This is a genomic window from Vibrio sp. 03_296, assembly GCF_002265885.1.
Genome location: NZ_NPKW01000064.1, coordinates 115,344 through 172,339 on the forward strand (window position 1 = coordinate 115,344; position 56,996 = coordinate 172,339).

Below are 56,996 nucleotides of genomic sequence, written 5' to 3' on the forward strand. Positions count from 1 at the left end.
GGTATCCGACTCTTTTTCGGCCATAAAGTCCTGTATGGTTTTACCAACAGCACCGAAGAAAGTGAGTTGAAACGCGTGACTAGCCTCCTCGCGGCAAAAGACAAGCGCGATCAAATCGCTCAAGCTGGCTCATTGAATCTTATTCGATACCCGATGCAACACATCTCACATCAGCCACTCAACAAAGACCCGTATTTGGATTCAAAAATTGCCTTCTTGCATCAAGCAGATCTCGCCGCTCGAGCGCAAAGTGACAAGATTACGCAGTTCATGGGCTCAGTGTTACAACGTGAGCAGCAAATTGAGATCTTTAACTCAGAAGGTTTGCATATCGGTGATACACGACACTACGTTCGTGTGGCAACAAACGCTGTAGCTCAAGATGGCAGCGAGCAAAGCGTTGGTATGGAAGGCCCTGGTGCATTAATGGGCTGGGAGTTTAGCCAGCAATTGGACGCTAAAGCACTAGGGCAAGAAGTCGCAGAGCAAGCACTGGTGAAATTGAATGCCGATGTCTGCCCTTCTGGCGAAATGCCCGTCGTGATTGGCAACGGTTTTGGTGGCGTTATTTTCCATGAAGCCTGTGGTCACTTGCTAGAAACCACCTCAGTTGCCAAAAAAGCGTCTGTTTTCCATGACAAAATGGGCGAAATGATCGCACATTCTGCCGTGAGTGCCGTCGACGATGGCACCATGACCAACGAATGGGGCTCGATTCATATTGACGATGAAGGCATGGAGACTCAACGCACTCAGCTTATTAAAGATGGCAAGCTTACCAGTTTCATGGTCGACAAAATGGGTGGCCTAAAAACCGGTTACGCGCCAACGGGCTCAGGCCGACGCCAAAACTATAAATTCGCGCCAACCTCTCGCATGAGAAATACCTTTATTGAAGAAGGTGAAAGTTCTTTTGATGAGATGATCTCAAGCATTGAGAAAGGCATTTACGCCAAGAAATTGGGCGGAGGTTCGGTTCAACCGGGCACGGGCGAATTTAACTTCGCCGTACGTGAAGCGTACCTCATCGAAAATGGCAAAATCACCAAACCATTAAAAACCGCGACCCTCATTAGCACCGGGCCCAAAGTTCTCAAAGAGATCAGCATGGTGGGCAAAGACATGGCTCTTGCACCCGGTATGTGTGGTTCGGTCAGTGGCTCAGTTCCGACCACCGTCGGTCAGCCCTCGTTGAAAGTGGATAAGATTCTCGTTGGAGGTGGTAACTAATGAGCCAGAAACAATCACTGCTTAACGCCATCGATCATCTTTTGGCGGAAACTCAAAAGCGTGGCGCACAAGCGGACATCATCGCACAAGCCAATGACAACTTTTCGCTCAAAGCCAATAAAGGCCAGCTAGACGAATACAAAGTCAGCACCTCGCAGGTTATCGGCATTCGGGTGGTCAAAGATGACCGCGTAGCAACCAGTTACTCTGAATCTCTCGCAACAGAAAGCCTCGACATGATGCTTAATAATGCGTTAGAAAGTGCCAAATACGCCAAGATTGACCCTCACCAAAAAATCAGTGTGGTCGGCAGTCAAATCATCAGCGACTACGCGGAGCTTAATCAAGAATGTGATGCCACTGTGGATGACAAAATCGCTTTGAGCTTGCGCTTGGAGCAAGGTGTCGTAAGCCGCCCACACGCAACAAGCTCGCCGTACAACGGCTACAGCGATAACCGATCGCAGATTTTGATTGCAAACAGCCAAGGGACACTTTGCGAGCAGGCGGAGCGTTATCACTCGGCTTACGCTTACACGCTGTTTGAAAAAGAGGGCAAGCAATCTATGGCGGGGGCGATGAGCATTGGCCGACGTTATATCGATCTCGATCCTGAGTATTGTATTGAAGCAGGTTACCAACTCGCCAAAGATCTGCTCGATGGCGAAGCGGTTACGACGGGTAACTATGCGGTCATTTTCGACATTGATGCCCTAAGCGAATTGTTTGGCGCGTTTTCAGCTTGTTTTTCTGCCTCTGTTGCGATGAAAGGCTTGAGCCCTCTGCGCGATAAGGTTGGCAGCGTGATCGCCAGTCCACTTATTTCTTTCTCCAGTAAAGCCTATGTAGAAGGTGGGTTCCGTATCCATAGCTTTGACAGCGAAGGTTTTGCCGCGCGTGATTTGGTCTTGATCGGCGAGGGTGAACTCAATTCACTGCTGCACAACAGTCAAACGGCCTCTTTTTTTGGTGTTGAAAACACTGGGCATGCATCACGTGGACCAAAAGAAGGCTTGGAAATTTCAGCACACCATAAAGTGATTAACGCTGGCACAAGTAGCTTCTCAGACGTCACTGCTGGCGAGTATCTCGAGCTTGTTGAGCTGCAAGGTGTACACTCTGGCGCAGATTTTATTAGCGGTGATTTCTCATTCGGCGCAAGCGGATTCCTTTGTCGAGATGGCCAAAGAATCCAGCCCGTTCGTGGCATTACGGTCGCAGGTAATTTCTATCAAATGTTGAAAGAGGTTGATGCGTTAGGGTCGGTACTGGAATCCAACGACGGCGGCTCATTCTTCGCACCAAAGGTACGTTTCTCTCGCTTGAGCATAGGTGGGAAATAGCGCGAAACACGCCATTATTGTCGACCTCGCACTTTCCTAGTGTGGTCATTTGAATTCACGGAGGGGCTTCCCTCCGTTTTCGTTTCTGCTCATCTCCACTTGTCATCCAAACAATACACTTACAAACATTCAACTTAGAGTTGTAACTCTATGTTTATTTCTATCAGAGGAATATAATCGCTGCGCCGTTCGCTTTGAGCTTGTTTAAGGCGACATTTTATCTGAGTAGTGGAGTACGGATGAAAAAGCACGCGGGTTTCACTCTGATCGAACTAGTGGTCGTCATCGTCATATTAGGCATACTTGCCGTGACTGTGGCACCAAGATTCTTAAACCTTCAAGACGATGCCAAAGTGGCACGGCTAGAAGGCATGCGAGGCGCCATCGCTGCCGGTTTGGCGATGGGATATGGCAAAATGGCCATGGCGGGTTTAGAGCATTATCGTTTCATCTCGAACAGTGCAACTGACCCAGATATCACACCGCCAACCCCAAAAACCAGCTTACCTTTTACGGGTTGCCAAATTGGTGGTTCTGAGCATTGTACATTTCTATATGGCTATCCTGATGCCGATGACACTGGCTTAACCATTGTGGTCGCGAATCTCAAAGGGGAAGGCTCGGACTGGCAAGTACTTCGCCACCCTTATGATCAGAACAACCCTAAACCACGAGAAGTGGTGGTGGCTGTACGCGGTGATGCCAATGCCAGCATGACACAATGTGGCGTCCGCTATGCACCGCCTATCACAGAAAATACCCAGTATGAGTTAGAAGTGCTGCCCTGCCCTTAGAACATTGACTCACCAACAAAATGGAAGTGACCACTCCACCATACCTTCACTGGGGTTACTTCCATCTGATTAAAAATCAGCCCTATTCTTATCTTTAAGCCCCTTACAGCTCGCTTAAATAATCAACAGCAAATTTCACTCACATTTCTCTAACGAGACGATTCCCCTTCATGTTACCTAGGTTTCAATTATGTCTAATACAATATAATTACCAGGATATAACACCACTAAAACGCTAGTTGCACATTATATCCAACTAGTAATTTTTATTGATACAAAACTTGCTTTAGATCATTCAATGCGCAACTAGCCCTCGTGCTACAGAACGCTTTTCTGTACATTCATTGACACATATTGAAACAGTTCTTCCTCATTTTTTAATATTTCATGGAGATTTCTATGCTAGAGCTCTTAATTGGACTGGTAGTGACCGTTGCGGTTGGTTACTTCATCGTCAAGGGTTACAAAGCGGCAGGTGTGCTACTGACTGCAGGTATTCTGCTACTTATTCTTACCGGTGTACTGGGCCACACGGTTCTACCTGCAAAAATTACCTCAACGGGTAACATGGTGACTGACTCATTAGAATACGTAAAATTTATGCTACAAAACCGTGGCGGCGGCTTGGGTATGCAAATCATGTTACTTTGTGGTTTCGCCGCTTACATGACACATATCGGCGCCAATAATGTGGTTGTAAAACAGTTTTCTAAACCTCTTTCCGTTATTAAATCGCCTTACGTTTTGTTGGTAGCGGCCTATATTGTTGCGTGCTTAATGTCTCTTGCCGTAAGCTCTGCAACTGGTTTGGGCGTGCTTTTGATGGCAACCCTTTTCCCAATGATGACCGCAATGGGCATTTCTCGCCCTGCTGCCGCGGCAGTCTGTGCATCTCCAGCAGCGATCATTTTGTCCCCGACCTCAGGTGACGTTGTAATTGCTGCGGAAAAATCGGGCCTAGCGCTGGATGTGTTTGCAGTGCAAACCGTTCTGCCTGTTTCTATTTGCGCCATTATTGTTATGTCGGTCGCCGCTTTCTTCTGGAACAAATACCTTGATAAGAAAGACAACACCCCAATGGAAAAGATCGACGTTTCGGAAATCAAAGCCGATGCACCTGCATTCTATGCGCTGCTGCCATTCCTACCGATCATTGGTGTTTTCTTATTTAATGGCCGCACCATTCCTGGATTAAGCCTCGATATCTATACCATTGTTGTACTGTCGATCTTTATCGGTGCATTGGTCCATTACGTGGTGAACAAATTTGATGGTAAGAAATCACTCGACGATCTCGATGCGTGTTACGACGGCATGGCAGATGCCTTCAAAGGCGTTGTGATGTTATTGGTTGCCGCTGGCGTATTTGCCCAAGGCCTTATGTCTATTGGCGCGATTGACAACCTTCTTCATCTTGCAGAAACCGCAGGTGCAGGTGGTATCGCACTCATGCTGATTTTGACTGGTCTTACGGTTGCAGCCGCTATCGCAACAGGATCGGGGAATGCGCCTTTCTACGCGTTTGTAGAACTCGCCCCATCTCTGGCGGCGAAAATGGGACTGAATCCAGCATTCTTGATTATTCCAATGTTACAAGCCTCTAACCTTGGCCGCACCATTTCTCCCGTTTCTGGCGTGGTGGTTGCTACCTCTGGTATGGCACACATCAGTCCATTTGAAGTCGTCAAACGTACTTCGGTTCCTGTGCTAGCGGGCTTGATTACCGTCATCCTTGGCACAATGATATTGGTACCAATGAGCGCCTAATCGCCTCATGTTCTTCATCCTACTTCTGTATATTCAAGGCCAAGCTCTACTGCTTGGCCTTTTTCATGTTGGGAAAATATCGACTTAATCATAGAAATAAATGTGCAATCAGTCGCGGTTGCAATACGGTATAAAATTCGAAATTTGCCTTTCATGTCAATTGGTTATATAAAAAACCAAAGTATAGGAAAATAGGATTTATCATGACTACATTCATCGTTTTTATTGTTCTCGTATTGCTGATCGTTGTATACGCGATCAGTATCTACAACAAGTTAGTGACTTTGCGAAACCGCTTTAAAAACAGCTTCGCCCAAATCGAAGTGCAGCTCAAACGACGTTACGACCTTATCCCGAATCTCGTGAACACCGCTAAAGGGTATATGGAGCACGAGAAAGAGACGTTTGAACGTGTGATTCAAGCTCGTAACCAAGCGCTGTCAGGTTTAAAAGCGGCGAGCGCTGCGCCAGACAGCGACTCTGCGATCAGCTTACTCAGCCAAGCGGAAGGGGTATTAAAAAATGCACTAAGCAAACTCAATGTCGTCGTGGAAGCCTATCCAGAACTGAAAGCGAATGAAACCATGGCTCAACTCCAAGAAGAGCTCACCAGCACCGAAAATAAAGTCGCCTTTGCTCGCCAAGCTTTTAATGACTCCGTCACCAGTTACAACACATACAAGCAAACCTTCCCCCCTGTGCTATTTGCAAATATGTTTGGTTTCCTTGATGGAAAACTCCTTGAGTTTGCCGACAGTGAAGCGATTCAAGAAGCACCTAAGGTGACCTTCTAATGGATTTTTTTCAGCATCAAGATGCCGCTCGGCAGCGAACTGGACTCTTGGTTTTTCTGTTTACCTTTGCCGTGCTCACCATCACCGCTTTGGTGAGTACTTTGTCGATCGCGATCTATTTTGGGGTAACAGAAACCCCTTTCGATACGCACACGGCGGTAAGCTATAGTCTCATTTGCTTTGCCGGTGTCGCTTTTGTCATCGGCATGAGCTCCTTAATTCGCCTCTCCGATCTCAAATCCAATGGAGGCCGTGGTGTCGCCGAGAGTATGGGCGGGAAACTTGTTTCCACCGACACCACAAGTCGTAAACATCGCCAACTTTTGAACGTCGTTGAAGAGATGGCGATTGCCGCAGGTGTGCCTGTGCCGCCAGTTTATTTGATGGAACACGAACGGGGAATCAATGCCTTTGCTGCTGGAATGAGTATTGATGACGCCGTAATTGGTATCACTCAGGGGGCATTAGACAGCTTTAGCCGAGATGAACTACAAGGCGTTATCGCTCATGAGTTTAGTCATATATTAAACGGTGACATGCGCCTGAACACACGTCTAATCGGGATATTATTTGGCATCACTTGTATCGCGCACTTTGGTCATCTGGTTCTCGACAACATGCCTCGCTCAAGCCGAGTATCACGTCGTTCATCCGATTCAGACAAAGGCTTTGCCATCATTTTTATGATCGCACTGGTCTGTTTGGTTTTAGGTTGGCTTGGCACTCTGTTTGGCTCAATGATCAAAGCCGCAATTTCTAGGCAGCGTGAATTTCTTGCCGATGCCAGTGCCGTGCAATTTACTCGCAACGATCAAGGGATCGCTGGTGCGCTCAAAAAAATTGGCAGCGATTCGTACGGCTCAACACTCGATGCTCGCGCCACGAGTGAATTTAGCCATATGATGTTTGGGCAAGCCCAACTTTCTGGACTGTCGGGATTTTTTGCAACTCACCCACCTCTAGAAGAAAGAATTCGACGTATCGAACCTCAGTGGGACGGCCGTTTTAAAAGGGCATCATCGCAACAGGCCCCCGCCTTTGACAACCAAATGTCGAGTGGATTTTCGTCTCAACAACATTCGCAATACGTAGAAGAAGCACCAACTTCCGATCAACTCAGCGAAGTTGGTCAACAACTCATTGGTCAATTGCCCCAACCGTTGATCGACATCGCTCGTGAACCCTACAGCGCACGTTTTATTGCCTTTGCTTTAATTCATGATGGAAGTGACCGTCAAAGAGAGATGATAAAATGCCATGTACCACCGGCCTCTCAGCCTCAATTGCTCCCTTGGTTGGATCATGACATTCCCGCTCATTTGCGCTTACCTCTTCTTGAGCTTTCAATTCCTGCCCTGAAAGCGCTCAGTGAGGGACAAAGAGCGCGATTCTGCCAAGTGTTGCGTGACCTTGCCCTTGCGGATGATCACTACTCGCTCTCAGAATGGTGCGTCGTCAATTTGTTGGAGAAACAGCTCCTCACCACCTTTGGTAAAGCGCCTCAACGTAAATCAATCAAGCAACTCCAAGAGAGTGTGGTGTGGCTGCTTAGAGAATTAGCGTGGGTGTGCCACACCGATTCAGTGAGTGCACAAAGCGCCTATAATCAATCACTTGCACTATTAGGGCTAGCATCTCACCCTCTTGAGCCCGCCCATCATAACTGGAAGCTAAGCCGTGCGGCGTTAGAGTTACTCTTGCAACTCAAGATTACAGATAGAAGAACGTTTGTTAAGGCATGCCGATTAGCCATTGAGTCCGACGGCCAAGTTAGCGTCGCTGAAGGCGAGTTATATCGAGTCATTGCGTGCTTTCTTGAAGTTCCGGTCCCACCGTTAAGCATGTCATCTTAGCCTCTTCATAAAAATAGGATGCTCATGAGCATCCTATTTTTATACCTGAGATAACCCCTGCTCCTCCTAATGCATCCTGTATTCCTCTAGCGCGTTGCTCATAATTCAGATTCTAGATGCCGTTTGTCATCCAGACACACCCAACGCTCAAACCACGATAAAAGCGCTTCCACTATTTGGATATAACCTTTTGCTGTTGAAAGTGATGCATTTATTTGCAGCAATCACACAAAATATGTATTTGACTGCAACATTGAAAATACTTATGTGACGCAAATCGCTTACAGAACTTATTGATAACCTTAGTATTTGCCCGAAATCACAATAAGGTATAACAGAAGAATGAAACACTCTAAAACGACCCTCGCTTTCCTCATTAGCACCGCATTACTTGGAGGCTGTAGCAACGATACCGATTACATTGATGTGCATCCTAAAGAGGTAAAAATTGCCACTTTCAATCTCTCGTTTGATAGAAACACCTTTAAAGATCTCGTGGATGAAATGCAAGTAACGCCAGAACAGCAACATCTGTTAGTCACATCATACTTAGATGGCAGCATCGCGGAACAAGATAAAGTGAGAGCAGAAAAAGTCATCCAAATACGAAATGTTGCTGCAATCATCCAAAAAAATCGACCTGATGTATTGCTAATGGCTGAATACAACAACGATGGCATTGGTGAAAATAAAGCTGCACTGGTGGGCTTCCAAAACAACTATCTTTCTGTGGCCCAAAGCATTGATGGCGCTGGTGGTAACGCAAATTTAGAGCCGATTGAATACCCTTATGCTGAATCCTACTCAACGAATACTGGCTTAGCCAGCTCCTTCGACCTAGACAATAATGGTACTGCTGGCCAACTTCCCGGCGACGCATGGGGCTTTGGCTTCTATCATGGCCAATACGCCTTTGCCTTAATGTCGAAGTACAAAATTGATACAGAAAACACAAGAACATTCCAAACGTTTAAGTGGAAAGATATGGAAGGCGCTCAAATACCAACTATAACCATTTGCGACGGTTCTCAGAAAATTCCAGATGGCATGCAATGTGGCGATGCTTGGTACACGACAGAAGAGTGGCAAGAAGTCCGTCTGTCATCGAAAAACCACGTTGATGCCCCTATCATCATTCCAACTGAAAAAGGGGATGAAGTGGTTCACCTACTAATGTCTCACCCGACGCCACCTGTGTTTGATCCAGGCAAGAACAAAGCGCAAAATGGTGCCGAAGTGCAGTTCTGGCATCACTATATTCAAGGCAAAGCGTACTTCTACGACGATTCTGGGAAAACAGGTGGTCTCCCAACAGGCGCTAAATTCGTCATGATGGGAGATCAAAACCTTGATCCCTTAGCCGGTGATGGATTTAGCGACATTATGCAGGCATTACATAGTGATCCATTAGTCAACCAGAATGTCATGAACGGTAACCTATACCCAACTAGCTATGGTGCTGCAGAACATGCGGTTGATAGTAAATCCACCCACCCTATTCCAAACCGCATGACATCAACATTTGGTCTTGCCGTTGACTATGTTCTGCCATCTGCCAACCTGAATGTGGTCAATTCGGGTGTCTACTGGGCGGCATCATACGAAGAGGGTCGCAAGCTCTTTAATGACCCGAGAATTGGTAAATTCGGCAATGGTAAAGACGTCTCTTCAGACCACCGAATGATTTGGATTCAAGCTCAGTTCTAATCCGATTTAAATCTCGATAGTGGCACACTGCACCATCAATGTGCGGCAGTAATATGCCAGCGAATACAGCTGGCATATTTTTAATTGTACTTTCACCAAGGTCTCAACAATCTTCTTACCCCTTTTTACTAACAGGAGTTATACGTTGATTTAATTTTCTGCAGCAAGCCTAGAATGCACCTCATGACTGCCCTTGCTTTAACGCCTCTCGTACTTCTTGGGGAGTGGGTGGCGGAAACACAACGCCTCTCTCTTCGAGCATGGCTTTCGCCTTATGCATATCTTCACTCAACCTAAAACTAGGATTCTTGCGATTATTTCCGAAAACCGTCTCTATAGCGTGAGCGAGTGTCACCCCTGCATTATTTGGTTTCGTATAATCGATACCAAGTTCAAGTAATTTAACGACAAAATCGTATTTTAATAATCCTGTGGCATACAACGCTGCATTCCTATTCGAATTATCTGTAGCATTGATATCGACGCCATTTTCCAGCAACCAAGTAAATTGCTGCCAATTGTCATGCCCGATACAACGAAATAAAGCAGAATGCCCGGTAGCATCATTTCGAGAATTGGGGCTAGCGCCATAGTTCAACAACAAGCGAAACAATTTATTGTCACCATCACCTGCAATGATTGCCAAAGGCTGCGCGGGTTTTGGCCCAGTGCGGTTAATCTCAATCATGGCAGGGAAATTAGGCTCCGCCCCCAGTTGCAATGCCAATTCAACGGCACTGAGGTCTTTTTGCATAATCAGCCACAGTAATGGTGTAATGCCCTCTTCACCACGCAAGTTCAGCTCAACCCCTTGCGCTAACATTGCCTTTGCCGCTGCGGAATCCTTACGCTGTATAGCGTGTAACAGGCTAACCATCTTCGCGTCAAAAAATAAATCTGCTTTCATGTCTTTTCCTTCAAACTTGCAGCCGCTTAACAGGCTAAGAAGCGCAATCATTAACACTGACAATACTTTGCTTGTTGCTGAAAATAGTTGTTTCCAATTAACCATGGTATGCCTTTGAAATATAGATGATCGCGCATCCGCAGTATTGTAGCGTCCTTACCAAACAACGATGCCATTGACAGTAACGCAGAGTACTCATCCCAAAAGCTAAATAATTTGGGGGACTTTTGAGGTTGGATGACAAACGTTAAAGCTAAGCCCGCCAACCGACTTAGCAAAATTAACAGCATCCCGTTGTTAAAGAGCGGTTTAGTTTGTGCTTCTAGGCCGCTAAGCTAACCATTATTCTTTATTGCTCTAGAAACGAGGCTAGCCATATCGATTATTTCCATCTCACCCATATCAGCAATCAAGTTTAAATGAGAAAAAATGTCACATTTAACAATATTACTCACTTTTTTCTCGCCACCTGCAAACAGGAATGGCGCGAAGCCGTAGATTTCTTCAGAGTTGAGTGCGCCGTATTTTTTAAAGGCCGCTGGAAACATAGGTTTACCTTGGTTGTTTTTAATATCTAAGTATTTTAGATTTTGAATAGCAAGAAAGTTGCTAATTACTTTATTTTCTCTACCAGCTCGAATATCTTGCTCGTCACCTTCTTTTGTGCGCATCCAGTTTAGATGAGGACTAATTTCAATAGAGTGACCTGTTTTTTCGCCATATAGCATTAGTTCACCCCATGCGTTTCTTGCAATGACATAATAGATATCTTGTTGCTCAAAAGGGGTGTCTTCTAAAAAACGGTCGAGGATATCTTGGTATTCATCTGGGTTAGTGAGCCAAAATAAGCCATCTACAAAGCCACTAAAACCGACAATGCGCCAATACTCCAATAGTTGGTCTGGCAATTTTCCACGATACTTTTCAATTTCGGTACTACTTGCACTAACAAGCGTGGTGGGTTGGCCAAATTTGCTTAAGAAAAAAGCTAAAGCTTCATCATTAGTTTCTATCATCGTTCTCTACTTTTTGTTTAGTGGGCAACGCTCAAGTTGAATATTCAACTTAGCATCTGCACCTAGGTTTTTGTAAGCTTTTTCTACTTGCTCGTCGATTAATTGCACGCGGGTTTTTGCGTCTTTGGCACTACCCGCAGGCGCTTTGTCCCACTGAGGTCCTATTGAACTATTGACATTTTTTCTTCCCATACGAGAAACTTTATCTGCACCACCTGCAATCATATCTGGGTCATGTAATGCTGCGAGGTTAGCCATAATTTCTTCTGTTCTTTGAAGCGCAAGTTTTTCCGCTTCAATAATGGACTTTGTTTTCAGATACGACTTATGCAAGGATTGATATAAGTCGCTCTCAAAACTTTCTCTAAAGTCCGTTTGAGCAGAACCAGTTCCTTTACGCTTTATGTTTCGGTAACGCTCACGGTTTTCTAAGTACTCGCCAATGGTTAAATCGTTTAAGCCATTTTCTTGATGCTTCAGTTGCCTTGCATAATTCTGTTCAAAGCTTTTTATATTGTCTTTGTTTTTCTTGCGTAATGTATCACTGGGTTTGAAGCATGGCACCTTGAAAGGCTTCATACGAGCTTTTATCGGGTGAACCCCTTTCGGCCCATCCAGTTGTTTGGCAGCTGATGTTAGGCTATCACTTCCCTTTGCTGCTCTCTCCGTGGCTACATTTAGTGCTTTGTTGCCATATTTTGCTGCCGTCACTCCCTGCCCAAGGATTGGCAAGCCAGACAATAAAGACAAGCCACTATTCAAAAAGTCGCCACGTAACGCATACAGCCCCGCATTAATTAAATCCGCAACAATGCCAATTCCAGGAGCCATACCGGCACCATCAAGCGCCAAGTGTATTGCCTCAAGTGCAGCACCTTTGTATTCATCTGGCGCTATGGCATGTAATTGATAAGTCGGGCTGGCTGTTTTCACCGCGCTGGCGTAATTGCCTGAGCCCATCGCGTAAAACATCGGCTGTTGCGGTTGGGTATCGTTCACGCCAGCTTTTATTGCAGGAGTGTCCTCTTTGGGCACATAAACCATGCGGGTCTACCCACATCACCGGATTGGGAGCATATTGATAATGGTTTACGCCGCCTAAAAGCCCAATCGGGTCTGGCTGAATAAAGCGCCCAGTTCTGGGGTCGTAGTAACGGGCAAGGTTGTAGTGAAGCCCTGTTTCCACATCGTGATATTGGCCTTGAAAACGGAGCGGGTTGCCAACGCTCTCCACCTCAATGTGCGCACGTCCATATGTGTCGTAACGGGCTTGCCAAACAATGGAGCCTTGTTCATCCACCAGAGCCAAAGGTGTGCCAATTTGGTCACATTGGTAGAAGTAGCATCGCTCATCTTCCACCAGCATGATTGGCGTGTGACTGTTGGGTAGATAAAAATACCAACGGTACTTTCCGTTGTGATACTCGCCAAGTCACTTTGCGACTACGACGCGCTAATGCATCTTTATTGCCCTTGCTTTAACGCCTCTCGAACCTCTCTAGGCGTGGGCGGCGGAAACACAACGCCTCTCTCTTCGAGCATGGCCTTCGCCTTATGCATATCTTCACTCAACCTAAAACCTGGATTCTTACGATTCGTTGCAAAATCAACTTCTATGGCATGGGCGAGTGTTACCCCTGCTATTTTTGGGACTAAGCTTCCGCAACAACACCTTCAACAACAACATTCAGTCTGGTTGGTTGGATTTCTCCTATTCCTGCAATTACTGCACTTTTTGTTCCACAAGACTTACATTTGCACTGCATCGCATAAGAAACTAATCCTCTCTCGTTTTCAAAAACATTTCCGCCAGCTCTTCTCTTCAGGTTTAATTGTTTTGTAAATCCTTTGGGAAAAAGGCCTATGTTCAAATCTTCTATTGGAATCATATCATCAGCTAGAAATGAAAGGTTGCTAAAACATTTCGGACATTTAACCTCTACTCTAAACGAGTAGAAGTCCTGCTCAGTACCATCAAATACAAGTTGATTTATTGATAATAATATTCATTTCATTGACCTTGAGCTGTTCTATTAATCAGTCGGATATAACCATTTTTTAAAATGGTTATCAATGTTGTTATTCAACTCCCATTGAACTCCCATTCCTTCCTGTTTAAACCATGGAATTGTTGGGCCATGATGCCCTTTAATTGGCTTAAGCACTTGATAGACACTCTTCGGAGCATGTAGCGTACTATCCGGTAACCCTCTTGAAGTAAATGGCGTTCCGGCAGGTGATACAAAACTACCACCATCAAAGAAAACGCCATTTTAAAATCTCCCACCGAATCGATCAAATAGCATTCCTGGCTCAAAAACACCTTCAGACCTCTTTACAAAACCTCTGTAAGGTGGCCAATCCCCGATAGGTAGTAAGCTTTCCAGCTTCTGCCATTCTTGCTTTTTCCATGCTGAATACGCTTTTATCAAAGGGATGTTATTGTTCGCGATCTGAGGGCTTAGTGCCGCAAACTCAGACCTGATAGCTATATCGGTATGAACACCACTTCTGTTTACACCAAAGTTTCGGAGTGCACTTATCTCTGATTCCAGCGTTGTACATATGGAGTAAGTTTGTCTGGAACAACAGATCAATAACTATTCAGCAGGAAATACAACGTCCCATAAAAACTCTTTGGCAACTGATTTTGCTTCTTCTTCAGTTTCAAAAAAGGAAACTTCGCAATCATCCATCAGTTTTGCCCAAGACAGAGATTCATCACTAAAGGCCTTTTTGAGTTCAGCCTCAATACCTTCTCGAAAAGGTTCATGCTGCAAATCTTTTTGAAATGCAGCAATGGCTTCTTCATCATCCAAGCCTACCTGGGCTCCATAAATCCCACCCAAAATGCTTTTAATTAACTTATATGATTCCATAATTAGTCACCTAGAATTGGGCACATTGCACTGAGGAATCCCCTGATGATTTAGATAAAAATCATCAGGGGATTCCTCAGAACTCAGCTTGCTCAAAATCTATTCGAACATGGTTGCGCTTTGGGGAAATTATGAGGGGATCCCTCAGCGCTTAACAGGCTAAGAAGCGCAATCATTAACACTGACAATACTTTGCTTGTTGCTGAAAATAGTTGTTTCCAATTAACCATGGTATGCCTTTTAAAATGTAGGTAGCTACAAACACTCTTCGTCGTAATGTGCGCTGTCCCGTGTGTTATTGTTGAACTACCATAGGCAAAGGTAAGCATTAAGCTATTATTTGAATGGATAGAAAAATAAAGTTGAATCTTTTAACCTAGCTTGACAGACTTAGCACGAAGGTATTTCCAACACCAATTAGCTCATTAGCTCGTTAATTACTTCAAGCAACGAAATCAAACTATTTTACAGCTCGCCTCACTTATATTGCTCACCCAGTTTTTTCAACAAGTCCAAAAAACCGAGATCATAAAGAAAATGGTAGCTAAACGAAATTCGTGTGGGCATATAAGAGTCAACGTCACCCAACGGACTTTGACGTGAGAGATTGACAAGATGATAGCCTTGTGTCGCCAATTGCACACAAAGCATTTCTCCGTCGACATTCTCATCGGCACTGGTCATCGCTCCCGCATGTAAGCCACCGGCCGCCGGCGGCTTGCGGAACTCCTCTAGCGCTTTGGGGAACCAGCTAAGAACCCTGAGAGGAAAGTCAAACTGATCGCAATAATATTGATGCGTTTTTAAATTCTTGTACGCTGTCAAAATTGATAAATAATTATTCCGTTTAACAAGCACATACAAGTCTTCCGCCTCCGTCGTATCCAATAGACGACCTATTTCAATAGCGCCCGTTGGCAACTGCTCATGCTGAGTAATCGTTGGCAAAGCGGGTTGTACCGGGTGTTTTTGTATGTCGTAGCTCATAACGGTTGAAGATCCTTAATGATGACGATAGCATCAGTATCGTGTAATTCTTTTAAATTAATAGTCTTACGCTCGAAATTCAGCGTTTCTACCGCACCGAACTGATTCGCACTATTAGGGTTGAGATCTTTCGTCAAACCGTTACCCACGTAATCCTGATTGTTGCCGATTATGTCGTGCATATCCATTCGTTTGGTAAATAGTTTCTGCTCTTCCTTCGATATGCCGGTAGCTTGGAGATATTTTCCAAACTTTTTAGTGTCCCTAGACCAGTGATTAGGCAAGTCACCACTATCCACCGCGGCACGGTCATGCATAGCATACGCCGCCTGAAATTCGGGTGTCATCGCCTTATCTGCACAATCTTTAAGGAAGTGAGCTGGCAATTCCGTATTGGCGAACTCACTAACTTTCTCAAACGTAGCTGGCACACTTTTAACACCGGTTAGAGGGGTGGATTTTTCGGTATCGACCACAACCAAAACATACTTCTTTGCCGGATCGTATTCCAACCCCAACTTTTCACTGATCAGTTTTAAATCTGTATCAGCGTCTTCAAGCTGGTCAAAACTCGTGGTTCAGTACTTGCCACCTTGACCACTTTCTGTCTTCATAACCATGCCCATTTCCCCGCTCAAAGCGATATCAGGGGCATTGCGGTCATTGAAATAACCTTCTTCCATGAAGCGTACCTGAAATCGCTCGCTACCGACATCACCATATTGCGCAAGATCTGCTAGCTCAGCATCGCTATACGTGGGCTGGTACCCCTTTTCCGCGATTTGCTCTCGGCGATTTTTTAAGACGATTTTAGCGTCTTCCAGACTGCCAAGAAGAACTGCTTTGTTAGGAATAACTTAAGGATGAAATATCTCATTGTTGCTAACCTGATAATAAATTTTTTCTAACACATCATCCAAAACATCGCTTTCTAACTGCCTATCCTCAATCATCCTAAAGTCCATCATTAAATGCTGCTTTACATTCTTCATGCCTTTTGGATTTTTCGAACTAAGGATATTTTTTACCTTATGAACCGACTGATAACATTGACTCGTGTCTTCTCCGAGTTGATCGAGAGCTGTAAGCAGCTCATCGATCATACTAGATAACTGAACAATTAAGTTCTCTTCATTTGTTGAAAATGCCATTCTCAATTACCTCTCGTTACTTGCTCTGGGAAAGCAGCCTTGAATTCATCAAATGTATACACAATTCCGGTCTTCCCATCTCTCACAGATCTCACCCAATCAGTTGACCAGTTTCTAGGCAAAAGAACCTGATCAGCACCACCACGATACTTTGGAGTCAAACTGCTTGGAGGCTGCTGACCTACAGCTCCAATATTCAACTTTTTACCTTCGGGAATAATCAACTCAGCTTCGAATCGACTATTACTCCATGCAGGATAAACAGCTGTTTCCTGTCTTCCAGCATTTTGGTGCGTTGACGCAAAGCCACCATCAAGTTTTGCCTGATTAGGGCCTCCACCAAACTTTCTGAATAAGCTAACTGATTCAGTTGTTTCAACAGTTACATACTGCCCGTTCCTAAATGTTTCTATCGTACCCGGTCGTAACTTGTCTGTTTCTACAAGTCTTACCTGATCATCAATCAGTGTACCTATTGTTGGTCGATCAAGCTTGTCTGGAACTACACCTCAAGTCCCTCAGCCAAATTCGCAAATCGACTATAACAATCAGCTAACTCAATATTATTGGCTAAGTCACCCTCAATAAACAAACGATCAAGCCTTATACGCCCCAATACATAATATTGATTCATACTCTTAACTTGGTTAAATACACCTTCAAGCTCCTTCAAAGCTACAACCGCATTTTCACTAGAACTAGACTCTTGCTTAAGAATCTGTTCTAGCAATTGTACCTCTGTTTTTAGCCGTTTAAGTTTATCTTCTGACATATCATTGACCCGTTATGTAACGATTTAAAGGCTGAGCTTCTGTAAATAAATCACGTCTTGTCACTAATGTTTGAATCTCTCCGCCGCTTCTCAAATACTCTCCACTGTTAACAGAGAATTTTGCAATCTGGCTTTGGAAAACATCAACATTACTTTTTGCCGTAATTGAATATAACTCAAAACTGCTTGGAACTTGTGGCAATCCAAGCATTTCTCCAATAGCTTGAGGGTTATTAGGCAAACGCTCCAGTACATCCCTGGTCACAAAGTATGGAGTTGACCCACTCGGTGGAGCCCCAGTTGGAACTAGCTTAAATAGTTGATCACCTTGCTGTAGTGATACCGTAGAAGGTAAATCTACGCCAGACTCCAACATATCCCTAGACATAAGCAATGCCCTATCTGGGGACACTCCCGCTTGTTGCAAAGATTCAAACATTTGCTGGCCAACTGCATAATCTCTTGGGTCACTGATTTCCATACCCAAGGCTCTGGAACTATTCCAGTTAACTTCTGCAGGAGATACTAAAGCCTTGTTTGGAACTACACCTTTCCCAACAGACCTCATTGCAACTCTACCGCCCCAAGCAGTCATCACTATTTCTGGGGCTAACTGCACGAGTGTTGCCGCCAGGGGGGAACCTGTATGTTCTAGTGTTGCACTCCCAAGCCCTTCCATTGTATCTGCATAGGCTTCAACATATCCAGATACGTTGTTAATAATTTGATGTGCGCCCCGAGACTGCGGAACATAGCTATATTTCTCTTGAATCGATTGAATGAGCGCAGAAGATTGCTCTAAATCACCAAATGCGAGTTGCGCTAACCCAGCTAAGCCAGCCACCGCGTCAACGGCTGTGTTGTAAGCACCTGCCGCCAGCATTTCTGTCGCACCCAACGCATAATCAATGCCGACTTGCTGAACAGCGTCTGGCGCTATGGCATGCAACTGATAAGTCGGGCTGGCTGTTTTCACCACACTGGCGTAATTGCCTGAACCCATCGCGTAAAACATTGTCTGTTGCGGCTGGGTATCGTTCACGCCGGCTTTTATTGCAGGAGAGTCCTCTTTGGCACATAAGCCATGCGGGTCTACCCACATCACCGGATTTGGGGCGTATTGATAGTGGTTTATGCCGCCTAAAAGCCCAATCGGATCTGGCTGAATAAAGCGCCCGGCTCTGGGGTCGTAGTAACGGGCAAGGTTGTAGTGTAGCCCTGTTTCCACGTCGTGATATTGCCCTTGAAAACGGAGCGGGTTGACAACGCTCTCCACCTCAATGTGCGCACGTCCATATGTGTCGTAACGCGCTTGCCAAACAACGGAGCCTTGTTCATCCACCAGAGCCAAAGGTGTGCCAATTTGGTCACATTGGTAGAAGTAGCATCGCTCATCCTCCACCAGCATGATTGGCGTGTGGCTGTTGGGTAGATACAAATACCAACGGTACTTTCCGTTGTGATACTCGCCAATTAACTGGCTCCCCTGCCAGATAAACTCGGTGGTGCCAGTTTCTGTCACTTTGCGACTACGACGCCCCAACGCATCGTATTCAAAATGAGAAAGTACCCCATCACTGTCGACTTGTACGAGCTGATTGAGTGCGTTGAAGCATCGATACTGCGCGTTCCCCTCGCCCTCTGCACAAATCTGATTGCCATGAGCGTCATACTGGAAGCGCCAACCATTGTGTTCCACCAATCTGTCACCCATTAACAGACAATCCGCTTCACTTGGATTGCCATAACTGTCGAATCGGTAGGTTTCTTCCTGATGCGCGGTTTTGGCGCGAGTGAGCTGACCTAGGCTGTCGTATTGGTAATGTGATGCACCCTGTACACTGTCGATAATAATGGCGAGCTGGTGAGCGGTATCATAGTGGTATTTTCTGCTTCGGTTGTTCCACTGTTGTTGAGACAGCCGGCCAATACCATCAAACCGTTTCTGTTCTTGATCTTGTCCATAGTAAACCGAGCAGATTCGCCCCATGGAATCATAGTCAAAATGCACACAAGGCGGCTTCTCACCCATTGAAATAGCCGCTAATTGACCGTACGCGGTATACGCATAGTTCACTTGGCTACCATCTGCCAGAAGCAACTGGCTAAGTTGCCCTGATGCGTTATGGTGATAACCAATCCTGTGCTGCCCCTGAATTTGTTGAGATAGCTGACCACCAGACGAGTATCGGTACTGAATAGTGCACGCTTGGTTGGTTGCCAAACGCAGTTGCGACCCGTGGCTAAACTGGTATCGGTTTTCCGACACACCATGTGTCGCGCCCGCCTTGACCAGACAAAGATTACCTTCTGCGTCATAGGAATAGACGACTTGACGTTCGCCACTTTCTAAACGGGAGAGTCTTCCGGCTAAATCATAGTGATACTGAGTAGTGACACCATCAAAATTCTGCGTTTCAGTGACATAGTCGTCTGGTGACAGCGTAAACAGAAAATCACATGCGTCACTGCGAGAAATTCCAACGAGGTTCCTTTCTCCATCATACCGAAAAGCAAGCTCTCCCCCATCAGGGCGAATGATTGCATTAGGCTGTGCCAGCAAACCCCACTCAATCGTGCTCGTTCCTGCAGGGGTAATAAGGTGTGTTACTCGCCCGCATTCATCATATCGGTAACGGACTTCATGCTGTAGGTCATCCTCTTCACTGTAGGTAACGGTTTTGGTCAGATGGCCATTGGTATCATGCTCAAATGCGGTCACCATTCCGTTGGGATATGCAATGCCATCGAGCCGATGTTCTTGGTTGTAACTGTAGCGTAGCAATGTTTGATTGGCTTGATGAGCGATCATCTGATGGGCATCATTCCACCACCATTGATGGCTTTCACCATCCGATGCTTTACGTTCGATAACACGGCCAAACTTGTCATAACGACAATCCGTCCGTTTACCGTTTGAATCGCACAAAGCCGTCAGTAAACCTAATATATTGTACTGGCGTTGCTCTAATGAGCCGTTTGGATAACGAATGGCTGTTTGCTGGCCGAGTGCGTTGTATTGATAACCTGTCGTGGCCCCACTGGAATGACGCGCTTTTGTTTTCTGACCATACGCATTGTATTGGTAGCACACTGTCTCACCGCTGGGTTGTATCGCGCGCACGAGTCGTCCGCTGTCGTCGTATTCCCAGCGCCACTCTCGGCCTTCTGGGCTGCGTTTTGAGCTTAGTTTGCCATGGGCATTGTGTTCAAATGACCATTGATGCCCCAAGGTATCGCGATAACTTGACGTTTCATCTTGGTAGTGAAATTGATAATCGTAAGTACCGTCATCGCCATAATTACGAAGACATTTGGCTTCCGGCCCTTCTGTTGACCACTCGAAATAGTGACTAAATCCCGATTGACGCTGCCTTCGTTTGAGCAAATGACTCTCTGAGTAGAAGTAGCTTTCTGTTTGACCATGCTGATTGGTTGCCGCCGTTAAATTGTCTTGCGCGTCATATTGATAGCTCGCCAACACCTTCCCGGAATCGGGGAGCCGGACTTCAACCAGATGGCCTCTTCGATCATATTGAAGCTCTGCACAGTGCTGTTTGTTATAGCGAATGCCTACCAAACGCTGTTTTGAGGAATAATCCAGATCAATTAAATCAATCGCTGTCGTTCTGATTTGTTTAATTAACCAAGTATCATTCTTCCGTTCAAACTTGTACTGGGTACCATTCGCCAACGTGACCAACAAATAACCATTTTCGTGATGAAAGCAACTTGCTCCTACGTAAGTTTGATAACTCACCGCACCTTGATTCACGGCGGGAAACTCAATGACGTCGCCCATCTCATCGCAAAAATGCCACCCCGTAAGCGATCCTTTTTCAGAGTGTACGTCGTGCATCTGGTAGTCGAAACTATGTCGCCAACCATGTCCTAAGCCAGTGTCTAAAAGACAAAATGAGGAACGATAGGTGCGAGAAAAACTCATGCGATGATGAAGTGTTAAGTCACACAGTGTTAGGATTTCTTCACCCGTCACCATAGAAACCGGATCGCCGGCTTTTTCATGATGTTTACTGCTTTCGGCTTGCGCTTCGTCACAAGTTTTGTCATCACTGGTTTGGCTCTCTGTTTTCCCATCTGACGCGGGTTTTGACTCTTGGTTTTGAGGTGGTGGTGTTAAAATCGTTGGTTTTAATGATGCTGGCGTCACGCTTTCAAACTGAACGACATGCAGCCTTCTTGCTGCCAGTGCCGCACTCAGCGACGCGACGTAATCTTCGAAGACTTTTTCATCGCGAAAGGGACTTTGGGGTATATGATCGCCCAACCAACCGCTTACCTCAGCTATGTCTTCTAACGAAGCAAGCTTAAATTTTTCGACAAACTGTTGAGCAACCAATTCTGTCGAGAAGTGCAGTGTCTTCCCTTCAGCGATTGGCTGGTCTGAGAAATAGTGTAACGATCCATCGTAGGCAGAGATTTTGACTATCCGTTGTCCATTCATTTACTTATCTTCCGAACGACTGCTCCAACGATACAAAATACCCACAGCTAACCCCTGCTCTTCAGCATCAATCTGTAAGACATGAAAGGGCTTATGTGGATCTTGCAACTGTTTTTGATAGGCATGAAGCGCCTTATATAACCCGGTTCCAGCACCAAGTTGCCCCACCAATGTGCTGGAGAACAAATAGCTTGTGTTTTCTGTTACCCAAGGCGAAAAACGGTGTAGTTGGGAATGCCAAATAGGCATATCAGCACCGTCTAGAGGTAACATGAGTTCCGTTAATTCTCTTTGACACATTTGAGACAACGACGCCATCACTCTGGGAGTGCCACTTTCGTAGTGACTGGAATAACGGTCAAACTGAACTTTCGAAGGTTCTAGACCGTATGTAGAACGTGCAATGTGCACCAAGAGTAATGAATCCGTTTTTATGTCTTCAAAAAGTTGATATTCACTGCCTACACAAAATAGAGACGAGGTATCCACGGACAACACCCAGCACTCATGGCGCTCAAGACAATGCATGATACGCTCGAAGGCAACCAAAAAAGAGGCAGTCCCATAGGGGTAACAAAATATAGAACGCTGACCGCTAGACGTGTCACCCAGTACCTTGTTGAGTTTCTTCACCAGCTTTAGTACCTCATCTTGCGTCGCTAGTTCAGGTAACAAGAAGAAAATCGTCGCTTGTGTAGGGATCCTAGAAATGTCTGCTGAATAATGCGCAATCAGCTCCTGCAAACGAACCAATAGAGACGCTGATTGATGTGCGAATGTTTTATAGCTATTTCCAGAATAAAACAGATCATCGCACCACTGAGGTGGCTCAATCGTTCCTAAATTTTCTTGAGTCGCCAGATTGTGAGAACCAACATAAACCGCGTGTGGATTGAGTTCGAGCGCCATCTAATCTCCAATCAACACTGTAGGGACACCAACCAATATTTTGCCACCGTGAGAAGTGCTATCACCCATCCGAGCGGCTGGCTTGCCGTCAATTTTTACTGACGATGAACCGCTTGAAATACTGTCGGGAGGACCAACGCATATCAGCTTGTCTCCTTCTCTCGCAGCAGGTATACCTCCTATTTTTACATTCGGTGAGCCCGTGACGACAGGGCCGCCAACATGGGGAATCTTCCCTGTCTTTTTCGGACAGACGTGAAAACAACCAATGACAGATGCAGGTTTACCCATGTGTTCTTCCTAGTTCAGTGAAATCTGGCCAGCTTTTAAGGCAATCGAGGCACCATTAATGGCTATTTTGTTGCCTTTAATATTGATCTCCCCCGAACTCGACATCTGAATCGAAGCGCCGCCCACTTTAATTTCGATGCTTTTGCCTGCGGTGAGAGAGAGGACTTCGCCAATGTCGAGTGAATAGTTTTTCCCAATCTTCCCAGAGACGTTTTGTCCAACCTCCTCCGTTAGGTTGTTGGTAATTTTCTGGGTCTTATTGTTTTCAACTAGGACATCAGCGGAATCTTCGATGACCATTTGAAAGTTCTTTTCCGCATGAAGATAGACATGCTCCTCACCCGGTTTGTCTTCAAAGCGTAATTCGTTGAAGTTGCTCGCTCCTTTTTCTACAGACTGGCTACGGTAACCACTTTGGGTCTTCTTCTCTGGTAACGAAAAAGGTGGCGCTTGCGTCCCATTGTAAAGCGACCCTGTCACCACTGGCTGATCCGGATCCCCATTGATAAATTCAACGATGACCTCTTGCCCCACTCTTGGTAGGAACGAGCTTCCCCAGCCATTCCCTGCAATTTGTTGTGCGACACGTATCCAGCACGAACTCGTCGTATCAAACTTACCTTCACGATCCCAGTGAAATTGAACTTTTATCCGCCCATATTTATCGACGTAGATTTCACCTTGCTTATTACCTGTCACAACCGCAGTTTGGATTCCGCGAATAACGGGCCTCACAAAGTTAACCGCCGGACGATGCACTTTCCCTGACTCAATGCAGGTAAAGTAAGTCCTAACACCTTGATTTGAAGGGCCACCATGACCTACTTGGTTGAAAACAGCAGCGTTGATCACAATCGATGAGAGCACAAACTCTTTGCCGATTCGGCTAGGGTCTTCATGCTTGCCAAATTTGAAACTTCTGCCGACCGCAAAGGAACGACAACTCGACTCTCCAGAACAAACGTATGCGTTTTGCTGTAATGATTCGATCGTGTGAGTATTTCTCGTTTTGTACTGATCACCTGACTCCGCTTCACCCAGATATTCATAATGCTCGCTGCTCGGAACGGTAAATAAGGACTCGCTCCCTTTTGCTGTATTGTTGGGGTGTGAAGCTGGCTTTTTCATGTCATAACCACTTTTGTGACTACGCATGATCACCATCGATTGAGCTTCATGCCACGAAGAGATATGGCCCAACTCTGCGGTACCTGAATTGAAATCAATTAAAAACTCAGCACCTGGCTTGTAATAGCTGGCATCATCAAATATCTCGATCACATGTGAAGATTTAGTATGGCTGAAACAGAACGACAGCCCTTCCTCAGATAAGAGTCTTTTAACAAACTGTAGATCCGATTCTTCGTACTGAACTTTGTAGTTATACTTGGCATAGCTTTTGGTCAGAGAAAAAGAAAAGTCGACGCCATGCTCACCAAGAATTAATGAAATAATTTCTTTTATATCTTTATTTTGAAAAATTCTGCTGTTGATTTTGTAGTTCGCAAAATTCAATTTTGGCACAACAACAAGCTCAATATTTTTGTAGTTTTCACCATCTTCAAATTTGGTCACTCGACTTCCTGCTAGTGTCGCCTTTGCAACAAACCCATGGAAGTATCTCGGTTCCAACAGCACTTGGCTGTTATTATCCATTTTGATAATAACTGGCTGACCCACGATTTGATTCAGTTCGCCTTTTTGACCATTAAAATAAGCATAAACTCGCAATGAAAATAGCTCTGACATTTCTTCTCTATATTCAAAAGAATTGAGAATAATCGCATCTTTCCCATAAGGCGTGGAAATATTTATAAATTTATTATCTTGAGTTGCTTTTTTCATTACAAACTTCTTTATAAACAAATAAGGAGGGCACTTTCGAACCCTCCAAATGATTTACATTTGTTGACCTTTAACACCGCTGTAACCGTATACCAACGGAGCAGATGTGTTGTTTTTGTCATCAGTAGGCGTCACAGTCATCATCATCTCTGTGTAAGAGATCGTGATTGTTTCAATTGGACGGTCATCTTGAATTGACACTGCATAGTTAGAAATCATGGCGTCAGTTAGTTGAATTTTCATGATTTCTTCGATTTTCTCACCCTGCTTAGTGATATGGAATACAGCGGGTTTGCCCTTACCAATCGTGGCTTCTTTGAACAGATCTGGGGATGCTTTGTCTTGAAGTTTGGTAATGGTCATATCGTAAAGACGAGTAGAGCTTGCTTCACGATCCATTGCGGTACCAGTATAAGAAGAAATTTCACGACCTACACTCCAATCAACTGAAAGAAGAGTAATCATATCCTTGTACTGTTCTGCGGTAGCTTCACCTTTAATATCAGCATATTTCAGGTAGGTATTTGACTGCATGCTAGTCTCCTATAGCATTTGATTAATAAAACTCAAAAAAGAGTCAGATTTTCTTACTAGAATAAGAACTTTAGAATTAATAATAAATGTATTAAATAGGTAAAATTAAATACACACTTTTATAACTGAGATGCTCGCTATTTAGTAGTGAATAACGAACATCTGTTAAACATGTTAGATGAAATTCTCAATTAACTAAAAATCATAAAAAAGTATTAGACGATTGAGATAGACAAGTCATTAACTTCGCCTTCTATCTCAATTCTATTAATTCTTATGTCATTAAGAATGGCATTTAATACGGTTTCAGATATTTTAGGCAACACCTTATTTTCAATCACATTTTGAAGAGCACGCGCGCCACTGCCCGTTTCATTGCAGCTGTCAACAATACTATTAATTAAGCGATCGTTGATCACTGCTTCTGCTTTATAGTTTGTCTTTATCCTCTTCTGAATTTTGGAGAGTTTCAACGCGGTGATTTTCTCCAAAACATCACGATGCAAAGGGATATAAGGAATGACATTCACTCGACCTAAAAAAGCGGGCTTGAAATCCTGTAACAAATCGTCTCGTAGCGCTTCTTTGAGTGCCTCCGGATCCGGAGCAAGCTCTGGATCTTGGAATAACTCCATTGTTGTTTCCGTTCCAGAGTTTGAAGTCATGATAATGATGGTGTTTTTGAAATCGATGTCTCGCCCTTCACCGTCTTTAATCATCCCCTTATCAAACACCTGATAGAAAATATCCTGTACACCCGGATGGGCTTTCTCCATTTCATCAAGCAATATGACGCTGTAAGGTTTTCTTCTTACGGCTTCCGTTAGCACCCCCCCTTCGCCATACCCAACGTAGCCCGGAGGAGAGCCCAGCAGTAATGAGACTTTATGCTCTTCTTTAAATTCAGACATGTTAATGACGGTGATGTTCTCTTCACTACCATAAACTTGCTCAGCAATGGCCAATGCAGATTCCGTTTTACCGACACCACTTGGGCCTACCAAGAAAAAAATACCGTTAGGTTTTGATTCTTCATTGAGCTGCGCTCTCGCGGTTTTGATCACTTCCGCCATTTTACTCAACGCGTGATCTTGGCCGACCACTCGCTCTTGCAGATGTTGCTGTAAGTCTAGAATCGCTTTTATTTCATCGCTTTTTAGTTTGCCTAACGGTATGCCTGTCCAGCCTGCAATAATTTCAGCAATTAGGGCTTCGTTAACATGCGAAAACACCAAAGGCATCGGGTTAGACGATAACTGCTGTTCAATGGATTGCAGCTGATTGGCTTTCTCTGCCGACGGTTCTGCCAAAATGGAATCACGGAGCGCTTTGGCCTGTTTGACTGCGCCTTCTTCATCTCGCCACGTTGTCTCTAGTTGGTGGATTTCACTTCGAAGGTGCGACAACTTACTTTCTAGTTCATCAAGGGTTGTTTGATGAGAATGACCAAATGCAAGTTCATTGGTGAGCTGAAGTTGTTGAGCTTCTATCATTAGACGTTTTTTGTATTTCTGATCAAGCAGCCCTGGTATCGAGTTTTGACTCAAAGCAACACGAGAGCACGCGGTATCTAAAACCGATACCGCCTTGTCTGGCAACTGACGACCGCTAATGTAGCGAGAAGAAAGAAAGACAGCGGCCTTTAGTGCTTCGGTAGTAATGTGGACACCATGATGTTTTTCCATGACAGGAACGAGGCCACGCAGCATCTCTATCGCCAACTCAGGTGAAGGTTCCTCTATTTTAACCACTTGAAAACGACGGGCCAGAGCCGCGTCTTTCTCAACATATTTTTTGTATTCAGCCCATGTGGTTGCGGCGATCGTGCGTAGCTCCCCTCTGGCTAGGGCGGGCTTAAGTATGTTCGCAGCATCACCTTGACCAGCCTGCGCCCCTCCACCAATCAATCCATGCGCTTCATCGATAAACAGTACGATAGGTACCGCAGACTCTTTGACTTCTTTGACCACGTTCTTCAATCGATTTTCAAACTCGCCCTTCATACCAGCACCGGCCTGGAGTAGCGCCAAATCAAGCGATTTAATTCTCACTGCTTTAAGCGCGGGAGGCACATCCCCTTGAGCGATTTTTAGCGCAAGTCCTTCGACAACGGCGGTTTTACCTACCCCCGCCTCACCCGTCAGGATAGGGTTATTTTGACGGCGTCGCAGAAGAATATCCGTCATCAGCCGAATTTCATCATCGCGACCAATCACCGGATCAATTTGCCCCAACTCTGCTTGCTCTGTCAGATCTATCGTAAATTGGTCCAACGCTTGTGTCGAAGCCTTGTGGTTGGGTAGATCATTAGCCATTTCAACATGAGTCTGTGCGTATTCGATTAGCGCACTAGGTTGAATTTTGCTTAGCTCTTTGCTCACAGTCGAAGATAGAGCAAACAACGTGTCGTCAGAGAGGAAGGCATGAAGCAGGTGAACGGCAGCAATTTTTTCTGCTTCAAACGCGATCGTCGCTGTCATCCACGCATTCTGTAATATGGTGACCGTATGAGATGACAACCCTGGCACTGTTTGGCAGCCCGTTTTGTACTTCTCTAATTGTAAAGAGAGATCCGTCTGCAATTGGTGCAGATCAACCTTAAACGAACGATACAGTTCGATTTCATCAGGCCCAGCGCTTTGCACTAGCGTCAGCAGCCAATGAGTCATTTCGATGCTGTGGTGGGTTCTTGAGCTCGCCAAAGCGGCGGCTTGCTCTAATGCTCTTTTCGCTTCAGGGGTTAACTTGTCAACTAACGCGGATAGTGAAAGAGATGCCATTCTTAAATCCTTTTTAAATTGTTATCGTTATTTGTTTATTTGCATTCGACAGGCTCGGCATTAAGATACTGCCTTTACCTAATCGACCTCTCCCTTTTGCTAAATTAGCGCTAGGAAGTTGTGCTATACGAGCGGTTAAAGTCCAACGAATACGCTTACTCGTCCCTAACATGCGGCACATCAAACGCTTGGTCTCACTCAATCGTTCGGTGTGGAGCAGCGCCGCCAATGAATCAGGGTCTTTTGCAATCAACTCAACATCAAAGCCGGAACTCATATTCCAGCTTTGCTTACCAAGCATTGCTCCCAACCCCAGTTGTGCGTGCTGCCCTTCCGGCCTATTACGGCTGCAAAGGCGAGTTTGCTCTGCTTCACTAATGTCAAACCAGCGACCTTTGAACTCATGCAAACGCACATCACATCCGGTATAAAACTCAATGACGCTTTTGATGTATGCACGGCTTCGACGCTTTGACGTAAACATACCTCCGAAGAAAATCGCTTCATCGTCCTGGTTGCCTGTCAGAGAGGATAGGACGATCTGAATTGGCGACGAGGCCGATTTCTTATCTTGCGTTCGCAGTTGTGCAGGCAATTGATATGACTGCCAACACCGGTAGTAGAGAGAGAGCAATCTGTGGTTAAAAATGTCGAAGAAATCCTTCATAGCCGTGTCATTTTCACGCGCTCTTTGCATAACCAGTTCGCTGTAATGACTCGGCAGTACCCCCTGCTCGCCGGTTAAACCGATGATGTTGGTATGTAAGGTTAATTTTTTGCTCTGGCTATTTGGTACGACATTTATCAGCTTTCTCGCTTCATAGCCTAAACGTTGAGAAACTGTAAGTTGGATTTTTTCATTCTTTGGCAACACATCAGAACCCAGATGACTATCTGCCTGCAGTAGATGAGTCTCTATCAAATGTATCGCGGTAAAGAGAGGTAGCGATTCAATCTCAGCGAGAAAATCTTCACTTTTCATAATAGCTCTCTCTCTCCCGCCATCGATGGCCATTTATGGAATAATTCCCCAGTGGAGGAAAGCTTGATAAGCAGCCGCGTGAACGTGTTCACTTCAGCGAATTGTGAGAAGTAACTCGATAGCACGTTTCCTAACAAAAAGATCTGTTCGCGAGACAAAATCTGATCGGAAATTGTTAAGGCGATTTCGCTGCCGTGGCAAAAACCTACTCGGCCATTTTGTACCACGCGCCCAGTCGTCATCTGTGTCGACAACCCTTTAATTGAATCGATCAATGCTTTGGTTTCTGGCGAACCTCTAAAAGCCAGCAAGTTCAAGATTTGCTTGAGCGTTTCCGCTCCTTGTTGATTACAGAAATGATCCAATGTAATGAGTTTGGCAAACTGCCATCGAGTCGTCTCATCCATTTCCGCGCGAATAGTTTCGGTTGGCGTGGTCAAGCAACGAACGCGACTAAAATTGTCCTGACTCTCGGGCACTGTGACCAGAGGAAGCCCTCCACCAAACGGAATTTTGGCGGGGAGATTACGATTGCAACACCACGTGTCGATCGACATCAACCAACTTTCTTTTGCATCAGGGGCAAATAATTGATGCTTGCGGTCAACCAGTGATACGAACACTTCCCGCCCAGGTTCATCAAAACCACCAGCCCAGTTTCTATCTTCTCTACGCATTAACCAGAACAGATCATATTGCGTTTGATAGTGGGTATGCGTCCCTGCGTAGTAAGGAGGCAAGTTTTCGAAGACCTTATTCCAATTTCTTAACGTGACGTCATCAATGCTGACCACTTCACTCGACTCTGGATCACAGTGCTCTGGATACAGTTGATATTCATATTCAGAGGCTTGCACCCTCATTGGCTTCATTTTCGCTTGATAAAGATTAACAACCGGAACCGCACCTAAAGCGATATTTTCGACAGAGACTTGTTTCTCCAGCCAGTCGTTGCCCTCTGAAAAGTAAAGCCAGATTTCTGCTTTCCCTTGTTCGCTAGCGAGGACGGAAAGATCTAAGTCTGTGAGCTCAAAAAAGAGAAACTTTTCCGGGAAGTGCAAGTACTCGATCAATAGGCGCGTGCCAGAAAAGCTACGCTTACTGTATGGAACCGCTTGTATTTGGTCGTCGAAGCCCAATGAACGTATGTGACGTGGCGTGAGCTCTTTTTTGCAACGACCTCCCTGCACCAAGCTTAGGCCAATGCAGGATTGAAAAATTTGTTGATAAAGCTGCAGAGCCGCTTGTCGTTGACCGCTCAGATAGAATCGCAGGCATGAATCATCCAGAGTGGATAGACTCAACTCAGCATTGTTCGATTGAATTTCGAGTTTGAGCACTGATTTGGCGGCGAGCTCCGTACGACACTCTGTGCCACTAAAAGGGGCATTTTCAAACTGGGCGTCAGTGACATCAAAAGGATGAACTTGTGTGGCACAGCACGTTTTGAAGTCACACACTTGGTATCCCGGTGCCGTGATCGTGACGCGTTCCCCTTTGGCCACCGTAAACGCCGACGACGAAGAGGTCGTTCCTTTCAACTGCACAATCGACATTGACGGAATGGGGGCGTGAAAATCGGGAAATAGCTGCCCTATTAACGCTTCGGTTAGCTGTGGAAACGCGTTATCCAAGCTTTGTCGAATACGAGCAGAAAGAAAAGCACACCCTTCGAGAAGTCTTGATACATGAGGGTCTTCAACGACTTCATCATTCATTCGCAATCGAGCGGCAATCTTAGGGTATTGTTCGCCAAATTCATGGCCTTTATGACGCAAATACGCGAGTTCTCGATTGTAGTATTTCAGAAAATCTTCACTCATTTCGCTCTACTCAGTTTTATCCCTAGACTCACGGGCTCAACTTCCGAATCCATAACCAACTCCTGCTCGTTATTGTCAATCATGCAGGTGGCTTTGATTCTGAGTTTTAAAATTCGATCTATCGGATTTTTGTCTTCTGCAATGACCACCGACACGTAGTTAAGCCTAGGTTCATACTGTTGAATGGTCTCTTTCACTCGTTGGCACAGAACCTGTTGCCCATCCGCGCTGCTAAATGGCATTGACGAGAAATCCGGCAGCCCATATCTCAAGATAGACGTCTGTATTTCACGTAACTCATCTGACAACGTCATCCAGTTGATACGGCTGTTCAGTAGTGATTCAAGATCTCGTCTGAGTGAGTCCATCAACGCATGTCGCGTTAATGGAAAGTCTCTATCAATGCTGCTCAGTGGGTCACTGTCCGTCAGTTTATCCATGAGGGATGGGACTAGACTTGTTTCACTCATTCAGTCTCGGTTTCCACAGCCAAGGCAACTCGTTCTAATTGGCTCAAAGCCAGCGCATTGTCACCAACTAACCACATCTTTTGCCCTTGTCCGATGCAATGCTCCGTACCTAGAACATTTTTCCAGTCCGTTTCTCTACCCAGTTTTTGGTTGCCACTTTCGGAATCTACGTACGTCATTGGGAAATGAGCTTCACCTTCGCCAAGTCCTTGAATATCGAACTCACATGGTCGCCATAGTGTTTCCAACATGTTGGTTGCTGGTTTGAGCTCCAAGTAATGGATATGATCCATCGGAACTAAGAAATAGTTACCTGCGGAAGAAAAGAGCTCAATGAAGCCGCCCAAACGGTCATCGAGATCTCTCACATCCTCATAGCGAACACCATTGATTTCAAATTGGAGCACTCGACGGGATTGCTCTGCACGCTCACACACCGAGATCAGTTCCTGATTGTTGTTCTCTTTTTGCGCCAAAATGAACTGAACAATCGTTTCACCCTGTTTTTCGGTACTCTCTATGAATTGCGCCGATGCGGCGCCGGCAAAAAAGTCCTTTCTTGCTTGAGCGGCTTTGACAAGATGGCGAATTTGGCTTGCGCCGGGCAAATACTCTGGGAACAACTTAATGGACTGCATTAACTGTTCATCCGCGCGCTCAAACTCGCCCATGATGCATAGCAGTTCAATAAACTTGCTGCGAATAGTGGCGTTTTTGGGCGCCAATTTGATTTCTTTAATCAGCGCTTCTTTGGCGAGTTCGAGCTCGCTTCGACTGAGGTGGTCTTGCCAATCTGACATGTTTAATTCCTTATACAATATGCTCCGGAGACAGCTCCGTAATCAACTTGATCGATGAAACCATTTGATCCAGTTGAAAATGGGGCCGTAGGTGGATCACCGAATAATATTTTCCTGGGCTACCTAGCTTTTCAGTGACTTTTATTTTGGCTTCGTTGAGCGGATATTTTGCTCTCAGTTCATCCGAAGCCTCATCAGACGCAGTGGTATATTTATGAAGCCACGTCTGAAAATCTCGTTCTATCGATTGGGCATCTTGATAGCTGCCTATCCGATCTCTTCCCATCACTTTTAAATAGTGAGCAATTCTTGAAACACATAAGGTGTATTGCAACATCGAAGACAAACGTGCATTTACACTGGCTCCCTTGGAAGCAAACTGCTGCGGTTTGTGCAAAGAGATGTTCGAGCTAAAGCTGACAAAAGGCGTTTCAGCGACGGGAGACAGAGGGATAAATCCACAATCTGCCAACTCTTGCTCTCTTTTTTCCGTTATTTTCAAGTTAAGAGGAGCGCGATATCGCCCTCCTTTTCCTGGCAAATCAACCTGACATAAAGAAGGAGGCTGGATAATACCTTGAGAGTAGTCCCCTGTTTTATGTCCACGTATGTGTGTAAACCAACCGTGCTCTTGAAATGCTCTAACAATGACCGCGGCAAAAGAATAGGCGGCATTTCCCCACAACAAATCTTGGTGCGAATCTCGAATTCGTTCGTTGTAAACAAAAGAATCCGATCTCGAGCCGTCACTTTGATATGGTTGACGATACAAAAGGTTGGGTAGCGTTAAACCAATAAACCGAACATCCTCTTCGGCTCGTAGTCGTTTCCAACTCACGTATTCATTTTGCTCAAATTGAGCATAAACGTTCGTCATCGACGCGATGTTTTCAAAGTAATCCGAACCAAAAACACTCGGCTCGACCGACATGATGAAAGGGCTAAACGCCGCTGCTGCCGACTGCGCAATTTTCCGTAATATGTTGATTTCTCTTTCAACCACCATGGCGTTTTGACCGCCACTGAGATAATAGTCGCCAATCAATAAACCAAACGGTTCTCCCCCAGGCATCGAGTATTCGTTTTGATAGACCAATTTAAACAGTGCTGATTGATCGAACTCTATCGCACGCTCGCTGTCTTTCTTCAGCTCTTCCCACGTACAAGACAAAACTTTGACCTTTACGAGATCCCCTGCATTGTGATCTTTCTGCTGCACAAGGTAATTTAACCCTCGCCACGTCGCTTCAAGCTTTTGCATTTGTCGGTGATGCAGAATCTCATCCAGTTGAGCACTCACTTCCCTATCAATAGATTCAATGGCACTGATGATGCTATGAACAAACTCTTGTTTCGTTTTCGCTCCAGAAATCTCAACCCAATAGCTCACCATTTGCGTAAATGTCTTGGCATCAAGAAAATGCGCCATCCAAATACCATTTTCCAAAGCAGACTCTGGTGTCGGTAAATCATGAGAAAGTTGCTCTATTTCGATGAAATTCATATCGATATGAGGGACTGACTTTTGATGCCAGTCCCTAGCCTCTCTTATCCGCCAGACTGAGGAATTTTCGCTACCAAACGCAGAGACGTTGTAAGCTCTTCCATTTGCAGCCAAGGTTTAAGCCACGCGACAGCGTTGTAAGCGCCCGGTGCTCCAGGAACTTCTCTGACCTGCACTCGCGCATCCGCCAACGGGTATTTCGCACGGATCTCTTGACCTCCGCCTTCCGACGCGTTGACGTAACCAAGGATCCATCGATTTAGCCATGACTCAACGTCTTCTGCTTCCATGAAGCTACCAATCTTATCTCGCGCCATGACCTTGAGATAATGTGCAAAACGAGAGGTCGCCATCATGTAAGGCAAGCGCGCAGAAATCGCAGCATTCGCTGTTGCATCTGGCGAATCATATTTGGCTGGTTTTTGGCAGGTTTGCGCACCAAAAAATACAGCATAGTTGGTGTTCTTATAGTGACATAAAGGCAGGAAGCCCAGCTTACCTAACTCTGATTCACGACGGTCGGTAATGCCGATTTCGGTCGGACATTTCATATCCGGATCACCATCGTCACTCATAAAGAAGTGCGTTGGCAGATTGTCGACACGGCCACCCCCCTCTGCGCCACGAATTGCCGTGCAGAACCCATACTTGGCAAATGCATCAGTGAGCTTCGCTCCTAGTACATACGACGAGTTCATCCAGCAGTAGTCGTTGTGCAGTGCATTCACCGCAATTCCAGTGGTTTCGTCTACAGAAAACTCTTCAAAACCAAACTCTTCAACGGGTGATGTCGCTTGTCCATAAGGAAGTCGAGCAAGGACTTTAGGCATCGTCAAGCTGACAAAACGTGAGTCTTGGCTTTCACGGAATGCGCGCCACTGAGTGTATTCGAGCGACTCAAAGACTTTCTCTAAATCTCTAGGCTTCGACAATTCCGTCCATTCGTCAAAACCAAATAACGCAGGTGAGGCGGCAGAAAGGAACGGAGAAAAACCGGCGGCCGCAACATTCGACATAAGACGCAGCGTTTCAATATCTTCTGGATGATTCGTAAATTCATAGTCACCAATGATCGCACCATATGGCTCACCACCAGCACTACCAAATTCTGATTCGTAGACTTTCTTGAAGACCTGGCTTTGATCGAACTCTACTGCTTTACTCAAATCTTTGTGCAGCTCTTTCTTGGTCATACTCACCATACGAATCTTTAACGTGGAGCTCGTTTCCGAATTCATCACCAGATAATTCAAACCACGCCACGTACCTTCCAACTTTTGCAACTCAGGGTGATGCATCACCGCAGACAGCTGCTCAGAAATCTTTTTGTCCAAAGCGGTAATGGCTTCACGAAACGTCACGGTTAGGTTTTTGTTCCACGTTACCGTACCTTTTAAAGCTTCTTCCGTTAATGTTTTGATTAACTCTTCCGCTCTCGAAGCTTCCGTTTGTTTGGTCGCACCAATCGCTTGTTCTAAGAAGGAGTAACTCTGGCCTTCAACGGTAGGGTCTAATTGGGTTTCAAGCTGTGTTGTCATTGTGCTGTCCCTTACTCCGCTTTCTCTTCTTGGCCTAACTTGAGTTCATCAGCCAATTTAGATAGGTTGTCGGTGTTGTTCAAAACCGCTTCAAGCACATTTTCTAGCTCTTCTGAACGGTCAACTTTCGTCATTAGGTCACGCAATTTATTGCGCGTGTCCATCAATTGACGCAGCGGATCAACTTGTCTAACAATCGAGGCAGGTTCGAAATCCTTCATCGATTGGAACTGTAGGTTGACCGCAAATTCCGTTCCGTCATCCACCATCGTGTTTTTCACTTTAAACTCCACTGATGGGCTCATTTTCTTGAGAACATCATCAAAGTTGTCTCGATCAATTTGAATAAAACGACGGTCTTTTAGTGGTTTGAGGGCTTCAGTATTTTGGCCAGCAAAATCCCCCATCACACCCACTACAAACGGAAGTTCTTTCTTCAGTGATGTGCCTTCTGTTTCAACATCATAGGTAATATGAACACGTGGCTTCCGTACTCGCGATAATTTCGAGTGGATACTAGTCATATCGTTCTCCCTTTAATTACTCATTTTTGTCTGCTATGCCAACCAAACGGAAATAGCCTTTCTTGGCGTCTCCATCGGAAATAAGCTCTGCCAGGAGTTCTGGCAAAGACATTCCACACCATCGAATCACTTGTTCAATCGTGTATGAAACGGGTGAATGTGGTTCTGTTTCACGAAAAAAATCAGCCACTCGCTGCAATTGCACTATGGCCTGTTCACGAGAGTGCGTATTGGCGGCCAATAACTGAAAGTTGGCTTCGCCCTGCCCTCGTCCATCGTTCTCGCCTTCGTGACTGGAGGTAGAGTTCGATGGTTCATCTGAATTCGTTTCGTTTGAAACCTTGATCATTTTGTCACTCGCCAAATGCATAATTGCCGAGTGTATTGCATCTAATTTTCGAGAAATGTAGGAACTGGGGGTAACTTCTTCACACGCACTATCCAAAGCTTGCGAAAATCGCTCAAAAGAACTTATCGCTCTATTTAGATCCTCTATCAGTCTTTGGTAGAACTGACTGCTCGATGATTTGACGGCTTGGGTAATGTCAGATAACTCGGGGACACCCTGATCGCGTTTGGCTCGTTTCTTATCCTCATCACAGCGCTCCAAGTCCAAAGCTTGTTGATACTCCCAATACGCATACGGTTGTTCTGACAACCCTTCGGTCAAGGGTATGCACGATAACGGGAAAATAAGCGTCCCCTCATTATCAATGCCATTCAAGCCGATGATGGGCGAAATTCTTGTCTCTAGGCCATCTTCATCCGGCATTGGATACAGAACTGCCCAATAATTTTCTAAGTAGTACGTGGCCAGTTCATAGCCAACCGCCATTCCTTTGAAACCATCAAGGCGAGTTAACGCTTCGATAAGCCATGCCACGTATTCTAGATCTTTGGTTTGTGACGTCAGCGCCTGCGGAACTTCATCAAGAAACACTTGCCAGAGGTTGGCATAGTTAAGAATAGGCTCTTCTTCAATAATGGCATTTCGCTCAATATTTCGTGCCTGCATTCTCTGATCTTTCAGTCGGTAATAGAGTGACTGAGGCGTAATATCACTTCTTGGATCCACACCTGCTGGCTGCTCGTCAGAAATTGGCAGTAAGGCAGGCTCAAACCAAGTGAAGTCTTCATCGTGATGACTCATTACCCCCTCCTTCTTGCATAGACGGGCACCGTTGCATCAGAGGAATGAGACACGCCCTCTTGAACCAATTGCTTTTCTTTGGCCACTTTGATCAATGCACACGTAACATTGTCATTTGCCCCCCGCACTAACGCAGCGTGAAGAAGAGCAAGACCAGACTGATTAACCGAGTCTGCACACATAATCTGATGTATTTCGCTATTACTAAGCTCTTTGGTCAAACCGTCACTGCAAAGTAAAAACTGATCGCCATGAAGTAGCTGCCCCGACTGTTGGTCAATTCTCACTGTCTCTTCAACGCCAACCGCCCTTGTTATCACGTTGGCTAAAGGATGATTTTCTGCGTCTTCTTCCGCGAGCAGTCCCTGCTCAACTAACTCCATCACTTGGCTGTGATCTCGTGTCTTTTGTACCAAATGATTGTCTCTGAGTAGGTAAATGCGACTATCACCAACCCACAAACAATGGAAATAACCTTCCTGTAAGAACAACAGCACAACAGTTGAACCCATGGTTTTGCCATCTAGGTGGACTTGGGCGTACTGGAAAATTTCCCTATTGGCCACGTCGATCATCTGACGCAATTCATCGATACCAAAATCCGGCGTGTCGAGAACAAATCTTTCAATGCGATCGACAAGCATTTGGCTCGCAACATCACCGGCTGAGTGCCCCCCCATGCCATCGGCAACAACCCATACACGCCTTGCGGTCATATCCAACAACGCATCCTCGTTGTAAGGGCGGACTTTACCTGCGTGTGTCTTGGAAAATGTAAAGAAACTCCAACTCATTCGATCACCGTTACCAATTCCATTTCTGCCATTGTCCATCCAACATTGCGGCAAATTTGCCAATTTGTGGTAAACCATCCATGACGAGCATCATCGGCTCGATGGCATCATTACCATCCGTCCACCAGTAGCACGGCTTAGGGAACTGCTGTCGAACAACATGAGAGAGCAAACTCATCACATTGGTTTCTGTATGTTCCTTAATAAAGAGGTTTTCCCCACTCAGTTTCTTTTGGGAAACCGGTAACGTTTCTGCCGAAATAGCGTTAATTAACTCTGTACCGGACTGTAGATTCTGACGCCAAACGTCGAAGGTAAAATGATCGTCCAGCACGGTTAACGCCAGCTCTTGCGATTCGTTGGCCCAATCTCGACAGCTCCAATAGCTCACGGCATCACCAAGAACGGGCCTGGCTAATGTAAAGAAGAAGTACCGTCCAGCGGCATCGACGCTAGGAATCATCGTTCCGATGATCGTGGCGTCATTGGTAACACCACTGTCCAATGCGAAATGCCAAATTGGGGCGTTTAGAAAATGGCTTTGCCATGTTTCCTGTAGCTGTTCTTTGCTAACGGCGATAATCGCCTGCTGCCAATCGTGGAAAAGATCCGCAAAAGGTTTTGGCAAGTCTTGCTTGATAAAATCCCCTTTTGCAGGAATTTTGCCTATAAAGCCCCAGCTTGGTGTTATAGCGTTTGCGGACATCGGAAACTCTCCATATCACTCGACCAAAATGGGTTCATCGTACTTTTAGGAATCAACTCCAGTTGAACTTTGTTGCCTTTCAAATCAATCATGACGATGTTGTCTTTGCGAGATTGCGGCCTTGCTTTCAAAGATTGATCAAGCAACTTAAAAATGCCCCATTCACCTTCATAGGTATAAGCAATTTCACGAATCGAATCGGGTGGTGTGAAAACCACTCTTGTTGCTGAACGCTTCGCTGGCCAAGACAGATTTTTTACTCTTGCTGGCCCATGTCGGTATGCAAGATTCTGCCCCCCAACTTCCAGTACAAAGCTGGTTATATGTTGGTCTAGGTATATCGGTTTCATTGCAAAATCGACTTTTAGTGTATTGTCGAGTTCAAAAAATGACTGTCGGATGCGATCTGCTCGTTGGAATACGGCGAGTGTTTCTTGACTAACACCGATTTCCTTCTCGAAGCGCCACACGCTTCTCGACGTATCGACAAACGGTTCCAAGTACTCGACAAAGAACGCATCAAGTGTTCCGCCGTAGCCAAAGAATCGACTGAAGTCCTTTAACGTCACTTCTGTTTTCGCTCTTGGCTCAAACGGATACCTGCCTTTGATGCTGCGCTCATAAGGTTTAAGAACCTTGTTAACCCATAGCGTGTTAAGGTGAGATCGCGATCCTTTTTCCGCCAACTTGACCGATTCCTCGGAAAGTTCGCCTAGCCAGTTGTTGAACGGAGCGGGTAAAAGCTGTTTAGCATGTTCAATTGACGCGGCAACTTCTCCTGTCACAGTGCCATTTAAGATACTCTTGTAGGCGACTTTCTGATTGTTTCCTGAGCTAGAGAGATCGGCCAAATAACTTTTTAAACCGCTCAATGCGAGGTGAATATCGTCGAAGTCTTGGTCTGTCATCCTGACAAGATCGTCAAACTCGGCTTCCACTTCTTTCCCGGGAAGCGCAATATCAAACGAACTCCCCTCTTCCGGACGATACAAATCAAGTTTGTCCGCCGTATTTGAAAATTTTACTTTGGCGACTTTACCAGCGACTTCAGCGGCCGCTTTTTCGTTGTTGCTTAGCGAAACTTTCGTTAATGCCACCTCTTTTTGTACCGCTTTAAGCAGCGATTCAATTGGTCGCTCAGAGCCCGCTAATGCCATACTCTGTTCTAAACTCAATTTCAAACTTGGTGCCGCTTTGAGTTGGATGTCATTGAGCAGCGTCTTCCATTCATAGACATAGTCACGATAGTAGCGCTCTCTCACGCCTTGCAAAGCGAGATCATGGTCGATGTTCTGCGCGTCAATCTCATCCCCATACACCCAGTTTTCTTCCATCAAGGCTTTTACCATACGACCCAGTTGTAATTGGAAGATGCTATGGAAACCGTTGTACGTGTAGAAACCGGAAATCCCCATGGACAATGGCTTACCACTTTTTCGCTCAAATTGCTCAACTCCTCTTGCCCCTAGAACGTCCGTTAAACGGAATGAAGGCACATGACTTTTAAGGAACTGGAGTTTCATTCTCTGGTAGGCCCTTTCCGACAACGACATTTCTGTTAGAACCAATCTGGCTGCGGTTACTGAATCGTTGTTGATATATAAGCCTCTGTCTGCCTGCGACAAAAAGTTTTCGGTATGAGCGTAGAGTTGCTCTCTTAACTCTTGATTCAGTTCGCCGGGATACTGCCTTTCAAAGAAATAATTGAACCAACCAAGAACATGTTCACGCTCAAATTTGTCATCGTTGAAGAGCATCAAATATGTTTTGAGTGTTTCGTACAGATATTCTCGGTGTTGTTCATTGTTCTTCATTTCACTGAGAAGTACCGATTCAACATAGGATGAATAGTAATTTGTCAGTGCTTGGTGATAAGCACTCTTAGCTGATTGGCCGATTTTCTCACCTTGAAACAAACCAAATGATGTCACACGATCTCTCTCTTCGTCTTGCTGTCCATAACCCATAGGAAAACGCATGATGTGATTGAGAATGTTTATCGAGGGGATCAAGTCATTTTCGAAGTCCAGGCCAGACTTAACGAGCAAGTCATTCACCACAGCCACTTGACGATCCGTTTCATCAATGAGTTGATTGTTCCACTGATAACTCATCATCCACAGAGTGATCGCAGCTCCAGACAGCGCTAGGCACGAGCAGTAGACGCCTTTTCGGATCCAACCACTTTGCTTTTGATGATGACGATTGACCGTCCCTAAAAACTGCTCTTTAAAGATGACGTTTTCAAACAAGTTTTTTACAAAATAGCTGCTTGATTCTTTGGAACTTAACCGCAGTAGAGGTTTGCCCAACCCAAGCCCTTGGGATGTTTCAGACATGATACGATCAACCGGCATGCCTTCTTGCAATGAACTCACAATAAAGACGCCGCGAATCATTGAAGATTCTTCAAACTTGTTTTGGGCAAAAATGTCGTTAAGAAACTCGTCTAGATTCGCTTGAAGACAACGCAATTGTTTTGGAAATTCAAAAATTAAAGATCGCTTGTCAAGGTCATGCTCCGTTTCAAGCCTTTGCATCATGCGACGATCAAGCCTCTCCAGTAAGTCATGAAACTCTTTGTTAAATAGATAGATGACGCCTCGTTCGTCTTCTGTTGAGGGCGGAAACATAAAGCCTAATAACTGCTCACGCTCTTCCTTGGTCAGCTCCGTAAAAAACTCACTAAAACCCGCAATGAGATCAGCCTTAGTCAACACAACGTAGATTGGGAATTGCATACCCAATTGATTTTTCAGCTCTTGTAGCCGATTTTTTATCGCTCTTGCATGCATGCCTCGTTCGGTGCGAGTTTGTGTGAGCATACTGGCGATGCTGACTGTAACAATCGCACCATTAATGGGACGCTGTTTACGGTATTGCTTTAATAAGCCTAAGAATCCATACCATGCTTTTGAATCGACATGTGCTTGGCTATCTTGAGTGGTGTACCGGCCAGCCGTATCAATCAACACCGCTTTATTGGTAAACCACCAATCACAATTTCTCGTACCGCCAATACCAGAAACCGAGTCAACGCCCATTGAGTCTGACAGAGGAAACTCGAGACCCGATTCTTTTAATGCCGTCGTTTTACCTGTTCCAGGAGGTCCAATAAGTACGTACCAAGGCAACTGGTAGAGATGGCTCTTACGCTTTCCACCTTTCGTCACGACTTGAATCGCCTTCTCGATTCTTTCGCGCATGACGTCTATTTCTGCCGCCGCTTCTTTATCGGTCAGGGCATCCACCTCTAATAGGCTTTGGATGCTTTCGTCTTGTTCCTTTCGCTCCTTCTGTTGACGGACAACGTTCGTCACGCCCCAGATAAAGACTAAAACGACAATAACCAACAAACGGTTAAAGTCTGATTTCAGTGGCTCTATGCCTGCTATCGCGATCAATGGTCCGACAAACCAAATAAAAATTGAAATTGCCCCAAGCCCAATCAAGCGAATCAGCCATTTTTGCCCCAATAAACGTTTAATCTTTGCCATTGTTTGCATCCATTTTCGATTGGGTTTGTACTAGGAGATCGATTTCGACTCTACGGTTGATGCTTTTTCCTTCTGCGGTTTCATTTGATACCAAAGGTCTCGCATCTCCCATACCTTCTGGAATGACACGCCCACTCAATTTGCCTGCTGATGCTAAGCGATCGGTAAGCGCTGTCGCTCTGGCGAGAGATAAATGCCAATTAGAAGGGAATTTACTGGTAAAAATGGGGTTATTATCGGTATGCCCGACAACCAATATTTTTCCATTGGTCGCCTCGAGTGCTCTGGCCACTTTTGAAACCACAGGGAATATATGCGCGACGAGCTCCGCACTGCCCGATTCAAACAGATCATTGGACTGAAAAGTAATACGCACTCTATCAGGTAATGCATCGACTTTTAGCAAACCCATTTCTATTTCCGTTGCCAACGAACGTTGGATTTGATTTGCTACGGCAAGAGACGAAATATAATCCGCACTTTGGTTCTCTATCTCTTTGCTCGGCACTAAATTCAGTAACTGACTAAAGGTCTGATCGGATTTTTCGTTTAGGCTATAACTCAAGTACATGTACACGCTGACTAACACAGCTGCGGTAATTGATAATACTACCCACAATGGTGCTTTTTCTGCGATCTGCTCACCAACCAATACTTTAGCTAACGCATCATCGTTGAGTGAAGGACTGTAGTCCCGACCGTGCGATTTAAGAACATCCATTACGCGGTTTTTTAAGGAACGATGTTGCTCGATTCCATTTTCTCGAATTCGAAATTGCCCCAAAAAACCTAAGCTCATGCAGATATACATGACTTCTAGCAGATCTAAGTGCTTATTGGGTTCGGCGAGGCTTTCATCGAGATGTATGAAGAACTGCTCACCGCCTTGAGTATTGGAATAGAATGTCGACAATAACGAGTTGTGTCCCCAAACGGATTGACTTCCCCATTCTGTATTCAGGACTGCTTCATCGATAGCACAACATAAACAGTAGCGTGCGATATCGATCTGCTTACTATTTGCGCCTTGTAACCTCAACCGGTTTTCATAGTCACGCATTTTTTGCACAAATGCTTCACGTAACTGTTTGACATCACTGTGCGTGGCCGTCGCTCTGATTTGACCCAGCAAGGAAACAATGACATTCGCTTCTGCCAGCAGTACGTTATTGCCAAACGCGACGATACTCGTTTCACGTGTTTCTTTACTATTTTGCGTAAAGAGAACCGTATTATCGCTTTCAAGCGATGCAACAGGTGTCGACTGCGGTGCTTTTTTACGCCCAGGGGTTGGTTTTACAATCGTTTCGTCCATAGCTTCACTTATTGGTTAATACTCCAAAGCTCCATTTCTAACCCTGGGTAATTACCAGAGACATGAAATGCCATTCCCCCGCTTTCATTTAAACGGGCCCAATAAGCACCTTGTTTAACCAGCTCAAAATAGACGTAGCCTGCTGCGTAAGGCATCTGTCTTGGCACCACATTCAGTGGCGAAACGGCAATACCATTGATCTGATTATTGATAAGGTCGCGAATATTCTCTGCGGGTCCAACTTTGATTTGTCCTGGTAACTTTTTTCTAATTTCATCGGCTGAGACATCGGCTTTAACGGCCAATACAAATTGACAAAGTGAAAGCAAACTTTTATCTGGTAATGGTGTAACGCGAATCCCAAACTGGCGAATATCCAAGGGCATCTTGGTCGCAGTTTGCTCCAACACTACACTCAGATATTGGCTTAGGATTTGATTCATCTCTGAAAAGACAGGCCCCAAATTACTGTGTTGGTATTCGGGAAGCTTAGGGACTCGCTTATTTTTACTCGAAAAAGTGGACAGCTCGCCAATTAAGCTCAATAAGGCCGTCGCTAACTCATATGGATGAAGCTCACTCCCTTTCGATAAATGTCTTAAGTTAGCCTCATAGCGATTCAGCATTTGTAGCATAATGAAATCTACTGCAGAGGAGGAGGCTGACTTGCCTTGTCCGAGACGGCCTGCAATGGCATCTGCCCTAATTTTGATCATGGCTAAAACGTTATTCAGATAACGGGTAAGCAGCGAACTATGGTGTACATTAAGGAAAGGTGGTACGAACTCTTCATCAAGAATGACTTGACCTTCGCTACCAACATGACGAATTTTCACCAGTGGCAAAGAGACATAGCCGGGCAAATTGTCATTGGTTGCCTTTAACTCGCACTTAAGCGCAGCGAGTTGAAGTACTTCTTCATCACCAGACACGCTGTCGGTTAAGGTGTGATCAACCACCTTATAGCGCGTTACCGTTGAAGTCTCGGAATGGGAAACGTTTTGACCTTGGGATTTTTCTGCAGGTATCACAAGCTGAACCAAAGTATTTTCAATCCCTGGCTCAATTTTGAGTGGCTCAGGAAGCTGCTCTTTAGTCGGTATGTTGACGAATGTCATATCGGAGAAAATTCCAACACACTCCGTTAGCAATACAACCCCTTCTTTCAACTGTTCTTTGTCGAGAGAAAACGATTCAATTCCTCGGGAATAACAACCCACTAAACGCGTTAGACCTTTGTATTCATGAGACAACGCTCGCTCTTGTTGCTGAAAGTGTTGAGGACGCAGAAACATCCCTTCACTCCAAACAATCGGTGAATAAACACTCATTTAATATCCTGCCAACGTTGTTATTATTTTATAGCCAAAGACAATTCATCTAGTGAAAGCTCGTAGGTGTTATAGCCCTTGCGATCGACCTTTATCACCTTGCGCCAATTTGCATTTTCGATGTCTCGATATGCCACTACAATGCCAATATATTCAACACTTGGTTTCATCGTAGATTCATAAAGTGTGTTTTGGCCTGGGGAAAGATACAATTCTGTTTTGTTCACCAGATCTGGGCCTAGCGTTTGAGCTGTATTTTCATAGAGAGAGAAGAAGTCTTGACTCGTAAATAAGGTATCAGAGGTGAGTTCAAGGACATAAACCACGACGGGTGAAGGTCTGCCATTCATATCTGGATTGACATTGAACCCTGTCTTTATTTCCAAATTTGAATAGGGAGAAACAACCATATTGGCCGCACTGCAACCCATTAATAAAAACACTATTATTGTGGTAATTACTTTTGCTATGGATTTCATTTATTCTCTCCCCACTTTTCTTATTGACGATTCATAAGATTTGGAAAAATCTTCCAAATAAAATCCTTTTTCATCAACGTCAATCTCATTTCTTATTTGAAAATAGATATCTTCATACTTCTTCCATCGTTTTTTATCGAGTTGCGAAAATATTGATGTCAATCCATTTTGTTCACTTTGAGAGAGGTGTCCAGATATGGTATTCGGTTCAAGCAGACGTAACACCCCAGATACCGCGCCATGAACACCTTCTATCATTGCTTTTTCATGAGCTTCTATATCATTAAATGCAGATTGAATTGCGGCTTCCGGTGAGAGAAAACTCGCACTGCGTCTGTTATATAGATTGTGAATTGCGTCTTCTAAACTCGCCGAAAACTTAAGAGGATTATTTTCCTTTTTCTGAAAAGAGGTATGGTTTAATTTGTTCGCCTGTTTGAACTCTGCACGATTATGCAATGTCTGCATTAGACCTTCTAACATAAGAGAGTAAGAGCGACCTAATCGATTAAACCATTGCTCTCTTTCCTGTTCTGGAACTAAGCTTAAATCGATACCAGCCCCCTTGAGAAAAGCATTCAAATCCGAATCAACACGTTCACATCGCTTAGCCACTTTCTCATCACGAGGATAGTCGTTCGCTCTCTCTTCTTTCTGAGTCGGCTCTATGTGGGGGCTTAATATGGGAGCATCGAGAAAATCATCCAAATCACCTAATTCTGGCGATAGATTTTGATGCTGCTTTTCTTCTTCGGCCAAAAATAGGTTTGCATCAAAACCAAAATCCATAAAATTATCATTACCACTGACTGACTCTTTATTGACTTCACGTGGTGAGAGAGTATTCGTGTGGATTTGGCTTCGGGTTACGTTATGGTTTTCGCTATTTTTAAACGATACTTCGATTTCATACTCTCCAAAATTAATAATATCTTTATCACTTAAAGCCACCTCGACACCATTTCCTACTGGGCTAACTGACTTATTAACAAAAATGCCATTTGTAGAGAGATCTCTAAGTAGATAATCATTACCAAACTTAGTTATTTCACCATGAACACCAGAAATAATTCTTTCAGGATCAGGTAATACCCAATCACAGCTCTCAGAGCGCCCAAATTTCATACAAAAGTGTTCTTCGTTTGTTGGTATTGAATACACACTTTTTATTTCTGGTGTAAAACGGTGGAAACTAGTAATCGAAAGCACTATTCCCATAACATCCTCTAGCCACTTTATTAATAATGCATTTATCAACAAAAACCAAAAGTTAAAACTCAATTTTGTTTTCGATATTAGAATGCACTACTACTTTAGATATATTTATTGCTTGCGATAATGAGCATTTTGCTGATTTAACACAAAGCCAAAATCATGCAACAAAACAAATATAGAACACAGTTCAAATTTTTAGTGAGAACTAATGTTACAAAGAATTAGTCCTCTGTTAATTAGTACGAAAGCTTTTAATTCGCAGACAAATCAAACTTTTTTGAGTATATGATGTCACTCTTTACCGTTTTAGGGGTTGTATATGTCAGTTGATAATGAGAATAAAAACACGCAAGAAGAGAAAAATGACAAGACTAAATTTATTGCGCGTTCACAAAAAATTGGTCCGGAAAAGAATGTAGAAAAAAGTAAAATAGAACCAGTTAGTGTTAAAGAAATAAATAAAGAAGACAATATTAACGACAAATCTCACACTAAAAGACCCGAATCAAACACAGCTCACCCCTCAACAAGAACAGAGGTAAACATCGCTGTGACGGGAGAAAACAGTTCGCCCAGCTATCAAACTCTAGAGAAAGGCCATTTAGTTAAAAATCGTTACGTGATTGATAGCCTAATTGGGCATGGTGGCCTATGTGACGTCTACCGAGCCAAAGATAAAGTTCTTGAATCATCTGGAGTTGCTAGTCCTTTTGTTGCACTCAAAGTATTGCAACACGAATACATCGACCAGCCAGAGACTGCACGAATGCTTATCCGAGAGGCGCAGCATACTCAAACCTTGAGTCACCCCAACATCATTCGCGTTTTTGATTTTGGCGTCGATAACAAAATTTATTTTATTGTGATGGAATACTTAGATGGAGAGACCATCGAACAATTGATCCAGCGTTCCAGACCCAATGGCTTGGCGTTTCCTAATGCCAAAGTCCTACTAAACCAAATACTCGACGCTCTGATATATGCTCATTCGCTTGATATCGTACACGCAGATCTAAAACCGGCTAACATCATGATCGATTCAGACGGTACTGTGAAATTACTCGACTTTGGTGTGTCAAAAACTGAGCGCCTCAAACAAGATCAGTACGCCGCCAAGCGTAAAGTCGATGATCATCAAGTATTGGGATATACCCCAAATTATGCGTCCCTCAACATCATTAGTGGCAATAAGCCATGCAGGCAGGACGATCTGTTTGCGTTTGCGTGCATTGCATACGAACTCCTTTCTTGCAAGCACCCCTATAATCGTACCCCTATCGATTTGGCTAAGAAAAATGCGATTCCACTAAAGAAACCCTCTGGTTTTCCAAATGCCCTATGGCCCGATATTAAAACGATTCTCACCGACACTAGTGGTCAGTACAAACTCACTGCCGAGTCGCTGAAACAGAGACTCAACCAAAATAATCGCTCAAAATATGCAATAGCTGCATTGATTGTTCTCGGTTTATCCACCTCTTTTGGTGTTGCGTATCACTTAAACTCGCAGATCGTCCAGTTGGAAGAGGCCAATCGCCAATTGACTCATTCGCTACAAACGCAGCAACAGATCATTAATAGCCAGCCTGAATCCGTCTTTGAGCTTAGCGCATCCGATACCATCCATCCGGTTTTAAGAGCCGGATTACTGCGGCATCACAAACAAACGCTTCTCGCGAAATTTGAGCAACAGATCGATGAAATTCTTAACCAAAGCAATAACGAATATCCAGATTACGATCAAGTCGAATCTGTCCTAAAGCACGCAGCCATCTACTACCCAGATTCCCACAAGCTTGAATTACTCAACCTTGATATGCGCTCGAGTAAGCGTTCAACGTTGTTGTCAATTGAAAGACACATCAACGCTGTGCTCGAAAAAGGTCAATACGATGCGAAGCAGGATGGAAAATCGATCGTTGATCTCAACAATGATTTGAATTCCATTCAAAAGAACTATCCGCTCACTCCATCATCACTGGCCTTGGAAGTATTTGAGCAAAATCTTATTGACGCTATTGAGCAGCGTAACTCTATTTCACTCACAGAACTGCTGGCGATAGGCGAGACGTTTTTTAGTACTCATGAAGCTTCACAGCAAAGATTGTTACATGCTAAAGAAGTGAATTCAGCCGTCATTGCCATGGAGAAATGGAAACAAGCGGAAGAAAATGGAGAGCAGGCTATATACCCCTATGATGCAGCGCAGGTTCTTTATGGGCACAAGTTTTCCTCGTTACATAAAAAGCTTGAAAGCGCCACAACCGTTAACTCTCTCGATCAGTTGGTGGCCGATATCGATAACCTCGCCAAGGATTTCCCACCAAATTTCCCAAACATCTCTGATCTGCGTTTTCAAACTGCCAACAAGTATCTGAAGTTTTCAGATATGCTGTTGAGAAAACGCCAATCAGTCAGTGCACGCAACGCGATGAAAAAGGCAAACGAACTGCTGCAGCAAGTCGACAGTACCGACTTTAGAGGCTAATGTGCCGACAAAAATGGCCAAAGCGGGTGACGCTTTGGCCATTTTAGGTTTCGTACAAGTACACCGAATTACAAAGGCTGGAATGCCGCTCTGTTGGAGACTTGCTCATACCACTTCTGAATGTGGCTGAACTGTTCAAAAACCGCAAGCTCAAGCCCTTTTACAGCAAACGTAACAAAAATGAACGCGGTGATATCAACAATCGTAAAGTGTTCGGTCGCAACATAAGTGCTTTCAGAAAGGCGCTTTTCCAATACTGGCAAAAATGCCTCAACACGTTTTTTAGATTCTACGCCCCATGCTTCCACGCACGTTTCTCTGTCTTGATATATAGCCGTAATATTGCGAAAAGCTTGGAATGCAGCGTAGAGACCTTGAAACTCGACAACACGGTGCCACATTTCGACTTGTGCTTTTTCTAAAGCGTCACGCCCAAACAGCGCCATTTCATTTGGATGAATCTCATCAAAATAACGACAAATCGCCACGCTTTCACACAGCGTAGTGCCATCGTCCAGCTCAAGCATCGGCACTTTACCATTGACGCTTTTCTGCAAAAATTCGGGTTTGAGGTTATCACCTTCTCTTACGTTGAGCTGAACACGTTCAACACTTGCACCAATTTCAGCCAAAAATAGCGTTACTCGGCGACAACTCGGGGTCATTTCTGTTTCATACAGTTTCATTTTTAGTCCTTTCTCTTTTTCAGAACGATCGTTTAGGTTAGAATGTACGTGTTTTCTAAACGTTCAGTCAAGAATAATTTTTATCCATTAAGGTTTTGTTATGGCACGAAAGGCAAATTTCAATCGAGACGATAAGCTACTAGAAGCTATGGATCTCTTCTGGAGGAAAGGCTACGCCAGCACCGCCATTTCAGATTTGGTTGATGAGCTCAAAATAAACCGATTCAGTTTATACAACACATTTGGTGACAAACAGCAGCTGTATTACGAAGCGCTTGAGATGTACTTAACATCGATCTCCTTTCCTTCTTTAAGTGATGTAAGCCAGCCTAATGCTTCGCTTGCTGAGCTTGAAGCTTTCTTAAATCATTTTGCTCAAATTCAAAGGGAAAGAAGCTGCGGTTGCTTTATGCAAAATGCGCTGGTTGAGCACGCTGGTGATGACGATGAAGTACTAAAGAAAGGCCACCGCTTGTTTGATCACCTGCTTGAAGTATTGACGAATGCCATAGAGAATGGTCAAAAAAGTCAACAAATTACGAACAATGTTCCGGCAGACTCTCTGGCAAAACTGATCCTTAACCAAATGCAAGGAATGCGCGTTATGGGCAAAACGAAACGCTATGATGATTTAGAAATCGCGCTGCAGACGCTGCTCGCGCTCATCAAGTTGGATTCACGTCAATGAGCATCAACGTCATCGCAAAACGCTTAGAATATGGCGCAGACTTAAAACGCGAGATTGCCAATATCGTTATAGAGCATAACATCACTGCGGGAAGTATAGCGGCCTGTACTGGCTGCCTAAGCGAAGTGAAACTGAGGTTGGCTGGCACGAAAAGTGAGTTCCAACAGCAAGCATGTTTTGAAATTGTCGCCATTACTGCCACCTTGACCCCTGAGCATCAGCATGTTCATCTTGCTATTGCGGATGAACACGGTCGTGTGTACGGTGGACACCTACTCGAAGGTTGCCTCGTTGATACCACCGTTGAGCTAATTGTTCACGCCTACCCTGCGTTGTGTTTTGAGCGAGCTTGGGACGAAAAGACCGGTTACACCGAGCTTGTAATTAAGCAATAAACGTCAATCAAATTCGCGCTTGAGGGGTTTAACAACACTATCCAATCCTTCAATTTTGAGCGCAAGACAGAGCTGCATTAACTCACCGAGTTCTCCTTGCGGGAACTCGTCTTTGCGTGCAAACCAAAGTAAGTACTCTTCAGGCAAATCAATCAACACCCTTCCCGCATATTTCCCAAATGGCATTTGAATTCGCGCTAACTTAATGAGATTTTCTTTGGCAAGCATGTTCTGGTCCTTTAATTTATTGCGCGTCAAGCTTACCATTAGCCGGCAATGACCACCAAGGACAGAAATTCATGAAGACCCCCTGTGTTGCAGCCTGTAAAAACAATAATGGCATCTGCGAAGGTTGCCTGCGCACAGTCACCGAGATAGCCAACTGGTCTCGATTCAACGATCTGCAAAGAGAAGAGATTGTGGCTCAGCTCGATGGCCGTACCGCTACCCACGAGTGCCCAAGCTGTACGAAGCCAACGCAATGTGATATTGCCCAGGGAAAAACACACTGTTGGTGTTTTGACTTAGAAGAAAGAGAAGTGAGCGTGTCTAGCAAAGGTCTATGCCTTTGTCGACGCTGTTTAGAGAAAGCACCGATTGCCTAAACAATCGGCGCTCATGTCGCTACTTTTCTGTTAGTGCCGGCGTGTCAAACTGAACACCTGACCAACCAAAACGTATGAAATTGCGAATATTTTGATGGTCATCATTCTCGGGATGCAACAATACATCATGACGGTAATAGCGGCCAAAACACGCAAGCGTTTGTTCTTCGTTTAGCTCATTCAATTGTGCGAAAGAAAATATCTTACATGAGCCATTGTTTTGGCCCGCTTCGTTATGTGTGTCGCCATTTTGAAATGCCGCAGGCACAAATACATAATGGCTATCAATAACATCAATAACCTCTTGAAACTCCACAGCTTCGGGCGTTTCAGCTAACTTAGCCAGTAAATCCTTTAAACTCATTATCCTTCCTGTACAGCGTGATTAAAGAGTCAAAAACTAATCGCTTTGTCATCCCTTTTCAAGCCATTTATCCCAGTGAGTATGCTTATCAGCAACCATGCTATCGAGTTGAAGATAGAAAATTGTTTCAAACCAATTCCAACACAAGCTAACCCGTTAAAACCTCAGCTTTTTTTATTAATAACGACTATCATTTACAACCTTAAGCGTTACGTTTAACATTCACGCTGTTTATATATTTATTAATTAGGTTCTGCTCTTTTGAAAAAACCTCGATTTAGTCACGTCTATTTTGGTATTTGGCTATTAGGAATACTCCTTGCCTCTTGCAGTGTCTTAGCCATTTGGCATATAGAATCTCATAGGGAATGGGAACGAGTAGAGCTCACCCAGCACCTTATATCACCTCCCATACTTTATGGTGGCAGTGCCTTTATTCTGGTTACTCTACTGACTCTTGTGGTTAGTTTATGGCTCCACCGCTACCAACAATGGACGGTGATTTCAAAACGATTAGCTAAAGAAAAAAACCGTACATTGGCAAAGCAAGCGGTGGAAGACAACCTAACCCGCCTTTACAATCGACATGCGCTCAATACTTATATCAACAAGAAGCTTGAAAAATTGGCCAAAGACCCTGACGAGGCCTTTTCCGTTCTCTTTATTGATTTGGATCGCTTCAAAGTCATCAATGATTCCATGGGACATTTGATTGGGGATTTGGTCTTAAAGCAAGTCGCCAGTCGGCTGCTTCTCAATGCCCGCAAACAAGATTCCTGTTATCGATTTGGCGGAGATGAGTTTGTCATCTGCTTACCTGGCCTGCATAACCAAGAAACACTCGCGCGCATTGCTCGCCGATACGCAGAGTTGATCTGTGAACCTTATAATATTGAAGAAAAAATTTGCCAAATCGGCGTCAGTGTTGGAATTGCCACGGTTTCGGATTCCTCATACACCTTGGCAAAAATTTTGCGTGAAGCCGATACAGCAATGTATCGAGCGAAAAAATCGGAAGACAGTAAAGTGGTTTTCTTCGACAACGATATGTTTGTTCAAGCCACAAAACGATTCACTTTTGAGCAAGAGCTCTCTTTTGCGATTGAACGTGAACAGTTACACCTCAAATACCAACCCATTTTTAGCAATGATGGCGAAGAGTTGATCAGCGTTGAAGTATTATTGCGTTGGTATCATCCAGACAATGGTTGGATTTCACCCGCAGACTTTGTACCGATTGCCGAAGAAGCAGGTTTGATCAACAAAATTGGTGACTGGGTGATTGAACGTACCTGCCATGTCGTCGCTCAGCTTAGTGAGCGTTACTGCGCTCAAGAGTTGCCACGTTTTAATATTAACGTTTCTGCGAAACAGTTTATCAACGGACAAGTTTTATACAGCCTTAACAGCCATTTGGCGCGCTTTGCTTGTCCCGCTGAGTTGATAGGGATTGAGATCACCGAAACCAGTTTATTATCCGATAGCAAAGCCACAATCGACGTACTGAACAAGATCAAAGCACTCGGCATTACCATCTCACTGGATGATTTCGGCACGGGCTATTCATCACTTGCGATGCTGAATCAATACCCCATCGACGTAGTCAAAATGGATCGCAGTTTTGTAAAGCACGTTGATGATGTCCATCACCGTTCTGCCCAACTCTGTTTTGCGATCATCAACATGGCTCATACGATTGATCTTTCAGTGGTAGCAGAAGGTGTTGAAACACTTGAACAGTTAAAAATTCTCAAAACATTCCATTGTGATTACATCCAAGGCTACCTCACTGCAAAGCCTATGAATTTGGAAGAGTTAGAGCAATTGTTTGGCACGATTACCCTAAAAAAAATAGCTTGATAGAGAAAAGTAGTCACACGCTTGTGATTACTGAGAAGGGATACTCTATCAAGCTGGTGAGGGTTGGGACACAAACGTTACCCTCAAATCAACAACCAGTTAACGAATGATCTGATCACATTTCGCGGCGCAGATAAAATCATTCTTGTGTAAGCCTTTAATAGAATGGCTCCACCATGTCACCGTTACTTTACCCCACTCAAGTAAAATGGAAGGATGGTGGAACTCTTGTTCAGCGAGCTCAGCAACCTGATTACTGAACTGCCAAGCCTGCATAAAGTTTTTAAATTTATACACTTTTTCAAGTTGAGGAATACCTTCTCTTTCCATCAGGTGCCACCCTTCCAACTCTAGCAGTAATTCTTGCTGTTGTTGTGTCGTTAACGCTATCGCGTCGATACTACAAGCTTCGCATTTTAACTCATCAAGCATCTACAGTTTCCTTTGGTTCAAACAGCGGTGGAAGCAAGCCCGCACTCATTGCAAACTCGACTTCTTTCATTAAATCAATTTTGCTCAATTTGAAAAGAGCGTTAATTTCATCCAGTACAAAATACTTGGGTTGCATGATATCGATTCTATAGGGAGTTCTAAGCACCGTTTGGATATCAAACTTTGCTCGTTCTGGGCGTTCATCTTCCAGCGCATACACGGTTTCACCTGGAGATGAGAGAACACCGCCACCATAAATCCTCAACTCTCCCTCTTCTCTCAATAGACCAAATTCGACCGTAAACCAATAGAGACGAGCGAGGTAGGCTCTTTGCTTAGGTGTCGCCTGCTCGCCTAATTTGCCATAGGTTTCCGTAAAAGCGGCAAAATCAGGATTCGTCAACATCGCACAGTGACCAAAGATTTCATGAAAAAAATCGGGCTCTTGCAAATAATCAAATTCTTCTCTGGTTCGTAAAAACGTCGCGACTGGAAACTTTTTGTTAGCCAACAGATTAAAAAAACGGTCGAAATTGATCAAAGCAGGGACTGGCTCCACACTCCAACCCGTACTCTCTGCAAGCACTTGATTAATTTCCGGCAACTGGGGAACGCGATCGGTTGGGAGATCGAGTAGCGCTAATCCATCGATATAGGCAGAACAGGCACGTCCCTGAACCATGCTCAGTTGTCGGGTGATCAGATCCTGCCAAATCGCATCTTCTTCTTCCGTCCACTCAACGAATCCTTCGGAGTCGACGGGCTTTGAATGATAATGACTCATCACAACCTCAATTTAACAATCCATTTACAACAAGCCTATCTTTTGCACTGAACACTTCCAATCCTACTGACGCTTTTGCCAGCAAAATAGGGTGTAACATTTTCTTTACAAACCCATCTCAAACCCTTACATATCAAATAAATGTATCCTCGTTCACTGTTTGACTTTTGAGCAAAATAGAATAAAACTTATTTGTGTTAATGAATGGTTAACAATGAGAATAACAATGCCAACATCAAGCCCTATCTGGACCCCTTCTCCAGAGAGAATTGCAACCAGCAACCTCAAAAAGTTCATAGAACACATCAACATGCAAGGTGAAGCCATCGAAAACTATGCACAGTTGCATCAGTGGTCGATTGTCGAAAATAAAAAGTTTTGGATGGAAATCTGGACCTTCTGCGATGTGATTGGTTACCAAGGCGACTGTATCGTCGGTGAAGGGAAGCCCAAATGGGGAAATTATTTTTCGCAAAGAGACAACCTTTGGTTCCCTCAAGCAGAACTCAACTACGCTGAAAACTTACTGTCTTCCGCCTACCAAAAACCGCAAGAGCCATCCATTATCTTCCGGAATGAACGGAATGAAGAATCCAGTCTTTCTTGGCAAGAACTGTGTGATCAAGTTTCAATCTTGCAGCAATGGTTAATTCGCAATGATGTCGGTAAAGGCGATGTGGTGGCTGGCTATCTTCCCTATTTGCCAGAAACAGTCATTGCTATGCTGGCAACAACCAGTCTTGGTGCGGTTTGGACCTCCACTTCTCCCGACTTTGGTACAGATAGCGTTATCGAGCGATTAGGACAAGTGAACCCAAAAATTCTGTTTTGCTGCGATGGTTACTCGTTCAATGGCAAAACGTTCGATATGTCAGAAAAGAACCGAAAAATCGCCGAACAGCTACCAGACTTACTCAATATTTGTGAAATCGAGTATTTGGAATCTCCCGAGACGGACTACAACACCAACTACTCCACTTGGGCTGCCATAATAGAAAACTATGATGCCAAAGGTATCATCTACGAACGTGTACCTTTTAATTCGCCCTTGTTTATCCTCTACTCTTCCGGGACCACTGGCAAACCAAAGTGCATCATTCACACGGTGGGCGGAACCATTATCAATCACCTAAAAGAACATCAATTGCATTGCGATATTCAGCCTGATGATCGCGTTTTTTACTACACAACCTGTGGATGGATGATGTGGAACTGGCATGTATCCACACTAGCCAGTGGCGCAACGCTGGTGATCTACGACGGTAGCCCCGTTTACCCAGAGCAATCGGTTTTGTGGGATATGGTGGATGATTGCCAAGTAACACTGTTTGGCACCTCAGCCAAATACTTAGAAGCGATTCAACATGCGCATTACGAGCCAGCACTATTCCATGATCTCAGTACATTAAAAACGATCTGTTCGACGGGTTCCGTGCTCTATCCGGAGCAATTTGATTTTGTCTATTCGTCTATCAAGTCCGATGTTCACCTTGCATCTATCTCTGGTGGCACAGACATTTGTGGCTGTTTTGTACTGGGTAATCCCATCTCGCCAGTCTACTGTGGAGAAGTACAGTACGCAGGCTTAGGAGTCTCTATCGCCGTTTACGACACCTCCGGACAGCCAGTCGTTGAACAACGAGGTGAACTGGTGTGTACCAACTCTCTGCCTAACTACCCGTTGGGCTTTTGGCACGATGATGGAGAGCGTTATCACCAATCATACTGGAGCAAGTACCCCAATGTGTGGCATCACGGTGATGATGTGATCATGACAAATCATGGTGGATTTGTTTTTTACGGGCGAAGTGACACCACACTCAACCCCGGTGGCGTTCGAATCGGCACTGCGGAGCTCTATCAACAAGTGAACGCACTGAACAGCATTGACGATTCGATTGCCGTGGGGAAAGTGAAAAACCGTAGCGAAGAGATCTGGCTGTTTGTTAAACCAGCGACGGGCTTCGACTTAAACGATAGCATTGCAGAACAAATCCGTTCAACGCTGAGAAACCACTGTTCACCACGCCACGTTCCCAGCCAAATTTTTGCTATTTCGGAGATTCCCAAAACGCGCTCAGGGAAGTTGGTCGAATTAGCGGTAAAACAAGTGGTGAATGGGGAAGAAGTGAAAAACCTCGGAGCGATCGCCAACCCAGAGGCTCTAGAAGAAATCAAACGCGTTACGCAAGCTTATCGCTAAGCTTTTCTTTGCATTAAGCCGCCAACTCGGCAACAGAAAAAGGCGAGCCCTACTATTGGCTCGCCTTTCATCATTCGCATATTAAGTTTGGTGTCGCGTCTTGAAGCTTGGTGGGCTAACTTAAGCGTTTCCCCTGACCAACAAAGACAGAATGTGTCTCCCCTTCAAACTGCATTTCGAAAGCGGGCGTCACGGAAACGTCTGCAAAGCCAGCCTGCTTTAAAAGCATTTCTGCTCTTTGCATCGTTAAGCCTTCCTCATCCGATTGCGTAACCCAATCCCAATGGATAAACGTACCGCCAATATTGAGTAGGCTATGTGAAACCTCTAAAGCAGTTT

Annotated in this window: 48 protein-coding genes and 3 pseudogenes (1 of these 51 only partly in view); 13 read left to right on the top strand and 38 right to left on the bottom strand. The window is 44.7% G+C overall.

What is annotated here, in order from left to right; translation table 11 throughout:
• From CIK04_RS08110 to CIK04_RS08140, 7 genes are all read left to right on the top strand, one after another.
• Positions 1 to 1,230: the 3' portion of a TldD/PmbA family protein gene (locus CIK04_RS08110; RefSeq protein ID WP_080533865.1), read on the top strand. It extends 156 nt beyond the left edge of the window; the window shows 1,230 of its 1,386 coding nt (coding positions 157-1,386); its start codon lies beyond the left edge, outside the window; its stop codon occupies positions 1,228 to 1,230.
• Entirely contained in the window at positions 1,230 to 2,573 is a 1,344-nt protein-coding gene (locus CIK04_RS08115; RefSeq protein ID WP_039466374.1) for a TldD/PmbA family protein, read from the top strand. The genes CIK04_RS08110 and CIK04_RS08115 overlap by 1 nt, the downstream gene beginning before the upstream one ends.
• 239 nt (positions 2,574 to 2,812) lie before the next feature.
• On the top strand, positions 2,813 to 3,367 hold the full coding sequence (locus tag CIK04_RS08120) for a type II secretion system protein (protein WP_038941124.1): 555 nt from the start codon (positions 2,813 to 2,815) through the stop codon (positions 3,365 to 3,367).
• Positions 3,368 to 3,766: 399 nt separating this feature from the next.
• Positions 3,767 to 5,134, top strand: a complete 1,368-nt coding sequence (gene dcuC / locus CIK04_RS08125) for an anaerobic C4-dicarboxylate transporter DcuC (protein ID WP_026050821.1) — start codon at positions 3,767 to 3,769, stop codon at positions 5,132 to 5,134.
• A 203-nt stretch (positions 5,135 to 5,337) separates the two neighbouring features.
• Positions 5,338 to 5,928, top strand: coding sequence for a LemA family protein (locus CIK04_RS08130; RefSeq protein ID WP_097352352.1), 591 nt, complete (start codon positions 5,338 to 5,340; stop codon positions 5,926 to 5,928).
• Positions 5,928 to 7,781 (top strand): M48 family metallopeptidase, encoded by a 1,854-nt coding sequence (locus CIK04_RS08135; protein WP_097352351.1) that lies wholly within the window; start codon positions 5,928 to 5,930, stop codon positions 7,779 to 7,781. The genes CIK04_RS08130 and CIK04_RS08135 overlap by 1 nt, the downstream gene beginning before the upstream one ends.
• Before the next feature lie 342 nt (positions 7,782 to 8,123).
• Complete coding sequence (locus tag CIK04_RS08140; RefSeq protein ID WP_176463302.1) at positions 8,124 to 9,488, top strand: endonuclease/exonuclease/phosphatase family protein; 1,365 nt, start codon at positions 8,124 to 8,126, stop codon at positions 9,486 to 9,488.
• Positions 9,489 to 9,669: 181 nt separating this feature from the next.
• Here the strand turns inward: CIK04_RS08140 and CIK04_RS08145 are convergent, their stop codons facing one another.
• The 32 genes and pseudogenes from CIK04_RS08145 to tagH all read right to left on the bottom strand — a co-directional run bounded on the left by CIK04_RS08145 (position 9,670) and on the right by tagH (position 46,155).
• On the bottom strand, positions 9,670 to 10,500 hold the full coding sequence (locus CIK04_RS08145; RefSeq protein ID WP_097352349.1) for an ankyrin repeat domain-containing protein: 831 nt from the start codon (positions 10,498 to 10,500) through the stop codon (positions 9,670 to 9,672).
• A 230-nt stretch (positions 10,501 to 10,730) separates the two neighbouring features.
• Positions 10,731 to 11,411: a GAD-like domain-containing protein gene (locus tag CIK04_RS08150; RefSeq protein WP_097352348.1), complete on the bottom strand. Its 681-nt coding sequence runs from the start codon at positions 11,409 to 11,411 to the stop codon at positions 10,731 to 10,733.
• A gap of 6 nt (positions 11,412 to 11,417) precedes the next feature.
• Positions 11,418 to 12,242: a polymorphic toxin type 15 domain-containing protein gene (locus tag CIK04_RS08155; RefSeq protein ID WP_176463304.1), complete on the bottom strand. Its 825-nt coding sequence runs from the start codon at positions 12,240 to 12,242 to the stop codon at positions 11,418 to 11,420.
• 54 nt (positions 12,243 to 12,296) lie between these two features.
• Positions 12,297 to 12,840 (bottom strand): annotated as a pseudogene (locus CIK04_RS08165) (RHS repeat-associated core domain-containing protein); the annotation flags it as partial.
• Positions 12,841 to 13,063: 223 nt separating this feature from the next.
• A complete protein-coding gene (locus CIK04_RS08175) occupies positions 13,064 to 13,300 on the bottom strand; it encodes a hypothetical protein (RefSeq protein ID WP_097352347.1) in 237 nt (78 codons plus the stop codon).
• A gap of 144 nt (positions 13,301 to 13,444) precedes the next feature.
• Positions 13,445 to 13,606: pseudogene (locus CIK04_RS08180) on the bottom strand (glycohydrolase toxin TNT-related protein); the annotation flags it as partial.
• 405 nt (positions 13,607 to 14,011) lie between these two features.
• Positions 14,012 to 14,290: a hypothetical protein gene (locus tag CIK04_RS08185; RefSeq protein ID WP_045610691.1), complete on the bottom strand. Its 279-nt coding sequence runs from the start codon at positions 14,288 to 14,290 to the stop codon at positions 14,012 to 14,014.
• 477 nt (positions 14,291 to 14,767) lie between these two features.
• Positions 14,768 to 15,277, bottom strand: coding sequence for a hypothetical protein (locus CIK04_RS08190; RefSeq protein WP_097352345.1), 510 nt, complete (start codon positions 15,275 to 15,277; stop codon positions 14,768 to 14,770).
• A complete protein-coding gene (locus CIK04_RS08195) occupies positions 15,274 to 15,789 on the bottom strand; it encodes a hypothetical protein (protein WP_232708619.1) in 516 nt (171 codons plus the stop codon). The genes CIK04_RS08190 and CIK04_RS08195 overlap by 4 nt, the downstream gene beginning before the upstream one ends.
• 345 nt (positions 15,790 to 16,134) lie before the next feature.
• The gene (locus tag CIK04_RS08200) at positions 16,135 to 16,428 is read right to left on the bottom strand and encodes a hypothetical protein (protein ID WP_045609790.1); all 294 of its coding nucleotides are present in this window, start codon (positions 16,426 to 16,428) and stop codon (positions 16,135 to 16,137) included.
• Positions 16,429 to 16,930: 502 nt separating this feature from the next.
• A complete protein-coding gene (locus CIK04_RS08205; protein ID WP_038968539.1) occupies positions 16,931 to 17,200 on the bottom strand; it encodes a hypothetical protein in 270 nt (89 codons plus the stop codon).
• 1 nt (position 17,201) lies between these two features.
• Positions 17,202 to 21,665: an RHS repeat-associated core domain-containing protein gene (locus tag CIK04_RS08210; RefSeq protein WP_097352342.1), complete on the bottom strand. Its 4,464-nt coding sequence runs from the start codon at positions 21,663 to 21,665 to the stop codon at positions 17,202 to 17,204.
• Positions 21,666 to 22,574, bottom strand: coding sequence for a hypothetical protein (locus CIK04_RS08215; RefSeq protein WP_039537692.1), 909 nt, complete (start codon positions 22,572 to 22,574; stop codon positions 21,666 to 21,668). It lies immediately after the preceding gene.
• Positions 22,575 to 22,865 carry a PAAR domain-containing protein gene (locus CIK04_RS08220; protein ID WP_097352341.1) on the bottom strand — a complete coding sequence of 97 codons (291 nt, stop codon included), beginning with the start codon at positions 22,863 to 22,865 and terminating at the stop codon, positions 22,575 to 22,577.
• A gap of 9 nt (positions 22,866 to 22,874) precedes the next feature.
• The gene (gene tssI / locus CIK04_RS08225; protein WP_038941134.1) at positions 22,875 to 24,710 is read right to left on the bottom strand and encodes a type VI secretion system tip protein VgrG; all 1,836 of its coding nucleotides are present in this window, start codon (positions 24,708 to 24,710) and stop codon (positions 22,875 to 22,877) included.
• 54 nt (positions 24,711 to 24,764) lie between these two features.
• On the bottom strand, positions 24,765 to 25,244 hold the full coding sequence (locus CIK04_RS08230; protein WP_011081383.1) for a type VI secretion system tube protein Hcp: 480 nt from the start codon (positions 25,242 to 25,244) through the stop codon (positions 24,765 to 24,767).
• Between the two features lie 215 nt (positions 25,245 to 25,459).
• Entirely contained in the window at positions 25,460 to 28,024 is a 2,565-nt protein-coding gene (gene tssH, locus CIK04_RS08235; RefSeq protein WP_097352340.1) for a type VI secretion system ATPase TssH, read from the bottom strand.
• Between the two features lie 13 nt (positions 28,025 to 28,037).
• The gene (gene tssG, locus CIK04_RS08240; protein WP_325205703.1) at positions 28,038 to 29,039 is read right to left on the bottom strand and encodes a type VI secretion system baseplate subunit TssG; all 1,002 of its coding nucleotides are present in this window, start codon (positions 29,037 to 29,039) and stop codon (positions 28,038 to 28,040) included.
• On the bottom strand, positions 29,003 to 30,829 hold the full coding sequence (gene tssF, locus CIK04_RS08245) for a type VI secretion system baseplate subunit TssF (RefSeq protein ID WP_097352338.1): 1,827 nt from the start codon (positions 30,827 to 30,829) through the stop codon (positions 29,003 to 29,005). Before tssF ends, tssG begins: the two co-directional genes overlap by 37 nt.
• A complete protein-coding gene (gene tssE / locus CIK04_RS08250; protein ID WP_038963288.1) occupies positions 30,826 to 31,299 on the bottom strand; it encodes a type VI secretion system baseplate subunit TssE in 474 nt (157 codons plus the stop codon). The genes tssF and tssE overlap by 4 nt, the downstream gene beginning before the upstream one ends.
• Positions 31,296 to 32,099, bottom strand: a complete 804-nt coding sequence (locus tag CIK04_RS08255; protein ID WP_097352337.1) for a type VI secretion system accessory protein TagJ — start codon at positions 32,097 to 32,099, stop codon at positions 31,296 to 31,298. Before CIK04_RS08255 ends, tssE begins: the two co-directional genes overlap by 4 nt.
• 10 nt (positions 32,100 to 32,109) lie before the next feature.
• On the bottom strand, positions 32,110 to 33,717 hold the full coding sequence (gene tssC / locus CIK04_RS08260; protein WP_097352391.1) for a type VI secretion system contractile sheath large subunit: 1,608 nt from the start codon (positions 33,715 to 33,717) through the stop codon (positions 32,110 to 32,112).
• Entirely contained in the window at positions 33,648 to 35,141 is a 1,494-nt protein-coding gene (gene tssC / locus CIK04_RS08265) for a type VI secretion system contractile sheath large subunit (RefSeq protein ID WP_038941142.1), read from the bottom strand. Before tssC (CIK04_RS08265) ends, tssC (CIK04_RS08260) begins: the two co-directional genes overlap by 70 nt.
• Before the next feature lie 11 nt (positions 35,142 to 35,152).
• Complete coding sequence (tssB, locus tag CIK04_RS08270; protein ID WP_011081391.1) at positions 35,153 to 35,665, bottom strand: type VI secretion system contractile sheath small subunit; 513 nt, start codon at positions 35,663 to 35,665, stop codon at positions 35,153 to 35,155.
• 16 nt (positions 35,666 to 35,681) lie between these two features.
• Entirely contained in the window at positions 35,682 to 36,815 is a 1,134-nt protein-coding gene (tssA, locus tag CIK04_RS08275) for a type VI secretion system protein TssA (RefSeq protein ID WP_097352336.1), read from the bottom strand.
• The gene (locus CIK04_RS08280; RefSeq protein WP_026130879.1) at positions 36,815 to 37,609 is read right to left on the bottom strand and encodes a PP2C family serine/threonine-protein phosphatase; all 795 of its coding nucleotides are present in this window, start codon (positions 37,607 to 37,609) and stop codon (positions 36,815 to 36,817) included. Before CIK04_RS08280 ends, tssA begins: the two co-directional genes overlap by 1 nt.
• A 10-nt stretch (positions 37,610 to 37,619) precedes the next feature.
• A complete protein-coding gene (tagF, locus tag CIK04_RS08285; protein ID WP_039537668.1) occupies positions 37,620 to 38,315 on the bottom strand; it encodes a type VI secretion system-associated protein TagF in 696 nt (231 codons plus the stop codon).
• Complete coding sequence (gene tssM / locus CIK04_RS08290) at positions 38,297 to 41,821, bottom strand: type VI secretion system membrane subunit TssM (RefSeq protein ID WP_097352335.1); 3,525 nt, start codon at positions 41,819 to 41,821, stop codon at positions 38,297 to 38,299. Before tssM ends, tagF begins: the two co-directional genes overlap by 19 nt.
• Positions 41,799 to 43,127 carry a type VI secretion system protein TssL, long form gene (gene tssL, locus CIK04_RS08295; RefSeq protein WP_097352334.1) on the bottom strand — a complete coding sequence of 443 codons (1,329 nt, stop codon included), beginning with the start codon at positions 43,125 to 43,127 and terminating at the stop codon, positions 41,799 to 41,801. Before tssL ends, tssM begins: the two co-directional genes overlap by 23 nt.
• Positions 43,128 to 43,135: 8 nt before the next feature.
• The gene (gene tssK / locus CIK04_RS08300; protein WP_039546677.1) at positions 43,136 to 44,458 is read right to left on the bottom strand and encodes a type VI secretion system baseplate subunit TssK; all 1,323 of its coding nucleotides are present in this window, start codon (positions 44,456 to 44,458) and stop codon (positions 43,136 to 43,138) included.
• Between the two features lie 23 nt (positions 44,459 to 44,481).
• On the bottom strand, positions 44,482 to 44,937 hold the full coding sequence (gene tssJ, locus CIK04_RS08305) for a type VI secretion system lipoprotein TssJ (protein ID WP_039537655.1): 456 nt from the start codon (positions 44,935 to 44,937) through the stop codon (positions 44,482 to 44,484).
• Positions 44,938 to 46,155, bottom strand: a complete 1,218-nt coding sequence (gene tagH, locus CIK04_RS08310) for a type VI secretion system-associated FHA domain protein TagH (protein ID WP_097352333.1) — start codon at positions 46,153 to 46,155, stop codon at positions 44,938 to 44,940. It abuts the gene before it with no gap.
• A gap of 316 nt (positions 46,156 to 46,471) precedes the next feature.
• On the opposite strand from tagH, the gene CIK04_RS08315 reads away from it, so the two are divergent.
• The gene (locus CIK04_RS08315; RefSeq protein WP_097352332.1) at positions 46,472 to 48,640 is read left to right on the top strand and encodes a serine/threonine-protein kinase; all 2,169 of its coding nucleotides are present in this window, start codon (positions 46,472 to 46,474) and stop codon (positions 48,638 to 48,640) included.
• A 68-nt stretch (positions 48,641 to 48,708) separates the two neighbouring features.
• Here the strand turns inward: CIK04_RS08315 and CIK04_RS08320 are convergent, their stop codons facing one another.
• A complete protein-coding gene (locus CIK04_RS08320; RefSeq protein ID WP_038941149.1) occupies positions 48,709 to 49,326 on the bottom strand; it encodes a glutathione S-transferase in 618 nt (205 codons plus the stop codon).
• Positions 49,327 to 49,426: 100 nt separating this feature from the next.
• Here CIK04_RS08320 and CIK04_RS08325 point away from each other — a divergent pair, with 100 nt between their 5' ends.
• Both CIK04_RS08325 and CIK04_RS08330 read left to right on the top strand, forming a co-directional pair.
• The gene (locus tag CIK04_RS08325; RefSeq protein WP_039546683.1) at positions 49,427 to 50,014 is read left to right on the top strand and encodes a TetR/AcrR family transcriptional regulator; all 588 of its coding nucleotides are present in this window, start codon (positions 49,427 to 49,429) and stop codon (positions 50,012 to 50,014) included.
• Positions 50,011 to 50,409 (top strand): PPC domain-containing DNA-binding protein, encoded by a 399-nt coding sequence (locus tag CIK04_RS08330; RefSeq protein WP_097352331.1) that lies wholly within the window; start codon positions 50,011 to 50,013, stop codon positions 50,407 to 50,409. Before CIK04_RS08325 ends, CIK04_RS08330 begins: the two co-directional genes overlap by 4 nt.
• Positions 50,410 to 50,412: 3 nt before the next feature.
• Here CIK04_RS08330 and CIK04_RS08335 read toward each other — a convergent pair whose 3' ends face one another.
• The gene (locus CIK04_RS08335; RefSeq protein WP_038941152.1) at positions 50,413 to 50,637 is read right to left on the bottom strand and encodes a DUF3820 family protein; all 225 of its coding nucleotides are present in this window, start codon (positions 50,635 to 50,637) and stop codon (positions 50,413 to 50,415) included.
• 71 nt (positions 50,638 to 50,708) lie between these two features.
• Here CIK04_RS08335 and CIK04_RS08340 point away from each other — a divergent pair, with 71 nt between their 5' ends.
• The gene (locus CIK04_RS08340) at positions 50,709 to 51,014 is read left to right on the top strand and encodes a cysteine-rich CWC family protein (RefSeq protein WP_080533744.1); all 306 of its coding nucleotides are present in this window, start codon (positions 50,709 to 50,711) and stop codon (positions 51,012 to 51,014) included.
• A gap of 19 nt (positions 51,015 to 51,033) precedes the next feature.
• On the opposite strand, the gene CIK04_RS08345 is transcribed toward CIK04_RS08340, so the two are convergent.
• Entirely contained in the window at positions 51,034 to 51,378 is a 345-nt protein-coding gene (locus tag CIK04_RS08345) for a HopJ type III effector protein (protein WP_039546686.1), read from the bottom strand.
• A 261-nt stretch (positions 51,379 to 51,639) separates the two neighbouring features.
• On the opposite strand from CIK04_RS08345, the gene CIK04_RS08350 reads away from it, so the two are divergent.
• Positions 51,640 to 53,238, top strand: a complete 1,599-nt coding sequence (locus tag CIK04_RS08350; protein WP_225460600.1) for a bifunctional diguanylate cyclase/phosphodiesterase — start codon at positions 51,640 to 51,642, stop codon at positions 53,236 to 53,238.
• A gap of 99 nt (positions 53,239 to 53,337) precedes the next feature.
• Here CIK04_RS08350 and CIK04_RS08355 read toward each other — a convergent pair whose 3' ends face one another.
• Both CIK04_RS08355 and phhA read right to left on the bottom strand, forming a co-directional pair.
• Entirely contained in the window at positions 53,338 to 53,670 is a 333-nt protein-coding gene (locus CIK04_RS08355) for a 4a-hydroxytetrahydrobiopterin dehydratase (protein WP_011081408.1), read from the bottom strand.
• On the bottom strand, positions 53,663 to 54,454 hold the full coding sequence (gene phhA / locus CIK04_RS08360; RefSeq protein ID WP_053542478.1) for a phenylalanine 4-monooxygenase: 792 nt from the start codon (positions 54,452 to 54,454) through the stop codon (positions 53,663 to 53,665). The genes CIK04_RS08355 and phhA overlap by 8 nt, the downstream gene beginning before the upstream one ends.
• A gap of 226 nt (positions 54,455 to 54,680) precedes the next feature.
• Between phhA and CIK04_RS08365 the strand changes: the two genes are divergently transcribed.
• Positions 54,681 to 56,657, top strand: coding sequence for an acetoacetate--CoA ligase (locus CIK04_RS08365; RefSeq protein WP_176463303.1), 1,977 nt, complete (start codon positions 54,681 to 54,683; stop codon positions 56,655 to 56,657).
• 115 nt (positions 56,658 to 56,772) lie between these two features.
• Here the strand turns inward: CIK04_RS08365 and CIK04_RS08370 are convergent.
• Positions 56,773 to 56,996, bottom strand: a pseudogene (locus tag CIK04_RS08370) (SAM-dependent methyltransferase); the annotation flags it as partial.

Coding starts and splice junctions, on each gene's coding strand:
- CIK04_RS08115 (WP_039466374.1), top strand. CDS start 1,230: ATGAGCCAGAAACAATCACTGCTTAACGCCATCGATCATCTTTTGGCG.
- CIK04_RS08120 (WP_038941124.1), top strand. CDS start 2,813: ATGAAAAAGCACGCGGGTTTCACTCTGATCGAACTAGTGGTCGTCATC.
- dcuC (WP_026050821.1), top strand. CDS start 3,767: ATGCTAGAGCTCTTAATTGGACTGGTAGTGACCGTTGCGGTTGGTTAC.
- CIK04_RS08130 (WP_097352352.1), top strand. CDS start 5,338: ATGACTACATTCATCGTTTTTATTGTTCTCGTATTGCTGATCGTTGTA.
- CIK04_RS08135 (WP_097352351.1), top strand. CDS start 5,928: ATGGATTTTTTTCAGCATCAAGATGCCGCTCGGCAGCGAACTGGACTC.
- CIK04_RS08140 (WP_176463302.1), top strand. CDS start 8,124: ATGAAACACTCTAAAACGACCCTCGCTTTCCTCATTAGCACCGCATTA.
- CIK04_RS08145 (WP_097352349.1), bottom strand. CDS start 10,500: ATGGTTAATTGGAAACAACTATTTTCAGCAACAAGCAAAGTATTGTCA.
- CIK04_RS08150 (WP_097352348.1), bottom strand. CDS start 11,411: ATGATAGAAACTAATGATGAAGCTTTAGCTTTTTTCTTAAGCAAATTT.
- CIK04_RS08155 (WP_176463304.1), bottom strand. CDS start 12,242: ATGGCTCCTGGAATTGGCATTGTTGCGGATTTAATTAATGCGGGGCTG.
- CIK04_RS08175 (WP_097352347.1), bottom strand. CDS start 13,300: ATGATTCCAATAGAAGATTTGAACATAGGCCTTTTTCCCAAAGGATTT.
- CIK04_RS08185 (WP_045610691.1), bottom strand. CDS start 14,290: ATGGAATCATATAAGTTAATTAAAAGCATTTTGGGTGGGATTTATGGA.
- CIK04_RS08190 (WP_097352345.1), bottom strand. CDS start 15,277: ATGAGCTACGACATACAAAAACACCCGGTACAACCCGCTTTGCCAACG.
- CIK04_RS08200 (WP_045609790.1), bottom strand. CDS start 16,428: ATGGCATTTTCAACAAATGAAGAGAACTTAATTGTTCAGTTATCTAGT.
- CIK04_RS08205 (WP_038968539.1), bottom strand. CDS start 17,200: ATGTCAGAAGATAAACTTAAACGGCTAAAAACAGAGGTACAATTGCTA.
- CIK04_RS08210 (WP_097352342.1), bottom strand. CDS start 21,665: ATGAATGGACAACGGATAGTCAAAATCTCTGCCTACGATGGATCGTTA.
- CIK04_RS08215 (WP_039537692.1), bottom strand. CDS start 22,574: ATGGCGCTCGAACTCAATCCACACGCGGTTTATGTTGGTTCTCACAAT.
- CIK04_RS08220 (WP_097352341.1), bottom strand. CDS start 22,865: ATGGGTAAACCTGCATCTGTCATTGGTTGTTTTCACGTCTGTCCGAAA.
- tssI (WP_038941134.1), bottom strand. CDS start 24,710: ATGAAAAAAGCAACTCAAGATAATAAATTTATAAATATTTCCACGCCT.
- CIK04_RS08230 (WP_011081383.1), bottom strand. CDS start 25,244: ATGCAGTCAAATACCTACCTGAAATATGCTGATATTAAAGGTGAAGCT.
- tssH (WP_097352340.1), bottom strand. CDS start 28,024: ATGGCATCTCTTTCACTATCCGCGTTAGTTGACAAGTTAACCCCTGAA.
- tssG (WP_325205703.1), bottom strand. CDS start 29,039: ATGGCCATCGATGGCGGGAGAGAGAGAGCTATTATGAAAAGTGAAGAT.
- tssF (WP_097352338.1), bottom strand. CDS start 30,829: ATGAGTGAAGATTTTCTGAAATACTACAATCGAGAACTCGCGTATTTG.
- tssE (WP_038963288.1), bottom strand. CDS start 31,299: ATGAGTGAAACAAGTCTAGTCCCATCCCTCATGGATAAACTGACGGAC.
- CIK04_RS08255 (WP_097352337.1), bottom strand. CDS start 32,099: ATGTCAGATTGGCAAGACCACCTCAGTCGAAGCGAGCTCGAACTCGCC.
- tssC (WP_038941142.1), bottom strand. CDS start 35,141: ATGACAACACAGCTTGAAACCCAATTAGACCCTACCGTTGAAGGCCAG.
- tssB (WP_011081391.1), bottom strand. CDS start 35,665: ATGACTAGTATCCACTCGAAATTATCGCGAGTACGGAAGCCACGTGTT.
- tssA (WP_097352336.1), bottom strand. CDS start 36,815: ATGAGTCATCACGATGAAGACTTCACTTGGTTTGAGCCTGCCTTACTG.
- CIK04_RS08280 (WP_026130879.1), bottom strand. CDS start 37,609: ATGAGTTGGAGTTTCTTTACATTTTCCAAGACACACGCAGGTAAAGTC.
- tagF (WP_039537668.1), bottom strand. CDS start 38,315: ATGTCCGCAAACGCTATAACACCAAGCTGGGGCTTTATAGGCAAAATT.
- tssM (WP_097352335.1), bottom strand. CDS start 41,821: ATGCAAACAATGGCAAAGATTAAACGTTTATTGGGGCAAAAATGGCTG.
- tssL (WP_097352334.1), bottom strand. CDS start 43,127: ATGGACGAAACGATTGTAAAACCAACCCCTGGGCGTAAAAAAGCACCG.
- tssK (WP_039546677.1), bottom strand. CDS start 44,458: ATGAGTGTTTATTCACCGATTGTTTGGAGTGAAGGGATGTTTCTGCGT.
- tssJ (WP_039537655.1), bottom strand. CDS start 44,937: ATGAAATCCATAGCAAAAGTAATTACCACAATAATAGTGTTTTTATTA.
- tagH (WP_097352333.1), bottom strand. CDS start 46,155: ATGGGAATAGTGCTTTCGATTACTAGTTTCCACCGTTTTACACCAGAA.
- CIK04_RS08315 (WP_097352332.1), top strand. CDS start 46,472: ATGTCAGTTGATAATGAGAATAAAAACACGCAAGAAGAGAAAAATGAC.
- CIK04_RS08320 (WP_038941149.1), bottom strand. CDS start 49,326: ATGAAACTGTATGAAACAGAAATGACCCCGAGTTGTCGCCGAGTAACG.
- CIK04_RS08325 (WP_039546683.1), top strand. CDS start 49,427: ATGGCACGAAAGGCAAATTTCAATCGAGACGATAAGCTACTAGAAGCT.
- CIK04_RS08330 (WP_097352331.1), top strand. CDS start 50,011: ATGAGCATCAACGTCATCGCAAAACGCTTAGAATATGGCGCAGACTTA.
- CIK04_RS08335 (WP_038941152.1), bottom strand. CDS start 50,637: ATGCTTGCCAAAGAAAATCTCATTAAGTTAGCGCGAATTCAAATGCCA.
- CIK04_RS08340 (WP_080533744.1), top strand. CDS start 50,709: ATGAAGACCCCCTGTGTTGCAGCCTGTAAAAACAATAATGGCATCTGC.
- CIK04_RS08345 (WP_039546686.1), bottom strand. CDS start 51,378: ATGAGTTTAAAGGATTTACTGGCTAAGTTAGCTGAAACGCCCGAAGCT.
- CIK04_RS08355 (WP_011081408.1), bottom strand. CDS start 53,670: ATGCTTGATGAGTTAAAATGCGAAGCTTGTAGTATCGACGCGATAGCG.
- phhA (WP_053542478.1), bottom strand. CDS start 54,454: ATGAGTCATTATCATTCAAAGCCCGTCGACTCCGAAGGATTCGTTGAG.
- CIK04_RS08365 (WP_176463303.1), top strand. CDS start 54,681: ATGCCAACATCAAGCCCTATCTGGACCCCTTCTCCAGAGAGAATTGCA.